50 protein-coding genes, 1 tRNA gene, 1 pseudogene and 1 riboswitch are annotated in these 57671 nt (G+C 74.2%); of the genes and pseudogenes, 26 read left to right on the plus strand and 26 right to left on the minus strand.

From position 1 onward, the window contains the following. The first annotated feature begins 99 nt into the window (after positions 1–99). Positions 100–1692, plus strand: coding sequence for a peptidoglycan-binding protein (locus C593_RS31090; RefSeq protein WP_158686871.1), 1593 nt, complete (start codon positions 100–102; stop codon positions 1690–1692). A 273-nt stretch (positions 1693–1965) separates the two neighbouring features. After that, positions 1966–2643, plus strand: a complete 678-nt coding sequence (locus tag C593_RS0123755; protein ID WP_018849830.1) for an HAD-IA family hydrolase — start codon at positions 1966–1968, stop codon at positions 2641–2643. Positions 2644–2710: 67 nt separating this feature from the next. On the opposite strand, the gene C593_RS0123760 is transcribed toward C593_RS0123755, so the two are convergent. Further along, positions 2711–3295: a TMEM165/GDT1 family protein gene (locus tag C593_RS0123760; protein ID WP_018849831.1), complete on the minus strand. Its 585-nt coding sequence runs from the start codon at positions 3293–3295 to the stop codon at positions 2711–2713. 221 nt (positions 3296–3516) lie between these two features. Further along, positions 3517–4293, minus strand: a complete 777-nt coding sequence (locus C593_RS0123765; RefSeq protein WP_018849832.1) for an ABC transporter permease — start codon at positions 4291–4293, stop codon at positions 3517–3519. A gap of 199 nt (positions 4294–4492) precedes the next feature. Between C593_RS0123765 and C593_RS0123770 the strand changes: the two genes are divergently transcribed. The 4 genes from C593_RS0123770 (at position 4493) to C593_RS0123785 (ending at position 8519) form a co-directional block, all read left to right on the plus strand. Beyond that, positions 4493–5146: an HNH endonuclease family protein gene (locus tag C593_RS0123770; protein WP_018849833.1), complete on the plus strand. Its 654-nt coding sequence runs from the start codon at positions 4493–4495 to the stop codon at positions 5144–5146. Between the two features lie 158 nt (positions 5147–5304). Next, on the plus strand, positions 5305–6996 hold the full coding sequence (locus C593_RS0123775) for an alkaline phosphatase D family protein (RefSeq protein ID WP_018849834.1): 1692 nt from the start codon (positions 5305–5307) through the stop codon (positions 6994–6996). A 131-nt stretch (positions 6997–7127) separates the two neighbouring features. Beyond that, the gene (locus C593_RS0123780) at positions 7128–7628 is read left to right on the plus strand and encodes a DoxX family protein (protein WP_018849835.1); all 501 of its coding nucleotides are present in this window, start codon (positions 7128–7130) and stop codon (positions 7626–7628) included. Between the two features lie 270 nt (positions 7629–7898). Next, positions 7899–8519, plus strand: a complete 621-nt coding sequence (locus tag C593_RS0123785; RefSeq protein WP_018849836.1) for a VTT domain-containing protein — start codon at positions 7899–7901, stop codon at positions 8517–8519. Here C593_RS0123785 and C593_RS0123790 read toward each other — a convergent pair. Then, a complete protein-coding gene (locus C593_RS0123790) occupies positions 8485–8730 on the minus strand; it encodes a DUF2277 domain-containing protein (RefSeq protein WP_018849837.1) in 246 nt (81 codons plus the stop codon). The genes C593_RS0123785 and C593_RS0123790 overlap by 35 nt on opposite strands. A 102-nt stretch (positions 8731–8832) precedes the next feature. On the opposite strand from C593_RS0123790, the gene C593_RS0123795 reads away from it, so the two are divergent. Both C593_RS0123795 and cobM read left to right on the plus strand, forming a co-directional pair. Beyond that, on the plus strand, positions 8833–10074 hold the full coding sequence (locus C593_RS0123795; protein WP_037746901.1) for a bifunctional cobalt-precorrin-7 (C(5))-methyltransferase/cobalt-precorrin-6B (C(15))-methyltransferase: 1242 nt from the start codon (positions 8833–8835) through the stop codon (positions 10072–10074). Beyond that, positions 10071–10814: a precorrin-4 C(11)-methyltransferase gene (gene cobM, locus C593_RS0123800; RefSeq protein WP_018849839.1), complete on the plus strand. Its 744-nt coding sequence runs from the start codon at positions 10071–10073 to the stop codon at positions 10812–10814. Before C593_RS0123795 ends, cobM begins: the two co-directional genes overlap by 4 nt. 88 nt (positions 10815–10902) lie before the next feature. Here cobM and C593_RS0123805 read toward each other — a convergent pair whose 3' ends face one another. Next, positions 10903–12060 (minus strand): cobalt-precorrin-5B (C(1))-methyltransferase, encoded by a 1158-nt coding sequence (locus C593_RS0123805; RefSeq protein ID WP_018849840.1) that lies wholly within the window; start codon positions 12058–12060, stop codon positions 10903–10905. A gap of 14 nt (positions 12061–12074) precedes the next feature. Between C593_RS0123805 and C593_RS0123810 the strand changes: the two genes are divergently transcribed. Then, entirely contained in the window at positions 12075–12863 is a 789-nt protein-coding gene (locus tag C593_RS0123810) for a cobalt-precorrin-6A reductase (RefSeq protein ID WP_018849841.1), read from the plus strand. Between the two features lie 10 nt (positions 12864–12873). On the opposite strand, the gene C593_RS0123815 is transcribed toward C593_RS0123810, so the two are convergent. Genes C593_RS0123815 through cobG form a run of 3 tightly spaced genes read right to left on the minus strand, consistent with a single transcriptional unit; the run spans position 12874 to position 17016 of the window. Then, positions 12874–14856: a precorrin-2 C(20)-methyltransferase gene (locus C593_RS0123815; protein WP_018849842.1), complete on the minus strand. Its 1983-nt coding sequence runs from the start codon at positions 14854–14856 to the stop codon at positions 12874–12876. Then, positions 14853–15494 (minus strand): precorrin-8X methylmutase, encoded by a 642-nt coding sequence (locus tag C593_RS0123820; protein ID WP_018849843.1) that lies wholly within the window; start codon positions 15492–15494, stop codon positions 14853–14855. The genes C593_RS0123815 and C593_RS0123820 overlap by 4 nt, the downstream gene beginning before the upstream one ends. A 10-nt stretch (positions 15495–15504) precedes the next feature. After that, positions 15505–17016, minus strand: a complete 1512-nt coding sequence (cobG, locus tag C593_RS0123825; protein ID WP_106434747.1) for a precorrin-3B synthase — start codon at positions 17014–17016, stop codon at positions 15505–15507. A 70-nt stretch (positions 17017–17086) separates the two neighbouring features. Continuing rightward, positions 17087–17216: riboswitch (cobalamin riboswitch) on the plus strand. Positions 17217–17263: 47 nt separating this feature from the next. Here cobG and cobN point away from each other — a divergent pair. Together cobN and C593_RS0123835 are read left to right on the plus strand one after the other, a co-directional pair. Next, complete coding sequence (cobN, locus tag C593_RS0123830) at positions 17264–20968, plus strand: cobaltochelatase subunit CobN (RefSeq protein ID WP_018849845.1); 3705 nt, start codon at positions 17264–17266, stop codon at positions 20966–20968. Positions 20969–21381: 413 nt separating this feature from the next. After that, entirely contained in the window at positions 21382–22209 is an 828-nt protein-coding gene (locus C593_RS0123835) for an SAM-dependent methyltransferase (RefSeq protein ID WP_018849846.1), read from the plus strand. 103 nt (positions 22210–22312) lie between these two features. Here C593_RS0123835 and C593_RS0123840 read toward each other — a convergent pair whose 3' ends face one another. Both C593_RS0123840 and C593_RS0123845 read right to left on the minus strand, forming a co-directional pair. After that, a complete protein-coding gene (locus C593_RS0123840; protein ID WP_018849847.1) occupies positions 22313–22678 on the minus strand; it encodes a PH domain-containing protein in 366 nt (121 codons plus the stop codon). 65 nt (positions 22679–22743) lie between these two features. Next, on the minus strand, positions 22744–23274 hold the full coding sequence (locus C593_RS0123845) for a flavoprotein (RefSeq protein ID WP_018849848.1): 531 nt from the start codon (positions 23272–23274) through the stop codon (positions 22744–22746). Between the two features lie 304 nt (positions 23275–23578). On the opposite strand from C593_RS0123845, the gene C593_RS0123850 reads away from it, so the two are divergent. Both C593_RS0123850 and C593_RS0123855 read left to right on the plus strand, forming a co-directional pair. Further along, positions 23579–23932, plus strand: a complete 354-nt coding sequence (locus tag C593_RS0123850) for a hypothetical protein (RefSeq protein WP_018849849.1) — start codon at positions 23579–23581, stop codon at positions 23930–23932. 162 nt (positions 23933–24094) lie between these two features. Further along, complete coding sequence (locus C593_RS0123855) at positions 24095–24607, plus strand: hypothetical protein (RefSeq protein ID WP_018849850.1); 513 nt, start codon at positions 24095–24097, stop codon at positions 24605–24607. Positions 24608–25061: 454 nt separating this feature from the next. On the opposite strand, the gene C593_RS0123860 is transcribed toward C593_RS0123855, so the two are convergent. Further along, positions 25062–25136, minus strand: a tRNA-Val gene (locus C593_RS0123860). A 239-nt stretch (positions 25137–25375) separates the two neighbouring features. Here C593_RS0123860 and C593_RS0123865 point away from each other — a divergent pair. From C593_RS0123865 to C593_RS0123885, 4 genes are all read left to right on the plus strand, one after another. Then, complete coding sequence (locus C593_RS0123865; protein WP_078521827.1) at positions 25376–26209, plus strand: DUF4097 family beta strand repeat-containing protein; 834 nt, start codon at positions 25376–25378, stop codon at positions 26207–26209. 80 nt (positions 26210–26289) lie between these two features. After that, positions 26290–27675, plus strand: a complete 1386-nt coding sequence (locus tag C593_RS0123870; protein ID WP_037746905.1) for a coiled-coil domain-containing protein — start codon at positions 26290–26292, stop codon at positions 27673–27675. A 253-nt stretch (positions 27676–27928) separates the two neighbouring features. Beyond that, entirely contained in the window at positions 27929–28558 is a 630-nt protein-coding gene (locus C593_RS0123880) for a DUF4383 domain-containing protein (protein WP_018849854.1), read from the plus strand. A gap of 116 nt (positions 28559–28674) precedes the next feature. Then, positions 28675–28905 (plus strand): FmdB family zinc ribbon protein, encoded by a 231-nt coding sequence (locus C593_RS0123885; RefSeq protein WP_026278015.1) that lies wholly within the window; start codon positions 28675–28677, stop codon positions 28903–28905. A 130-nt stretch (positions 28906–29035) separates the two neighbouring features. Here C593_RS0123885 and C593_RS30375 read toward each other — a convergent pair whose 3' ends face one another. Continuing rightward, positions 29036–30739: an MFS transporter gene (locus C593_RS30375; protein ID WP_158686872.1), complete on the minus strand. Its 1704-nt coding sequence runs from the start codon at positions 30737–30739 to the stop codon at positions 29036–29038. A 179-nt stretch (positions 30740–30918) separates the two neighbouring features. On the opposite strand from C593_RS30375, the pseudogene C593_RS30380 reads away from it, so the two are divergent. Beyond that, a pseudogene (locus tag C593_RS30380) lies at positions 30919–31536 on the plus strand (DedA family protein); the annotation flags it as partial. Between the two features lie 255 nt (positions 31537–31791). Here C593_RS30380 and C593_RS0123900 read toward each other — a convergent pair. From C593_RS0123900 to C593_RS0123910, 3 genes are read right to left on the minus strand one after another with little or no spacing between them, the layout of a single operon-like run. Next, complete coding sequence (locus C593_RS0123900; protein ID WP_018849858.1) at positions 31792–32754, minus strand: HAD family hydrolase; 963 nt, start codon at positions 32752–32754, stop codon at positions 31792–31794. After that, a complete protein-coding gene (locus C593_RS0123905) occupies positions 32754–35348 on the minus strand; it encodes a phosphoribosyltransferase (protein ID WP_018849859.1) in 2595 nt (864 codons plus the stop codon). Before C593_RS0123905 ends, C593_RS0123900 begins: the two co-directional genes overlap by 1 nt. Beyond that, positions 35348–36511, minus strand: coding sequence for an HpcH/HpaI aldolase/citrate lyase family protein (locus tag C593_RS0123910; protein WP_018849860.1), 1164 nt, complete (start codon positions 36509–36511; stop codon positions 35348–35350). Before C593_RS0123910 ends, C593_RS0123905 begins: the two co-directional genes overlap by 1 nt. 293 nt (positions 36512–36804) lie before the next feature. On the opposite strand from C593_RS0123910, the gene C593_RS0123915 reads away from it, so the two are divergent. Next, the gene (locus C593_RS0123915; RefSeq protein WP_026278017.1) at positions 36805–37608 is read left to right on the plus strand and encodes a TerD family protein; all 804 of its coding nucleotides are present in this window, start codon (positions 36805–36807) and stop codon (positions 37606–37608) included. A gap of 22 nt (positions 37609–37630) precedes the next feature. Here C593_RS0123915 and C593_RS0123920 read toward each other — a convergent pair whose 3' ends face one another. The 6 genes from C593_RS0123920 to C593_RS0123945 form a co-directional block, all read right to left on the minus strand. Next, a complete protein-coding gene (locus C593_RS0123920; RefSeq protein WP_018849862.1) occupies positions 37631–38368 on the minus strand; it encodes a tellurium resistance protein TerA in 738 nt (245 codons plus the stop codon). 144 nt (positions 38369–38512) lie between these two features. Then, entirely contained in the window at positions 38513–39649 is a 1137-nt protein-coding gene (locus C593_RS0123925) for a DUF475 domain-containing protein (RefSeq protein ID WP_018849863.1), read from the minus strand. Between the two features lie 70 nt (positions 39650–39719). Beyond that, positions 39720–40295: a TerD family protein gene (locus C593_RS0123930; RefSeq protein WP_018849864.1), complete on the minus strand. Its 576-nt coding sequence runs from the start codon at positions 40293–40295 to the stop codon at positions 39720–39722. 200 nt (positions 40296–40495) lie between these two features. Beyond that, positions 40496–41071, minus strand: coding sequence for a TerD family protein (locus C593_RS0123935; RefSeq protein ID WP_018849865.1), 576 nt, complete (start codon positions 41069–41071; stop codon positions 40496–40498). Between the two features lie 155 nt (positions 41072–41226). After that, entirely contained in the window at positions 41227–41685 is a 459-nt protein-coding gene (locus C593_RS0123940; protein WP_018849866.1) for a peroxiredoxin, read from the minus strand. Between the two features lie 253 nt (positions 41686–41938). Next, positions 41939–42370: a DUF3052 domain-containing protein gene (locus C593_RS0123945; protein ID WP_018849867.1), complete on the minus strand. Its 432-nt coding sequence runs from the start codon at positions 42368–42370 to the stop codon at positions 41939–41941. Between the two features lie 503 nt (positions 42371–42873). On the opposite strand from C593_RS0123945, the gene aceE reads away from it, so the two are divergent. Further along, on the plus strand, positions 42874–45621 hold the full coding sequence (aceE, locus tag C593_RS0123950; RefSeq protein WP_018849868.1) for a pyruvate dehydrogenase (acetyl-transferring), homodimeric type: 2748 nt from the start codon (positions 42874–42876) through the stop codon (positions 45619–45621). Positions 45622–45785: 164 nt separating this feature from the next. Continuing rightward, positions 45786–46643 carry an ion channel gene (locus C593_RS30385; protein ID WP_106434748.1) on the plus strand — a complete coding sequence of 286 codons (858 nt, stop codon included), beginning with the start codon at positions 45786–45788 and terminating at the stop codon, positions 46641–46643. Positions 46644–46774: 131 nt separating this feature from the next. Here the strand turns inward: C593_RS30385 and C593_RS0123960 are convergent, their stop codons facing one another. Both C593_RS0123960 and C593_RS0123965 read right to left on the minus strand, forming a co-directional pair. Further along, positions 46775–47188: a peptidase inhibitor family I36 protein gene (locus tag C593_RS0123960; RefSeq protein ID WP_026278018.1), complete on the minus strand. Its 414-nt coding sequence runs from the start codon at positions 47186–47188 to the stop codon at positions 46775–46777. Between the two features lie 211 nt (positions 47189–47399). Further along, a complete protein-coding gene (locus tag C593_RS0123965; RefSeq protein ID WP_486591176.1) occupies positions 47400–48893 on the minus strand; it encodes an MFS transporter in 1494 nt (497 codons plus the stop codon). Between the two features lie 340 nt (positions 48894–49233). Between C593_RS0123965 and C593_RS0123970 the strand changes: the two genes are divergently transcribed. From C593_RS0123970 to C593_RS0123980, 3 genes are all read left to right on the plus strand, one after another. Beyond that, on the plus strand, positions 49234–49890 hold the full coding sequence (locus C593_RS0123970) for a TetR family transcriptional regulator (protein WP_018849872.1): 657 nt from the start codon (positions 49234–49236) through the stop codon (positions 49888–49890). A gap of 266 nt (positions 49891–50156) precedes the next feature. Then, positions 50157–51377: an alpha/beta hydrolase gene (locus C593_RS0123975; RefSeq protein ID WP_018849873.1), complete on the plus strand. Its 1221-nt coding sequence runs from the start codon at positions 50157–50159 to the stop codon at positions 51375–51377. Between the two features lie 77 nt (positions 51378–51454). Then, a complete protein-coding gene (locus tag C593_RS0123980) occupies positions 51455–52309 on the plus strand; it encodes a DUF4429 domain-containing protein (protein ID WP_018849874.1) in 855 nt (284 codons plus the stop codon). A gap of 65 nt (positions 52310–52374) precedes the next feature. On the opposite strand, the gene C593_RS0123985 is transcribed toward C593_RS0123980, so the two are convergent. Beyond that, positions 52375–53412, minus strand: coding sequence for an aldo/keto reductase (locus C593_RS0123985; protein WP_018849875.1), 1038 nt, complete (start codon positions 53410–53412; stop codon positions 52375–52377). 5 nt (positions 53413–53417) lie between these two features. Continuing rightward, on the minus strand, positions 53418–53885 hold the full coding sequence (locus C593_RS0123990) for a MerR family transcriptional regulator (protein WP_018849876.1): 468 nt from the start codon (positions 53883–53885) through the stop codon (positions 53418–53420). Positions 53886–53996: 111 nt separating this feature from the next. On the opposite strand from C593_RS0123990, the gene C593_RS0123995 reads away from it, so the two are divergent. Both C593_RS0123995 and C593_RS0124000 read left to right on the plus strand, forming a co-directional pair. Further along, on the plus strand, positions 53997–54464 hold the full coding sequence (locus tag C593_RS0123995; RefSeq protein ID WP_018849877.1) for a GNAT family N-acetyltransferase: 468 nt from the start codon (positions 53997–53999) through the stop codon (positions 54462–54464). A 107-nt stretch (positions 54465–54571) separates the two neighbouring features. Continuing rightward, positions 54572–55399: a serine hydrolase domain-containing protein gene (locus C593_RS0124000; protein ID WP_018849878.1), complete on the plus strand. Its 828-nt coding sequence runs from the start codon at positions 54572–54574 to the stop codon at positions 55397–55399. A 118-nt stretch (positions 55400–55517) separates the two neighbouring features. On the opposite strand, the gene C593_RS0124005 is transcribed toward C593_RS0124000, so the two are convergent. Together C593_RS0124005 and C593_RS0124010 are read right to left on the minus strand one after the other, a co-directional pair. Beyond that, a complete protein-coding gene (locus tag C593_RS0124005) occupies positions 55518–56141 on the minus strand; it encodes a hypothetical protein (RefSeq protein WP_018849879.1) in 624 nt (207 codons plus the stop codon). A gap of 11 nt (positions 56142–56152) precedes the next feature. Beyond that, a complete protein-coding gene (locus C593_RS0124010; protein WP_486591174.1) occupies positions 56153–57622 on the minus strand; it encodes an ATP-binding protein in 1470 nt (489 codons plus the stop codon). Positions 57623–57671 lie beyond the last annotated feature (49 nt).

Consider the following 57671-nt stretch of genomic DNA (forward strand, 5'->3'; position numbering starts at 1 on the left):
CGGCGCGAGTCGTCCCGGCGGAGCCTTGGCCGGGCCGCCATGGGGTGGGTCACACCGCCGTGCATAATGTGCGGCATTCCAAGGGGAGGGGTACCGGTCATGACCGGAGACACATGTCAGGAGTGCGGCAGACCCGGGGCCACCGGCTCGGGGCCGGGGCCCCGCTGCGTGTGCGCCGCGTCCGCCGGACGGACCGCCACCGCCGCGGAGCGGCCGGGGGCCCGTGACGACTGGCCCGCCGAGGCGGCGGCCTGGCACGCCGACCGGGAGGCACGCCGCGCGGCGGAGATCGCGGCGGCGGAGGACTTCGACCCGCTGCGCATCCGCCCCTACGTCACCCTCGACCCGCCGGGCGCGGAGCCCCCGTCCGCGCCGGGCGGGGCGTCCTCGCCCGTCCCGGGCCGCGGGACGGGCCCGGCTCCGTCCGGCCACCGGGGCCACCGGGCCGTGGACGACGAGCCGACCGCCCCGCTCCCCTCGGTGGTGCCGCCCGGCCCGGGAGGGGCCGGCGCCGGCCCGTGGTCGCCGCCCGGCCGGGGCCGGGCGGCAGACGGCCGCGAGGCGAACGGCGCGGATCGGCGGCCCCCGCACGGCCACGTCCCCGGCACCCCGGGCGGGGCCGCCCGCGACGGTGGCATCCCGGGCCCCGCCGCCGGGGCGCGCGGCCGGGTCGGCGGCTCCGCGCCGCGCCCGCCCGCGCACACGGACGACTCGGCGGACTCGTGGTCCCCCGACGGCTCGGGCACCGGCGGGCCGGGCGGCACCACCGGGGGGAGCGGGACGGGCCCGGGCCGGTGGGCCCCGCGCGGCCCGGCCGGCGGCTCCGCGCCGCTGCCAACACCGCACACGGGCGACGCGACGGCCCCGTGGTCGCACCGCGGGCCCGGCACGGGCCGGGTGGAAGAGGACCCGTGGCTGCCGCACCACCAAGCCCCCGGCGTCCACGACGCCCACGACGCCCACGACGCCCACGACGCCGTGGACGAACTGCCGCCGCTGGTCGGGGGTACCGGGGCGGAGCCCCGGCCCCGAGCACGGCGCCGGGGCGCCGGGATCGTCGCCGCGGCTGCCGCGCTCGCCGTGGCCGGGACCACCGCGTACGCGTCCGGGCTGCTGGCCGGGGAGGGCGAGCGGGACCGGGTGTCCATGCCCGACCGGGAGAACGGCGGCGGGCCGAGCCTCAACCTCGGCCCCGAGGTGCCCTCCGCCCCCGCCTCCCCGACCGGCTCGCCCTCGGGGTCGCCCACGCCCTCCCGGTCCGGCTCGCCCTCCCCGTCCGCGTCGGCGTCCCCGACCGCGTCGCCGTCCGCGTCCGCCACCCGGTCCGTGCCGGTGAGCAGCGCCCCGGCCGCACCGGCGCCGTCCTCGACGGCGTCCGCCTCGGGCTCGGTGTCGGAGGGGGACGTTCCGGTGACCGGCGGCGACGACGGGGCCGAGGAGCCGCCGCCGCCCGGCTTCGCGCCCGCCTCGCTGAGCCGGGGCGACACCGGCCGCGAGGTGCGCGACCTGCAGAAACGGCTGCAACAGATGTGGCTCTACTCCCGCGAGGAGCGGGCCGACGGGATCTTCGACCAGGGCGTGGAGGACGCGGTGAAGGTCTACCAGTGGCACCGCGGCATCCAGAGCGACCCCCTCGGTGTCTACGGACCCGAGACCCGCCGCGCCCTGGAGTCCGAGACCCGGCGCCCCTGAGACGGCGGCGGGCCACGGAGACCATGGCCGGACCGCCGCCGCACCGGATCCGCCACCTCACCCGAACGCCACCGCACCGGACCGGCACCGCACCGGACCGGCACCGATTTGGTGTTCGGGCCGCTTCTTTGTATCGTGAAGGAACAAAGTGGTTCCGCCCGTACTCCCTGACCGGCGGGCGGAGCCGCTTGTTTTCTTTTCCGGGCCCTTCTCCCGGGCCCGCCTCGCCCCCGACGCCGCGCCCGCATCCTCCCCCGGACCCTGGAGCCCTTCATGACGGCAGCCGCCGGCCCCGCCACGCCCCCCGCCCTGACCGCCCGCGCCGTCCTGCTGGACATGGACGGGACCCTGGTCGACTCGGACGCCCCCGTGGAGCGGATCTGGCGTGCCTGGGCCGTCGAGAACGGGCTGGACCCGGACGCGGTGATGAAGGTCGCCCACGGCCGGCAGGGCCACGCGACGATGGCCGCCCTCCTCCCGGACCGGCCCATGGAGCAGAACCTCGCGGACAACCGGGCCATGCTCGCCCGGGAGACCGCCGACACCGACGGCGTGGTCCCCGTCCCCGGCGCCGCCGCCTTCCTGGCCGCCCTCGCCGGTGTGCCGCACGCCCTGGTGACCTCGGCCGACCTCGCCCTGGCGACGGCCCGGATGGGCGCGGCCGGGCTCACGCTGCCCGAGGTCAGGGTCACGGCGGAGAGCGTGGGCGCGAGCAAGCCGGACCCGGAGGGGTTCCTGAAGGGCGCGGCGGACCTCGGCTTCGCCCCGGGCGACTGCGTCGCCTTCGAGGACTCCGAGGCGGGCATCGCGGCGGCGCGCGCGGCGGGCATGCGGGTGGTCGGCGTCGGACCGCGCGCGGCGGCCTTCGCACCGGACCTGCGGGTGACCGACCTGACGGCCCTCACGGTCACGCCCCGCCCGGACGGCACTGTGGAGCTCCGCGCCGCCTGAGGGCCCGCGCACGGCAGCGGGGCCGGACCCGGGACCGTGGCCCCGGCTCCGGCCCCGCTCCCGCCGGTCAGCCCACCGCCGCCTCGTACAGACTGAACGCCGCCAGCGCGAACATCAGCGCCGCCGCCACCTTGGTGATCAGCCGCAGCGGCACGTACTTCATCAGGGTGCGCCCGCCCAGGATGCCGATGGCCGCGACCGCCCACAGCGCGAGCACCGCGCCGACGCCGACGGAGACCGGGTTGTCGTAGCGGGCGGCCAGGTTCGCGGTCATGATCTGCGTCAGATCGCCGAACTCCGCGACCAGGATGAGCATGAAGCCCGCCCCGGAGACCTTCCAGAAGGACTGGTCGGCCGGGGCCTTGATGTTCTCCTCGTCGCCGTCGTCCTTCTTGAGCAGCAGCATCAGCGCGCCCGCGAGGAACAGCACGCCCACCACCGCCTGCACCAGCCGGTGCGGGAGCAGGGTGAGCACGCTTCCGGCCGCGACGGCGAGGGCGACGTGCACGGCGAAGGCGGCGGCGACCCCGGCGAAGACGTAGGAGGCGCGGTAGCGGGTGCCGAGCATCAGACCGGCGAGCGCGGTCTTGTCGGGCAGTTCGGCGAGGAAGACGACGCCGAAGGTGATCGCCATGACGGTGAAGCTGATCATGGAAGGTTTCCTCAATCGGTCGGGCGCGGCCCTGCCGAGAGTCCTGAGCGTTCCAGGGGTCGCTTCGGCACGGCAGCGCCATGAATGCATGCATGGACACTGCAGCCGAAGGTCTCGCCGGCGGGTGCCTGGGCCACCGCCTCCGGGCGCCGGCCGGGCCCAAGGCCCGGCAGTATGTCGACGTTCCGGCGAAGAGCTACTCCCCTTCTGCGCCGCCCACCCTACGCGATCCCCTCGCCGCCCCGGCAGGGACCTGCCTCCCCTGCGGGCCGGCGCAGCAGCCCCCGGGCCACGAGCTCCAGCACCACGGCGACCGCGACGGCCTGCACCGCCATCAGGGCGACCAGCACGAAGAGCTGCACCGCCCCCGCCTCCACCGGCGACGCCCCGCCCAGCAGCATGCCCACGAAGGCTCCCGGCAGGGTGACCAGGCCCACCGTCCTGGTCTGGTCGAGCCCCGGGAGCAGGGCGTCGGAGGCGGGTGTCCGGGCGACCTCCAGGCGGGCGTCGCGTTCCGCCAGCCCGAGGGCGAGCCCCGCCTCGACCTCGCCGCGCCGCTGCTCCAGTTCGTCCAGCGCCCGGCGGCCGGCGAGGACGGTCGCGGTGAGCGCGCCGCCGATGAGGATGCCGGTCACCGGGATCAGCGCGATGCCCCGCACCGGGACGAGCCCGGTCAGCAGCAGGGCGAGGACGACGGGGGCGACGCCCGCGGCGATGGGCGCCCCGGTCCACCACCAGCCGGGCCCCGGCGTGATGCGCCGCCCCGAGGTGCGCACGGCGACCGCGTACATCAGGAACAGGAAGGACAGGAGCAGCGGGACCGCGTCCACGACCCAGCCGATCACCAGGGAGACGGCCGCGAGCTGGACGGCGGCGCGCACTCCGGCGACCACGGTCCGGCGCGGCGGCCCGAGGTGCGCGAGGGCGACGACGGTCGCGGCGACCACGAGGAGGACGGCCAGCACGGCCCCGAGTGTCACGTTCACCGGCAGCAGCACGGCGCAACCCTACGCCGGTGAAGGCTTCGTGCCGGGGCGTCAGAACTCTTGATGTGACGTGCTCATGTCGCCACCCTGTTACCCGGCGCCCATCCCCGTGCAACCTCGCGCCGCCAGCATGGCCGTGCCCCCGGGCGCCTCCCGCGCGGTTCCCCACGCGCGGGAAAGGCCAGTTCCCCCCCACTTCCGAGGAGTTCGCATGATTCGTGTCTACGCGCGTCGATTCCGTCGTTCCGCCGTTCTCGCGACCGCCGCCGTCATCGGTGCCACCGGCCTGCTGGCCACGGCCCCCGCAGCCCAGGCCGCCCCGCCCACCCCGGTCAGCGCCGCCACCGCCCGCACCTACCTCGGCCAGCTGACCGTGGCCGCCGAGGGCTCCGGCAGCGGCTACAGCCGCGACCTCTTCCCGCACTGGATCACCCAGTCGGGGACCTGCAACACCCGCGAGGTCGTCCTCAAGCGCGACGGCTCCAACGTGCAGCAGGACTCCGCCTGCGCGGCGGTCAGCGGCAGCTGGTTCTCCCCCTACGACGGCGCCACCTGGTACGCCGCGTCCGACGTGGACATCGACCATGTGGTGCCGCTGGCCGAGGCGTGGCGCTCCGGGGCCAACAGCTGGACCACCGACAAGCGCCGGCAGTTCGCCAACGACCTCACCCGTCCGCAGCTCATCGCGGTCACCGACAACGTCAACCAGGCCAAGGGCGACAAGGACCCCGCCGAGTGGCTGCCGCCGACGACCTCCTACCGCTGCATGTACGCCCGGATGTGGGTGCACACCAAGCACTACTGGGCGCTGAAGGTGGACTCCGCCGAGAAGAGCGCGCTCCAGTCGGTCCTGAACGGCTGCTGACGGCCCCCGGCCGGTCTCCGCACTCCCGGACGGGCGCAGGGCCGGGCCGGCGGCCGTCCGGGAAGACCGGGCACACGGACACGCGAGGAGGGCGGGGCGGAACGGTGTCGCCCCGCCCGCTCGTTCCGTACCGTACGACGCGAGGGAAGGGGACCGTGATGACCTCACTGCGCCTGGGCCCGCTGCTGCGCCAGGTCGACTGGGAGACCGGCACCACCGCCACCGTCTGGGTGGAGGCGGACCGCCCGTGCGCCGTGGAGGTCCGGTGCGGGAAGGGCGGCGGCGGTTCCTGCGGCACCTTCACCGTCGCCGGGCACCACTACGCCCTGGTCGTCGTCACCGGGCTGGCTCCCGGCGCCGAGACGCCCTACGAGGTGCTGCTCGACGGCGACCGGGTGTGGCCCGAGCCCGGCTCGCGCTATCCGCCGAGCACCATCCGCACCCCAGCCCCGGGCACGGACGACGCGGTCGTGGCCTTCGGCTCCTGCCGCTGGGCCGCGCCCGCGGCCGGCGCCCACGACCCCGTCGGCCCGGACGTGCTGGACGCCCTCGCCACCCGCCTCGCCGCCGACCCGGGCGCCCGCCGCCCGGACGTCCTGCTCCTCCTCGGCGACCAGGTCTACGCGGACGAGACCTCCGAGGCCACCCAGCGGTGGATCGCCGAACACCGCGCGTCCCACGGCACGGGCGCCGACGCCCCGCCCGACCAGGTCGCGGACTACGCGGAGTACACCCGGCTCTACGAGGAGTCCTGGCTCGACCCCGGGCTGCGCTGGCTGCTCTCCACCGTGCCGAGCTGCATGATCTTCGACGACCACGACGTCATCGACGACTGGAACACCAGCGAGGCCTGGCTCGCCGACATGCGCGCCACGCCCTGGTGGCAGGAGCGGATCATGGGCGGACTGATGTCGTACTGGGTGCACCAGCACCTGGGGAACCTCTCCCCCGCCGAACTCGCCGCCGACGAGGTGTACGCGCGGGTGCGCGCCGCCGAGGACGGCACGGCGGCGCTGCGCGCCTTCGCCGAGCGGGCCGACGCCGACCCGGTCTCGGTCCGCTGGAGCTACCGCCGCGACTTCGGGCGCACCCGGGTGCTGATGGTGGACACCCGGGCGGCACGCGTCCTGGACGAGCAGCAGCGGGAGATGCTCGACCCCTGTGAGGCCGACTGGCTGCGCGAACAGGCCCTGGACGCCCCCGAGGACGTCGACCACCTGCTGATCGGCACGTCCCTGCCCTGGCTCCTGCCGCCGATGATCCACTTCACCGAGGCGTGGCACGCGGCGCTCTGCCGGGGCGAACGCGGGGCCCGCTGGGCGCGGTTCGGGGAGAAGCTGCGCCGGGCGGCGGACCTGGAGCACTGGGCGGCCTTCCCCTCCTCGTTCGCGCGGCTGACCTCGCTGGTCGCGGAGGCCGGTGGCGGCCCCCACGCCCCGGCGACGGTCTGTGTGCTCTCCGGTGACGTGCACCACGCCTATGTGTCCCGGCCCTGGTGGCCGGCGGGGCGGCGGCCCGCGGCGCTGGTGTACCAGCTGACCTGCTCCCCGCTGCACAACTCGGTGCCCGCGGTGATGCGGGCCGGATTCCGCTTCGGCTGGAGCGAGTTCGCCCGGGGCATCGGCCATCTGCTGGCCCGGCACGGCCGGGTGGAGCGGCCGGACATCCGCTGGAAGCGCACCGGCGGGCCCTGGTTCGGCAACCAGCTGATGACCCTCACCCTGCGCGGACGGGTCGCGAAGCTGCGCCTGGAACGGGCGGAGCGCGAGCGGGAGCGGGACGGTGTCCGGATGGCGACGGTCCTGCACGAGGCCCTGACCCCCGCCGAACCCGCTCCGGACAAGCGCTGACACCTCTCCGCCCGGCCCCGGCCGAGGGGCGGGAACCGGCCAAGAGCTTTTTGTTGAACTTGCAAGTTTGAGTGAGGCACCCCTAACCTGTCGGCTCATCGGTTCCGTCCGTCCCCAACCGAAGGAGCCCCATGTCCGCCACGCCCCCCACCTCCCCGGGCCTCACCTCCCCGGGCCTCACCGAGCGGCTGAACGGCGCCCGGCCGTACGCCCTCGGCCTGTTCCGGATCGTCGTCGGCCTGCTGTTCCTCTGCCACGGCGCCGCCTCCCTCTTCGGCGTCCTCGGCGGCGCCCAGGGCGGCGGCACGGTCGAGGCCGGCACCTGGCCCGGCTGGTACGCCGCGGTCATCCAGCTCGTCGCGGGTGGCCTCGTGATGATCGGCACAGGCACCCGAACCGCCGCCTTCGTCGCCTCCGGCTCGATGGCGTACGCCTACTTCAAGGTCCACCAGCCCGAGGCGCTGTTCCCGCTGGAGAACAGCGGCGAGGCGTCCGCGATGTTCTGCTGGGCGTTCCTGCTGCTGGTGTTCACCGGCCCCGGCGCCCTGGCTCTGGACGGGCTGTTCCGCGGCCGCGCCACGGCCACCGGGGACACCCGTCAGGAGCCGAAGCAGACCCCGGCCGCCGTCTGACCGGCCGCCCCGGCCGCCGTCCGACCGGCCGCCCCGCGCGAACCGTGTGCCCGGTCCCCATCGGCGGAGGGGACCGGGCACACGGGCGTTTCCGGCCACCGGGTGCCCACCCGCCCGTACTGCTGTTCCCCGCATCCGCGTCCGTCGGCGACATCCCGCACCCCTGCGGAACCCGGATCCGCACGCCCGCGTACGCTGTACGACACTCCGGCGCCCTGGCCGCACCGCGCGGCCGGCACAGGTCCTAGCCGCCGGAACGGGGAGAGCCTGGTGCTGGAGACGCTGGGGGCGCTGACCGGCAGCCCTTGGATCTACGCCGTCGTGGCCCTGTCGGTCCTGCTCGACGTCTTCCTGCCGGTCCTCCCCAGCGGCGTCCTCGTGATCACCGCGGCGACCGCGGCCGCGGCCGGGACCACCGCGAACGGCGACGTCCGCACCGAAGTGCCGTCCCTCCTCGTGCTGCTGCTCTGCGCGGCCACCGCCTCCGTCCTCGGCGACCTCGTCGCCTACCGGCTCGCCTGGCGCGGCGGGGCGCGTTTCGACCGCGCGGTGGCCCGGTCACGGCGGCTCGCCAAGGCGCAGGAACGTCTCGGCTCAGCCCTCAGCCGGGGCGGCGGCGCCCTGGTCGTGGTGGCCCGGTTCGCCCCCGCCGGACGCTCGGTGGTCTCCCTCGGCGCGGGCGCGGCCCGGCGCACCGTACGCGAGTTCCTGCCGTGGTCGGCGCTGGCCGGGCTGGTGTGGGCCGCCTACAGCGTGGGCCTCGGCTGGTTCGGCGGCCAGTGGCTCGGTGCGAGCTGGGTCGGCGCGGCCGTCTCCGTCCTCGCGCTCTTCGCCGCCGGGCTGCTCGCCGCCTACGTCATGCGGCGTCCGGTGCGGACGCCCGCCGCGTAGCCGCGCCCCGCACCTCCAGGTCCTCCAGGAGTCTGCGGGTGGCCTCGGTGATCTCCGCCACCGCGCGGTCGAAGACCTCGCGGTTGTGCGCGGCGGGCGCGCGGAAGCCGGAGACCTTGCGCACGTACTGCAGGGCGGCGGCGCGCATGTCCTCCTCGGTGGCCTCCTCGGGGAGGACGGGCGGGCGAAGGGTCTTGATGCTGCGGCACATGTCTTCCAGTGTGCCGCGCACCACTGACATCGGGCGACCACCCGCCGCTACCGGCCCGTTAGAGTGCGGCGACCGCCCCTGCCCCCTGACCGAGGACCCCCTGTGACGCCCGCACCACCGCCTTCCCCCGCCGTGACCGTCGTCGGGATCGGGGCCGACGGCTGGCCCGGGCTCTCCCCCGCCGCCCGGGACGCGCTCCTCGGCGCCGAGGTCCTGATCGGCGGCCCCCGCCAGCTCGCCCTGCTGCCGCCCGAGTGCCCCGGCGCACGCGTGCCCTGGCCCAGCCCGCTGCGGCCCGCCGTCCCCCGCCTCCTCGGCGAGCACGCCGGACGCCGGATCGCGGTCCTCGCCAGCGGCGACCCCATGTTCCACGGCATCGGCCGCGCCCTCACCGAGGAACTCGGCCCGGACGCCCTGCGCGTCCTGCCGCACCCCTCCGCCGTCTCCCTGGCCTGCGCCCGCGTCGGCTGGGCCGTCGAGGACACCGAGGTGGTCAGCGTCGTCGGCCGGCCCCTCGCCCGTCTCGCCGCCGCCCTGCACCACGGCCGCCGGGTCCTCGTCCTCAGCGCGGGCGCCGCCACCCCGGCCGAGGTCGCCGCCCTGCTGCGGGACCGGGGCTTCGGGCCCAGCCGGATGCGCGTCCTCGAACAGCTCGGCGGCCCCGCCGAGCACCTCCGCGACGGCCTCGCCGCGACCTGGGACGCGCCCCCCGGCGACCCGCTGAACACCATCGCCCTCGACTGCCGCCGCGACCCCGCCGCCCCCCGCCTGTCCGCCGCTCCCGGCCTGCCCGACGACGCCTACGAGCACGACGGCCAGCTCACCAAGCGCCATGTCCGCGCCGCCACCCTCGCCGCCCTCGCCCCCGCGCCCGGCGAACTCCTCTGGGACGTCGGCGGCGGCTCCGGCTCCGTCGCCGTCGAATGGCTGCGCGTCCACCGCGACTGCCGGGCCGTCTGCGTGGAACGCGACCCCGCCCGCGCGGCCCGGATCACCCGCAACGCGGACACCCTCGGCGTCCCCGGCCTGCGCGTGGTCACCGGGGCCGCGCCCGGCGCCCTCGCCCGACTCCCGCGCCCCGACGCGGTGTTCATCGGCGGCGGCCTCACCGCGCCCGGCCTCCTGGACGCCTGCTGGGACGCCCTCCCGCCGGGCGGCCGGCTCGTCGCCAACACCGTCACCCTGGAGTCCGAGGCCCTCCTCGCCACGTGGCACCGCGCCCACGGCGGCGAGCTGACCCGCCTCGCGGTCTCCCACGCCGTCCCCGTCGGCGGCTTCACCGGCTGGCGCCAGGCCATGCCCGTCACCCAGTGGTCCGTCACCAAGTCTGGAGAGCAGTCATGACCGTGTACTTCATCGGCGCGGGCCCCGGGGCGGCCGACCTCATCACCCTCCGCGGCGCGCGCACCCTCGCGGCCTGCGGTGTCTGCCTGTACGCGGGCTCCCTCGTGCCCCGCGAACTCCTCGCCGAATGCCCGCCGGACGCCCGTCTGGTCGACACCGCGAACCTCGACCTGGACGCGATCACCGCCGAACTGGTCCGCGCCCACGAGGAGGGCCACGACGTGGCCCGCCTCCACTCGGGCGACCCGGCCGTCTTCAGCGCCGTCGCCGAACAGATGCGGCGCCTGGACGCGGCGGGCGTCCCGTACGAAGTCGTCCCGGGCGTCCCCGCGTTCGCCGCCGCGGCCGCCGCGCTGAAGCGGGAACTGACCGTCCCCGCCGTCGGGCAGACCGTCATCCTGACCCGCGTCGCCCAGCAGGCCACCCCGATGCCCGACGGCGAGGACCTGGCCACGCTCGGCCGCAGCGGCGCCCTCCTCGTCCTCCACCTCGCGGCCCGCTACGCGGACCGGATCGTCGGCGAACTCCTCCCCCACTACGGGGCGGACTGCCCCGCGGCCGTCGTCGCGATGGCCAGCCGCCCGGACGAACTCGTCCTGCGCGGCACCCTCGGGGACATCGCCGACCGCCTCAAGGCGGCGGGCATCACCCGCACCGCCGTCATCCTCGTCGGCCGCACACTGGGGGCCACCCAGTTCCCCGACAGCCACCTCTACTCCCCCGACAGGGCCCGCCCTTAGGAGGTGTCCGGCGGATCCTGGCCAGAGCCGGGACACCCCCGCCAGGGCTACCGCACCGACGACCGCCCCACCACCACACCCGCCAGGGCTACCGCACCGACGACCGCCCCACCACCACACCCGCCCGGTCCACGCACACCACGTCCACCGCCACCGGCGCGCCCCGCAGCACCTCCAGTGCCCGGTCCCGCGCCTCCGCGGCGACCAGGTCCCCGAGCGGCACCCCCGCCGCCTCGCACAGGCGCAGCGCCGCCAGCCCCGTGTTCGCCCCGGCGACCGCCGCCACCAGCTCCCCGTCCGCCCCGCCCGTCCGCGCCAGCTCCGCCAGGAACCCCTTGTCCACCTGCGACCGCGCCGAGTGCAGGTCCAGATGCCCCGCCGCCAGCTTCGACAGTTTCGCGAACCCCCCGCACACGGTGAGCCGTTCGACCGGATGCCGGCGCACGTACTTGAGGACCGCGCCCGCGAAGTCCCCCATGTCCAGCAGCGCGTCCTCCGGAAGTCCGTAGAGCGCGACCACCGTCTTCTCCGACGTGGACCCCGTGCACCCCGCCACATGCGTCCGCCCCGCCGCACGCGCCACGTCCACCCCGCGCCGGATGGAGTCGATCCACGCCGAGCAGGAGTACGGCACCACGATCCCGGTCGTCCCCAGCACCGACAGCCCGCCCAGGATCCCCAGCCGGGGGTTCCAGGTGGACCGGGCGATCTCCTCGCCGTGGTCGACGGAGACCGTGATCTCCACGTCCCCGCCGCCCCCGTGCCGCTCCGCCACGCGCGCGACATGCGCGCGCATCATCTCCCGGGGCACCGGGTTGATCGCGGGCTCGCCCACCTCCAGCGGGAGCCCCGGCCGGGTGACCGTGCCCACGCCCGGCCCGGCGCGGAAGACCACCCCCGACCCGGCGGGCAGCGCCCGTACCGTCGCCCGGACCAGCGCGCCGTGCGTGACGTCCGGGTCGTCGCCCGCGTCCTTCACCACCCCGGCCATGGCCACCGGACCGGCACCCGCCCCGCCCGCACCCCCCACGTCCAGCGACTCCACCGCGAGCGCGAACGCCGGGGTCTGCCCCTTCGGCAGCGTGATCGTCACCGGGTCGGGGAACTCCCCGGTCAGCAGCGCCGTGTACGCCGCCGTGGTCGCGGCCGTCGCGCAGGCCCCGGTCGTCCACCCGGGCCGCAGCCCGGTGTGCTTGAGTTGGGCGTCCCGCCCGGACGCCGACGTACCCGCCCCCGCCTCACCCATGGACGACGAACCCCATGCCGCTGCCACCCACCGGCCCGCAGGACCGCCCCGCTCGCCGCGCCGGCCACACCGCCCACGTACTCGTCCTCGGGGGCACCACCGAGGGCCGCCGCGTCGCCGAACTGCTGCACGCGGACGGCACACGCGTCACCAGCAGCCTGGCCGGCCGGGTCGCCGCGCCCCGCACCCCGCCCGGCGAGGTCCGGATCGGCGGCTTCGGCGGCCCCGCCGGTCTCACGTGCTGGCTGCGCGCGCACGCGGTGGACGCGGTCATCGACGCCACCCATCCCTTCGCCCGTACGATCAGTTTCCACGCGGCCCTGGCGGCCGCCGACGCCTATGTTCCCCTGCTGGCCCTGCGCCGGCCCGGCTGGGCACCGGTGGCAGGCGACGACTGGCACCCGGTCGGCTCCCTCGACGAGGCGGCCGGGACCGCCCGCGCCCTCGGCGAGCGGGTGTTCCTGACCACCGGCCGGATGGGCCTCGCCACGTTCGCGCACGTCACGGACGCCTGGTTCCTGGTCCGCTCCGTCGACCCGCCCGAGGGCCCGTGCCCGCCGCGCCTGGAGGTGCTGCTGGACCGGGGGCCGTTCACCCTCGACGGGGAACGCGAGCTGCTGCGCCGACACCGGATCGAGGTGCTGGTCACCAAGGACAGCGGCGGCGAAGCGACCGCGCCGAAGCTGACGGCCGCGCGGGAGGCGGGCGTCCCCGTGGTGGTCGTCCGCCGCCCGCCGGTCCCGGAGGGCGTCCCGGCGGCGGCCACCCCGGAGGAGGCCGCCGCCTGGGCTCGGTCCCTCTGACGGCTCCCGGCTAAGGCCTGTCGGACATGCCTTGGTCCGGATACCGCCGGGGCGTCCAGACGATCTCCTGCCCACCGGCCCCCGGTCCGGAAGCCTTGGAGCCGCCCCGCCGCGCCATCCGCGTCTGCGAGGAGCCGACCAGCAGGATCGTCCGCATGTCGACCTGCGCCGGGTCCAGGTCGGCGAGGCGCACGATCCGCACGCTCTCCTCCGGCCCGCCGACGTCCCGGCCCAGCACCACCGGCGTGTCCGGGGCCCGGTACTCCAGCAGCAGTTCGCGCGCCTTGCCGACCTGCCAGGTACGGCTGCGCGAGCCCGGGTTGTAGAGCGCGAGCACCAGGTCCGCCGCCGCTGCCGCGCGCAGCCGCTCCGCGATGACCTCCCACGGCTTGAGCCGGTCGGAGAGCGAGAGGACCGCGTAGTCGTGGCCGAGCGGCGCGCCCGCCTTCGCGGCGGCGGCGTTCGCGGCGGTGACACCGGGCAGGACGCGGACGGGCACGTCCGTGTACCGCTCCTCCGACGCGACCTCCAGCACGGCCGTGGCCATGGCGAACACCCCGGGGTCGCCGCCGGACACGACCGCGACGCGGCGGCCCCGGCGGGCCAGGTCGAGGGCGAACTCGGCGCGCTCGGACTCGACCTTGTTGTCCGAGCCGTGCCGGACCTGGCCCGGGCGCACCGGGACCCGGTCCAGATAGGTGGTGTAGCCGACGAGTTCGTCCGCGTCGGCGAGGGCCCGCCGGGTCTCGGGGGTGAGCCAGAGCGGCCCGGCCGGCCCGGTCCCGACGACCACGACCTCACCCCTGCCCCTGCCGGGCGCGCACCCGTCACGCGGGCCGGCGTCGGGACCGGGGTCGGGACCGGGACCGGGACCGGGTTCGGCCGCCCGGTTCGCGATCCGGCTGGGCACCACCGCGACGGAGAAGTACGGCACGCTCTCCGGGTCGATCTCCGCGAGCGCGCCCGTGCGTTCGCCGCTCATCGTGGCGCGCTCCACGTAGCGGGCCTCGTCCAGCCGGCCCGAGGTCTCCAGCGCGCGGCGCACGGCCGGGAAGGTGCGGCCGAGCTTCATCACCACGGCGGAGTCGGTCGCGGCAAGGCGCGCGGCCAGCTCGTCCTCCGGCAGGGTGCCGGGGATGACGGTGAGGACCTCCTCCGCCTCGCAGAGCGGGGTGCCGAGCCGGGCGGCGGAGGCGCTGATCGAGGTGACGCCGGGGATGACCTCGGTGGGGTACCGGTGCGCGAGCCGCTTGTGCATGTGCTGGTAGGAGCCGTAGAAGAACGGGTCGCCTTCGGCGAGGACGGCGACCGTGCGGCCCGCGTCGAGGTGCGCGGCGAGCCGGGCGGCGGCCTCCTCGTAGAAGTCGTCGAGCGCGCCCCGGTAGCCGCCGGGGTGGTCGGTCGTCTCGACGGTGATCGGGTACATCAGCCGCTCCTCGATCTGCTCGGGACGCAGATGCGGGGCGGCGATGGAACGCGCGATGGAACGCCCGTGGCGCGCGCAGTGGTACGCGACCACATCGGCCTCGGCGATGGCGCGGGCGGCCCGCAGGGTCATCAGCTCGGGGTCGCCGGGACCGAGCCCGACACCGTAGAGCCGCCCGGCGCGGGGGGCGGGGGCGTCCCCGGGCGGCGCGCCCGGCGCGGCACCGGGCGCGGTGCCGGGCGCGGTGCCGGACAGGGGCGGGGAGCCGGGCCCGGAGGCCGGCGCGGAGGCCGGCGCTCCGCCGTGGGCGGTGCCGGGCACCGGCGCGGAGGCCGGCGCTCCGCCGGGTGTGGACGCGGAACCCGGTCCGGGTGCGGAGCCCGGTCCCGGCGCGGAACCCAGTCCCGGCGCGGAGTCCGATCCGGGTGCGGAGCCCGGCGCGGGCGCGGCGTCCATGGCGGCGCCAGGCGCGAAGGCGGTGCCGAAGGCATCACCCGGTCCCGGCGCGGACGCGTCACGCGGTCCGGGTGCGGGCGCGGTGGACGGCGTGGTCCGGTCGGTGCTCATTCCGCCTCGCTCGCGATCGCGTTGACCGCCGCCGCCGCCATCGCACTGCCGCCCCGCCGCCCGCGCACCACCAGGTGCTCCAGGCCGAGCGGGGACGCGGCGAGCGCGTCCTTGGACTCGGCCGCGCCGATGAATCCGACGGGCGCGCCGATCACCGCGGCCGGCCGGGGCGCGCCCTCGGCGATCATCTCCAGAAGCCGGAACAGCGCGGTGGGCGCGTTGCCGACGGCGACGACCGAGCCCTCCAGCCGGTCGCGCCACAGCTCCAGCGCGGCGGCGGACCGGGTGGTGCCGAGCTTCGCGGCGAGCGCGGGCACGGACGGGTCGGAGAGCGTGCAGACCACGTCGTTGCCGGCGGGCAGGCGCTTACGGGTGACACCGCTGGCGACCATCTGCGCGTCGCACAGGATCGGGGCGCCCGCGCGCAGGGCCTCGCGGGCCCGCAGGACGACTCCCGGCGAGTACGCGAGGTCGCGCACGAGGTCGACCATGCCGCAGGCGTGGATCATCCGGACCGCCACCTGCGACACCTCGGCGGGCAGGCCGGTCAGGTCCGCCTCGGCGCGGATCGTGGCAAAGGACTGGCGGTAGATCTCCGCCCCGTCCTTCTCGTACTCGAACACGGTGCTCTCGCTCACTTCGTCGTCGCTACTCGGGGATGGGGGACAGGGGGTGGGCGCGGTCCCCACCGGACGGGCCGCAACCGGACGGGCCACCACCGGCGGACGGGCCGCCACCTGACGAGCCGGGGACGCGCGGGCCCGGACCGGGCCCGCCACCGCCCCCGGCTGCAGCCGGCACCGCCGCGAGCGCCCCCGCCAGCGCGTCGGGCCCGAGGCCCGCCCCGCCGGGGCCGGGGACGCCGTGGACCGCCAGGTCGTACTGTCCGTCGCCGGTCGCGACGACGTCCGCCCAGGCCCCTCGCGGGTGGCCGCAGCGGCGGGCGCAGCCGGAGAGGTACACGGGCAGGCCGCCGCCGGGGGCCGGGGCCGCGCCCGTGAGCCGCCGCGTCGCGCCCACGAGTTCGGCGGCGTCGGCCCGTACGTCGGAGAGCGCCTTGCCGCAGCCGGGCCGCCCGGTGCACGCGCCGACGACCCGCCAGGGGGAGGCCGGGTCGGTGACGAGTCCGGCGACGGCGAGCGCGGCGAGGCGGTCGGCGGGGACGCCGGTCAGGACCACACCGCGCCAGGGCGTGACGCGCAGTTCCCCCGTCCCCCGGCGCTCGGCGGTCCGGGCGAGCAGCCGCCACTGCGCGCTGGTGAGGCGGCCCAGGGGCGCGAGCACATACCCGTACTCCCCCGGAACCGGCCCCTGAGCGGGCGCGGCGGCCACCGGCGCCACCGGCACCGCCTCCGCCCGTACCCCCGCCTTCGCGGCCCGCGCGGCCAGCGCCTCCCCCGAGGGGCCCTGCCCGGGCGGGAGTTCACGCACCCGCCAGGCACCGGTCCCGCTCGCGTCGACCGCGTCGAGGAACGCCTGCGCCGCGACGATCATCGTGCGCGGCCCGTCCGGCGCGGCCACCCGCACGCCCGCCGACTCCCCGGCCCGCACGACCACCCCGGCGCCGGCCTCCGTCCGCTCTGCGATCAACGTCACATCCGCGGCGAGGTCCGCCATGTCCCCGCGCCCGTCGTCGAGGGCGAAGAGGAAGCGCCCGGACAGCGCCGTCGTCCGCGTGCTCGCGCACAGCAGGGCGTCCAGGGTGCGGGCGAGGGGCTGCACGTCCAGGTGCCCCCGGCCGTCGAGCCCGGAGAGCGGGGAGGCGACGATGTTGCGGACGCGTTCGTGGCCGGGCGCGGGCAGCAGGCCCACCGCGTCCAGCAGCGCGGCCAACTCGCCGCCGCAGGAGGCCCCGAGGCCCCGGAGCTGGAGGTTGCCGCGGGAGGTGATGTCGAGTGCGCCGTCGCCGAGCCGGTCCGCCGCGTCCGCGAGGGCGTACGCCTGGCGCGCGTCGAGGGCCCCGGCGGGGACACGTATCCGGGCCAGCGCGCCGTCGTCGGCCGTGTGCAGCCGCAGCGCCCCGGGGCAGGCGTCGCCCCGGTCCCGCGCGGGCGCTCCCCCGTCCGGGGCGGGCGCGTCGCCACGGTCCCGGTGGTCCCGTCCGGGTGTTTCGTCCCGGTTCAGGCGGTTGGCGGGGGGCGGAGGCATGGCGGCGAGCATACCGACCATCACACAAGGCGCCCTGCTCCGGAGGACGTGACGGCCCTTACTATGCTCAGCGGCGGACCACACGGTCCGTCACCGCCGATGACGGCGTCAGGGGAGGAAGCCCGGTGCGATTCCGGCGCGGTCCCGCCACTGTGAGCCCGGCAGTCGCGCAGCACGCGCGGCCCGCCGGGTGAGCCAGGAACTCCCGCCGTCCTCCACCGCCCGGGGCGCGGAAACCCCGAGGAAGGCCAGCTGTCGCATGACGCTCCCGTCCCAGGACACCACGCAGCCCACCACCACCCAGGCCGCCGGGCAGCCGAGCCCGCAGCCGGCTTCGCAGAGCGGCGCCCCGCAGCCCGCCACCCGCATCCTGCTCCTGTCGACCTCCGACACCGACCTGCTCAGCGCCCGCGCGGCCGGCGGCCCGGTCTCGTACCGCTACGCGAACCCGTCCCGGCTCCCGCTCGACGACCTGCCCGGCCTGCTGGAGGGCAGCGATCTCGTCGTGGTCCGCCTTCTCGGCGGGCTGCGCGCCTGGCAGGAGGGGATCGACCAACTCCTCGCGCAGGACCGCCCGGTCGTCGTCCTGACCGGCGAACAGGCCCCGGACGCCCAGCTCATGGAGACGTCCACCGTCCCCATCGGCATCGCCGCCGAGGCGCACGCCTACCTCGCGCACGGCGGCCCGGCCAACCTGGAGCAGCTGGCCCGTTTCCTCGCCGACACCGTGCTGCTCACCGGCCACGGCTTCGAGCCGCCGGCCGCCGCGCCCTCCTGGGGCGAGCTGGGGCGCCCGGTGCGCCGGGAGAACCCGGACGGCCCGCTGGTCGCCGTCCTCTACTACCGCGCGCACCACATGAGCGGCAACACCGCCTTCGTGGACGCCCTGTGCACCGCCGTCGAGGAGGCGGGCGCCCGGGCGCTGCCGCTGTATGTGGCCTCCCTGCGCGCCCCGGAGGACGAGCTGCTGGAGCGGCTGCGCGGTGCGGACGCCCTGGTGACCACGGTCCTCGCTGCGGGCGGCACCCGCCCGGCGGACGCCTCCGCGGGCGGCGACGACGAGTCCTGGGACGCGGGCGCGCTCGCCTCCCTCGACGTGCCGGTGCTCCAGGCGCTGTGCCTGACCAGCCCGCGCGCCGCGTGGGAGGAGAACGACGAGGGCCTCTCCCCGCTGGACGCGGCGACCCAGGTCGCGGTGCCCGAGTTCGACGGGCGGCTGATCACCGTGCCGTTCTCGTTCAAGGAGATCGACGCCGACGGCCTGCCGGCCTACGTCCCGGACCCGGAGCGGGCCGCGCGGGTCGCGGGGATCGCGGTCCGGCACGCCCGGCTGCGGCACATCGCGAACGCCCGGAAGCGGATCGCCCTGGTGCTGTCCGCGTACCCGACCAAGCACTCCCGGATCGGCAACGCGGTCGGCCTGGACACCCCGGCCTCGGCGGTGGCGCTGCTGCGCCGGCTGCTGGCGGAGGGCTACGACTTCGGCCCGGCCGAGGAGATCCCGGGCCTGGTGTCGGGGGACGGCGACGAGCTGATCCGGGCCCTGATCGAAGCGGGCGGCCACGACCAGGACTGGCTGACCGAGGATCAGTTGGCCCGCAACCCGGTCCGCATCCCGGCCGCCGACTACCGGCGCTGGTTCGCGACGCTGCCGGCGGAGCTGCGGGAGGCGGTGGAGGAGCACTGGGGGCCCGCGCCCGGCGAGATGTTCCTGGACCGCTCGCGCAACCCGGAGGGCGACATCGTCCTCGCGGCCCTGCGGCGCGGGAACCTGCTGGTCGTCATCCAGCCGCCGCGCGGCTTCGGCGAGAACCCGATCGCGATCTACCACGACCCCGATCTGCCGCCCTCGCACCACTACCTGGCGGCCTACCGCTGGATCGCGGCGCGCGCGGACGACGGCGGTTTCGGCGCGGACGCCATGATCCACCTGGGCAAGCACGGCAACCTGGAGTGGCTGCCGGGCAAGAACGCCGGCCTGTCGGCGGCCTGCGCCCCGGACGCGGCGCTGGGCGACCTGCCGCTGGTCTACCCGTTCCTGGTCAACGACCCGGGCGAGGGCACCCAGGCCAAGCGCCGGGTGCACGCCACCCTGGTGGACCACCTTGTCCCGCCGATGGCCCGGGCCGACTCGTACGGCGACATCGCGCGCCTGGAGCAACTCCTCGACGAGTACGCGCAGATCAGCGCCATGGACCCGGCGAAGCTGCCGGCGATCCGGGCGCAGATCTGGACGCTGATCCAGGCGGCGAAGCTGGACCACGACCTGGGCATGGCGGACCGGCCGGACGACGACGGCTTCGACGACTTCCTGCTGCACGTCGACGGCTGGCTGTGCGAGGTCAAGGACGCGCAGATCCGTGACGGCCTACATGTCCTGGGCGGCGCGCCGACCGGGCCGGAGCGGGTCAACCTGGTGCTGTCCATCCTGCGGGCGCGGCAGATCTGGGGCGGCACGGCCGCGCTGCCGGGGCTGCGCGAGGCGCTCGGCCTGGACGAGTCGGCGGCGACCCGGCGCTCGGCCGACGAGGCCGAGGCGAAGGCGCGCGAGCTGGTCGAGGCGATGGAGGCGGCGGGCTGGGACCCGGCGGCGGTGCCCTCGGAGCACGGCGAGGACGTGGCGGCGGTGCTGCGGTTCGCGGCGACCGAGGTGGTGCCCCGGCTGGGCCGGACCACCGATGAACTCGCGCACGCGGTCCACGCGCTGAACGGCGGCTTCGTGCCGGCGGGTCCGTCCGGCTCGCCGTTGCGCGGGCTGGTCAACGTGCTGCCGACGGGACGCAATTTCTACTCGGTCGACCCGAAGGCGGTGCCCTCGCGGCTGGCCTGGGAGACGGGGCAGGCCCTCGCGGACTCCCTGCTGACCCGCTACCGGGAGGACAACGGCGACTGGCCCGTCTCGGTCGGTCTGTCGCTGTGGGGCACGAGCGCCATGCGCACGGCCGGCGACGACATCGCGGAGGCGCTGGCCCTGCTGGGCGTCCGGCCGGTGTGGGACGACGCCTCGCGCCGGGTGAACGGTCTGGAGGCGATCCCGCTGGAGGAGCTGGGCCGGCCGCGTATCGATGTGACGCTGCGGATCTCGGGCTTCTTCCGGGACGCCTTCCCGCACACCATCGGGCTGCTGGACGACGCGGTCCGGCTCGCGGCCTCCCTGGACGAGCCGGCGGAGCAGAACCACGTCCGCGCCCACGCCCAGGCCGACCTGGCCGAACACGGCGACGAACGCCGTGCCACCACCCGCATCTTCGGCTCCCGGCCGGGGACCTACGGGGCGGGGCTCCTCCAGCTGATCGACTCCCGCGACTGGCGCACCGACGCGGACCTGGCCGAGGTGTACACGGTGTGGGGCGGCTACGCGTACGGGCGCGGTCTGGACGGCCGGGCGGCGCGCGAGGAGATGGAGACCGCGTACAAGCGGATCGCGGTGGCCGCGAAGAACACGGACACCCGTGAGCACGACATCGCGGACTCGGACGACTACTTCCAGTACCACGGCGGCATGGTGGCGACCGTGCGGGCGCTGCGGGGCACGGCCCCCGAGGCGTACATCGGCGACTCCACCCGTCCGGAGACGGTGCGCACCCGCACCCTGGTGGAGGAGACCTCCCGGGTCTTCCGCGCCCGCGTGGTCAACCCCCGCTGGATCGAGGCGATGCGCCGCCACGGTTACAAGGGCGCGTTCGAGCTGGCGGCGACGGTGGACTACCTCTTCGGCTACGACGCGACGACGGGTGTCGTCGCCGACTGGATGTACGACAAGCTGACCGAGACCTACGTCCTCGACCCGGAGAACCGCGCCTTCCTCCAGGAGGCCAACCCCTGGGCCCTGCACGGCATCGCCGAACGCCTCCTGGAGGCCGAGTCCCGCGGCATGTGGGAGAAGCCCGACCCGGCCACGCTGGCGGCCCTCCGCCAGGTCTACCTGGAGACGGAAGGCGACCTGGAGTCCGACGACACGTGACCGGCGCTCCGGCGTGACCGGCCCTCGTGACCGGCCCTCGCGCCCCGGCCTCCGGCGCGGCTGACCCGTTCCGGGCCGGCCCGGACCCTGGTCCGGGCCGGGGGCCGGGGGTCGGGAGGCCGTGGCCCGGCCGGGGGTCGGGGGTCGGGAGGCCGTGGCTGGGGGCCGGGCCACGGAAAAGGTGACGGGGCAGGCGCGCACCGGGGAGAGTCGCGCGCCGGGCGCGGGCGCGCGGCCCTCAGCGGTTCCTCCCGATGTCATCGCGGCACCGCTCCCGGCGCCTTCGTTCCTGCTTCCACAGCACAAGATCCTTTCGCTCCAGGCATGTTGACCTCGTACGGAACGGTGATCAACACTTGCGACTGGTCTAGATTTGGTCACCCCGGCTGAAGCATCGCCCTGAAGGAGCTTTCGTGTCCGACCACGACCCCCAGCTCGCCGCCGCCGAGATACGCGCTCGGATCGACACCAGCAAGCCGCACTCGGCCCGCTTCTGGAACTACTTCGTGGGCGGCAAGGACAACTACCAGATCGACCGCGACACCGGCGAGCACATCAAGCAGATCTTCCCGGGCCTGGTCGACGTCGCCCGCACGAGCCGCCTCTTCCTCGGACGCGCGGTGCGCCACCTGGCGCACGAGCAGGGCATCCGCCAGTTCCTGGACATCGGCACGGGCCTGCCGACCGCCGACAACACCCACGAGGTGGCCCAGCGCGCCGCCCCGGAGTCGCGCATCGTCTACGTCGACAACGACCCCATGGTGCTGGCCCACGCCCGCGCCCTGCTGACGAGCACGCCCGAGGGCGAGACGGCATACCTGGACGCGAACCTGTACGAGCCGGAGAAGATCCTGGAGGCGGCCCGGTCCACCCTCGACCTGGACCGGCCCGTCGCCCTGATGATCCTCAACACCCTGGGGCACGTGGCCGACTACGAGCAGGCACGCGACCTGATCAACCGGCTGATGGCGGGGCTGCCGTCCGGGAGCCACCTGGTCGTCAGCGACAGCACGGCGACGAGCGAGGGCATGATCGCCGCGTCCGACGCGTACAACCAGAGCGGCGCCGTCCCCTACTACGTACGCAGCGTGGCCGAGATAGCGGGCTTCTTCGACGGCCTGGACCTCGCGGCCCCGGGCGTGGTCCAGGTGACGGCCTGGCGCCCGGAGGCGGACGCCGAGCACGGCGAGGACACCGCCCCGGCGGTGGACGCGTACTGCGGCGTGGCCCGCAAGCCGTGACCCTGCAATCCCATGACCCCGTGAGCGCGCCGGGGGCCTCCACCGTTCCCCGTGAACGGCGGCCCCTGGCACCGCTCCCGGACCACTCCGTGCCGGGCGGGTGTCAGCGCGCGACGAACTGCGTGAGTATCGCCTGCACTTCGTAGATGTCGACGCCCTTGGTGAAGGTCTTCTCGACCGGCACGGAGCTGCCGGATATCCAGATCTTCAGCTCGGCGTCCAGATCGAAGGTGCCGGCCGTTTCCACGGCGAAGTGCGTGATGCTCCGGTACGGGATCGAGTGGTACTCGACCTTGCGCCCCGTCACCCCCTGCTTGTCCACCAGCAGAAGCCTGCGGTCGGTGAACAGGATGGTGTCGCGGACGAGCTGGAAGGCCGCCTGCACCTGCTCACCGTGCCCGAACAGCCGCTGGTACTCCTGCTGCGCCTGCGCCGGATTGACGGTGTGCGCGTTACCGAAAAGTCCCATGATTCCCCCTGGTTACCGCTGTGACTGCCTCCCACCGCGGGCGGCACCCCTTTGCCGGCGCCTCGTCACGGTGTTCCCACAGCGTCCAACGCGCGACCCCACGGGAATGGTTCCCCGGGCACTTCACCCGCCGGCAATGCGCCGGCGCCGTCCGCCCCGTGCAGCACCGTCACCCCCGCGGCCCGCAGCGTCTCCAGCGAGCGCGGGAACTGCGGATGCCGTGCGAGACCCCCGTTCACACACGGCAGCGCCACGGCCGGCGTCCCGTTCCCGACCGCCTCGGCGGCCACCCCCGCCACGAACGACGAGGTCAGCCCGAGCGCCCAGGCGTTGAGACTGTTGAACGTGACGGGCGCGAACAGGACCACGTCCGGGTCCGGCCAGACGTCCGGCTCCCCCGGCTGCCTGTACCAGGCCCGGACCGGACGCCCGGTCAGCGCCGCGAGCCCGTCCATACTGCTCTCCACCCAGCGCGCCGCACTCGGCGTCAGCCCGAGGCACACGTCCCACCCCCGCGCCTGGGCGTGCTCGATGACCCCGGCCACGTCGAACACGGGCGGGGCGGCGGAGCAGAACAGATACAGGGTCCTCGTCATGCGACCCATCCGATCACACGGGCACACCCCGCTGACGTGGGCGGATTCACAAACGATCGACGTACGGACAACTTCCGGCAAGAGATGTCCGAATACCGACGCCCTCGCCCTGAGTCACCCACGACTCCCCTTGCCTGCGGCCCATTCGACCTCGTCCATTCCGGCAGGGAGCTGCCCGCAAGGGGCATGGGCGGCGACGGCGAACGCCACCGTCGACCCGGACGCCACGGTGGCTGCCGGATTCCGGCACCGTGCGGTCGGCCGAGCCGGGAACCGTGAGCAGGGTCCTGGCGTCCGACCAGTCGTGAAGGAAGAGATCAAGGGTGTTGCCGGATTCCTCGTCGCCGGTCTGGGGGCCGCCGCGGCGCTGCTGGCCTGGGCACCGCTGGCGCGGGTCAACGTGGAGGGTGGGTTCAACGGGAGCCACCGGGACCTCAGCGTCCTCTACGTGGACCTCCCGCTCGTCGCCGCGGGGGGCGCCCTGCTGCCGCTCGCCTTCTGGACGCTCACCCTGCGCCGCTTCCACCGTCCCTGGCTCGCCGCTCTGGCCGCCGTCGCCGCGGTCGTCCTGGGGATCTGGGGTCTGACGAGTTGGTGGGCTCCTTACCAGGCGCCTGAGTTCGGTTACGAGACGCGCTCTGCCGGTGCGGCAGGGTGAGCGAACGCAAGCCGTGCCCGGGTGACGGCCCCAGCATCAGCAGCCCGAACCGCCGCCCGGCGCCGACGAACCGGGCCACTCCGTCAATCCTGCTTGTACGCACGGCCGGTGGCCCGCATCCCAGCGGCCGGAGTTCGGCAGCCGGTCGCCAGGGTCACGTCCATGGGTGCCGCCACCGCTGCCATGGTCACAGCCGTCGTCGGAGTCCTCGGCACTCTGCTCGCGCCGCTGGTCGCGACCTGGGCCACCAAACGCCGCCAGGCGGAGGAGGACGCGGCCGCGGAACGCCGCCGGCTCTTCGACGACCGCCGCGCCGCGTACACGGCGATGAACCGGGCCTCCCGCCACTTCCACACCGTGCTGAAGGACGCACTCCACCGCCTGCGCGACGGCGTCTACGCGGACGAGGACCGCGTACAGGTCGAGGAGGCCCGCCGCGACTACCGGGACCGCTACGCCGAGGCCCAGATGATCGTCCCTGAAGCGGTCCTCGCCGCGTCCCGGGACCTGAACACGGTCCTGGCCGCGGTCGACGCGACCGTCAAACGCCTCGACCGCGGCCTCGCCCGCGAGGGCGAGTCGGTGCCGGGGGCGCACTCGGCCCTCGACTCCGCGGCCCCCAAGCTCACGGCCCTCCGCCGCCTGATGCGCGAGGACCTGGGCATCCCCGACTGAGGGCGCCGCCGGCCGGCCCGGCCCGGGGCGCCTTCTGGGACGCCATCACCGGACTGGCGAACGGCTGTTCTGCCTGCCGTCAGTGGCCGACGGGGATCCCGCCACCGTGCTCACGTCTCCGACGGCGACTGTTACCAACGTCATGGCCGAGTCCACGGAGCACGCAAGCCCCACCGAACCTGTCGCCGCACGTGCACCAGATCCCCCTCACATCTGCCTGCCGCGAGGAACTGCTTGCGAGGAACGTGGCAACGCTCGTCGAGCCGCCCTCGGTCGACGCTCGCGACTCGTGCCGACCAGTCCTCCCAGTCGAGCCGCGGACTTGTACCGCTCTCTCCCTCGCGTCGCCGGGACCGGATCCTCACGTGGCGCCCGGCCGTGAGTGCACGCCCGCGTTGATGTCAGAAACGGATGTCAAAGGCACCCAACCATGATCGGCTGGGGGCCTTCGTACTGGTGGGCGCGGACGGTTTCGAACCGCCGACATCTGCTTTGTAAGAGCAGCGCTCTACCCCTGAGCTACGCACCCGTGGATGAACGCACAGCCTACATGGGCTCCCGCCCCCGGCTCCAAACCGATGGTGGGTGCGGCGGCGGAGGCAGGTGTGGGCCGGGGGTTAGCCCCACCCCGGGGTCGGTGGGTCGCCGGATCGATACGTGGGGTATGGGCTCGTAGCGTGAGGGCATCGGGGCGGGGCCATGGTGGTCGGATGGTGACCGGCCCGGGACGCGCACCAGCAACGGCACAACAGCAGGGGGAACAGGATCATGACGCAGACGCCGCACAGCTCGGAGCCGGGAGCGGAGCCGAGGAACGCCCGCCGCTGCGTACGCGTGCGCGGACGCGCCCGCGCCGCCGCGCTCGCCGTCGGCGCCACCGTCGTCGGCGCCACCGCCCTCACCGGTTGCGGCAGCGCCGACATCGACGACGCCCCCGTGGAACGCAAGGCGTTCCCCCTCACCGGCAAGGCGCTCACGATCGAGTCCGACAACACCGCGCTCGACATCGTCGCGGCCGACGTCGACGCGGTGGGGGTGACCCGGCAGGTCGACGGCTGGGTCGTCTTCGGCAGCGGGCCCGACAAGTCGTGGCGGATGGAGGACGGCAGGCTGACCCTGGAGGTCGACTGCGACGGCGTCGCCAGCCACTGCGAGGGCCGCCACACGATCAAGGTGCCCCGGGGTGTGGACGTCACCGTGGACGACGCCAACGGCGGGGTCACGGCCACCGGCTTCGGCACCCCGCTGAAGATCGACTCCGACAACGGGAAGGTCGTCGTCCGGGATGCCAGCGGCCCCCTGGACCTGCGGAGCAACAACGGCCGGGTCGAGACCGAGCGGATCACCTCCACCACCGTGAGGGCCGTGTCCGGCAACGGCTCGGTCAAGCTGCGCCTCGGCGTCGCGCCCGACCGGGTCGAGACCGCCAGCGACAACGGGCGCGTCGACATCGAGCTGCCCTCCGCCGGCGCGCCCTACGCCGTGACCGCGAAGAGCGAGAACGGCAGCGTCGACGTGTCCGTGCCGACCGACGACGCGAGCGCGCGAACGGTCACCGCGCGCAGCGACAACGGCAAAGTGGTGGTGCGCATCGCGAACTAACGGGCCGGTGTGTTCGTCCTTACTGGTGGGAGTATGGACCCGGTAGGGCAGGCAGGGCGGACACGGCACGGGAGAGGGATGTGACGGCGGGACACTCGCAGCCGCACCACCGCACACGAGCAGGAGCACGCCCCGTCCACGACGCGCTGGGGCTGATGCTGCTGCCGGTGCCGCTGCTCGCCGTCGCACTGGCCTCGTCGGCCGCCTCCTTCGCGGGCGGCGGGACCCGGCGCTGGTTCGGTGGCGGCCGCAGCGAGAGCGCCCGCGCCGAGGCGCAGGCCGCGAAGGACGCGGCCGCCGCCGCGTTCTACGAGCTGGACACCGCGCAGCGCGGGCTGCGGATCTCCGTCGAGACGATCACCGCCGTCGACAGTTCCCCCCGCGCCCGGCGGGTGGTCGAGGACTTCGCCGCGCTCGGGGAACGGATCGACGCGGCGAGCCACGCATACATCACCGCCGTCGACACCCACGACCTGGACCGGGACGACCTGGAGGCGTCTGCCGCGTCCCAGGCGCGTTCGCAGCTCGACAAGGCCCGCGCCGATCTGGAGCGGGTCCGCGAGCAACTGGACCGGTTCGAGCGGGACCTCGGCCCGCTGCTCGACACGGCGGAGACGCAGCTGGCCCGGCTGGCGCCCGCCGTGGAGCGCGCCCGGCAGGGACTCCTCGCCGCGAGCAACGCGCTGGACTCGGCCCGCGCGTCCGGGCTGCGCGCCGACGACCTCGCGACCCGGCTCGCCGCCCTCGGCCCGGAGCTGACCAAGCTGAACGAGGGCGCCGGCCGGCACGGCGTCCCGGAGACGCTCCAGCGCGCCGACCGGGTCCTGCGGGACGCGGAGGCGGTACGGACAGAGGCCGAGCGGCTGCCCGAGCGCGCGGCCGAGATCGACAAGCGGCTGGTCTCCCTCCGCACCCGTGCCCAGGCACTGGCGAACCGGGCCGAACAGGTCGACCCGGTCCTCAGCGAGCTGCGCCGGCGTTTCACCGCGGCCTGCTGGCAGGACCTCCAGCCCGTCCCGGACCGGGCCGCGCAGAACGTGCGCCAGGCGGAGGCGAAGCTGAAGGAGGCCGCGCGGGCGCGCGAGGAGCAGCGCTGGCCGGACGCGACGGCCCTGCTCTCCACCGTCCGGGCCCTGCTGAACGGCACGGACGAGGCGGTTTCCGCCGCCGGTGACCGCCTCCAGCGGCTGAACGCGGTCGCGAAGGACCCTCAGGAGGAGATCGAGCGCACGCGCTTCGCGATCCGGGACGCGCAGCGGCTGGCGATGGCCGGGCGCCATACGCCCGACCCCCGGCACGCCCGCCCGCTGGACGACTCGGTGGGCCGGCTGGAGCGGGCGATCGGCGGGCTGGAGGGGCGGCACCCGGACTACTGGCACTTCCTCCAGGAGCTGGAGGCGGTCCGGAACACGGTCGCGCGCGTGGTGGACCAGATCCGGGAGGACCGCGGCGGGGGCGCCCGCTGACCGCGAGGACCGGGGTGGAGACGGAGGCGGCGGGCGCCGGCCCGAGGATCGCGGTGGAGACCGGCGCTGACCCGAGGGCCGCGGCGTGGACGGTGGCGGCGGGCGCGCTGGGGGCCCGCCCCCGGTGACCGCGGGGCGCGCCGGACCGGTCGCGTTGTCTTCGGGGCGGCCCGGGCGGATCCTGGGAGGGAAAGGGCGGCGCGTGCCGACCCCGACCCGCCGCCGGTACGCCTGACGGCCGAGGAGGCCGACGATGGCCGGACACGTTCTGCGCTCGCCCCGCGCCCACCCCGCCGACGCGCACCGGTCCGGGTTCCGGGGGCGGCGGCGGTCCCGTACCCCCATCCAGCTGGACGAGCATCTGCCCGTCGACCACCGGCTGAGCCGCGTCTACCGCGTCGGGGCCGGTCTGATGGGGCTGATCCTGGTCGTCTTCGGCATCCTGGGGCTCGTCGACCGCATCGGCTTCTTCGACACCCAGGGCGACACGGTCGCCGGTCTGAACACCAACGGCGCGCTGAGCGTGATCTCCATCTGTGTCGGGCTGCTGCTCTTCGCGGGCATGGTGATCGGCGGCAACGTCGCCTCTACCCTCAACATGGTGCTGGGCGTGCTGTTCATCATCAGCGGCTTCGTGAACCTCGCCCTCCTGGACCGCAGTTTCAACCCCTTCGCCTTCGAGATCCAGAACGTGGTGTTCAGCTTCGTGGTGGGTCTGATGCTGATGACCTTCGGGATGTACGGGAGGGTCAGCGCGACACTGCCGCACGACAACCCGTACTGGAAGGCCCGCCATCCGGAGGAGGCGGAACGGGAGTTGCGTGAGCGGCGGAAACGGGAGGCCGCCGCCGCATCCGGGCCGCCGGCGACGCAGGGCCCCTGACGGGCACGGGCCATTGACGGGCGCGGGGCCCGGGCGGGCGCGGGCGCCGGGCGGGCGTGCGGGCCCCCGACAAGCGCAGAGCCCCTGACACCGGCGCTCGCCGGTAGCCTGAGCGCATGCCTCGATACGACTTCCGCTGCCGCACCTGCGGCGACACCTTCGAAGTGAGCCGTCCCATGGCCGAGTCGTCCGCGCCCGCGGACTGCCCCGCCGGACACGCCGACACGGTCAAGCTGCTGTCGACGGTCGCCGTCGGCGGTACGGCGGGTTCCGCCGGGCCGTCCGCCGCGCCCGCGCCGAGCGCGGGCGGCGGTGGCGGCTGCTGCGGAGGCGGTTGCTGCGGCTGACCGCCCCGCCCGCACACCCCGGGGCACGCCCGAACGGCGCGGTGCCCGCACTCCTTGGGCACGCCCGCGCCCCCGGGCACGCCCGCACACCCCGGGCGCGCCCGAACGGCGCGAAGCATCGACGCGGGGGTCAGGACGGTTCCGTCCGCGCCGCCGGCCCCCGCCCGCCCATGCGCCGCAGCAGCGCCCCCGTGACCACCGCCAGGGCGAGCAGCAGCCATGCGCAGCCGGTCAGGGCGGACAGGAACGCGTCCGCCGTCGCCGCCCCCGCCTGCGGGTCCGCGCCGAGGAGGGCCGTGAACAGGGCCCCGCACACCGCCACCCCGATCGCCGAGGCGAGCTGGTTCACGGTGAGCACGATGCCCGAGCCGGCCCCGGCGTCCTCGCGGCGGACGCCCGCCAGCACCGTCGCGATCAGCGGTGCCGAGACCAGGCCCTGGCCGACCCCCGAGAGCAGCAGGGCCGGGGCCATCGCCAGGGCCTGCGTCGCACCGGACGAGGCGGGGCCGGTCACCAGGATCACCACCAGGGCCGCGTAGCCGAGCACCATCGTGGCGGTCCCCCACAGCAGCACCACCGGGCCGTGCCGGTCGGCTAGCCGGCGCCCGACGACGGACGCGGCGGCGAAGCCCGCCCCCAGCGGCAGGAACGCGACGCCCGAGGCGAGCGGGGTGAGCCGCAGCCCGTCCTGGAAGACATAGGCGAGCAGCAGGAACAGCCCGTAGTTGCCCGCGTAGAAGAACAGGGCGGCGGCGAGTCCGGTGCGGAAGCGGCGCTGCCGCAGCAGCGGCGGCGGGAGGAGGACCGCGCGCCCGGCCGCCTGCCGGCGCCGTTCCACGCGCCAGAGCAGGCGCAGCGCCACGGCGGCCCCCGCGAACCCGGCGAGGATCCACCGGGGCCGGCCCTGGGACCCGGCCTGGATCAGCGGGAAGATCAGCAGGCTCATGGCAGCGGCGGTGAGCAGCAGCCCGGGCACGTCCAGCGGTGCGCGCCGGGACCGGGTCTCGGGGATGAACCGCGGCGCGAGGACGGCGGCGAGCAGTCCGACGGGGACGTTGACGAGGAAGACGGTGCGCCAGCCCAGCCCGAGGACGTCGGCGCGGATGAGCAGCCCGCCGACGATCTGGCCGACGACCGCGCCGAGCCCGAGAGTGGCCGCGTAGAGGGCGACGGCGCGGGGGCGCTCGGCCTCGGGCAGGATGTCCTGGATCAGGGCGAGGACCTGCGGGAGCATCAGCGCCGCCGCGAACCCCTGGGCGAAGCGGCAGAGGACGAGGACGCCGACGGTCGGCGCGGCGGCGCACGCCACGCTGAGCAGGGCGAAGGCGACGAGGCCGATGCGGAGCAGCCGCCGTTTGCCGTGGGAGTCGCCGAGCCGGCCGCCGGTGGTCAGTCCGACCGCGTAGGCCAGGACATAGCCGCTGATCACGAGCTGGACGTCGGCGAACCCGGCATTCAGGTCGCGCTGGATGGAGGGCGCGGCGACGTTCACGATCAGGACGTCGAGGATGCCCATGAACGACGTGGTCAGCAGGATCACCCGGGCGCCCCGGGAGCGGGTGCCGGGCGCGGGGGCGTCGGTGGCGGGGGCCGTTCCGGCCGGGGTGGCGGGCCCGGTCGAGCGGTCGGCCCCGGGGGCGGTCCCGCCCAGGACACCGCGCGCGGCTCCGCCCGGGACACCGGGACCGGTCCCATCCGGAACGCCGGGGCCGGGCGGGGCCGCCCCGGGGTCCCGCTGCGGGGCGGCCGGGGTGTGCGGCGGGTTCGCGCGGCGCCGGCGGGCTGGGCCCTGGTGCGGCTCCGGCCCCGTGCCGCGGTGCGGTCCGTCGGACATGGCCGGTCCCATTCTCCCGCCCCCCTCCCGCCCGCGCCGCCCCGGCACGCACGAGGCGGGCGTCCCCCGGTACCGGCCCGGCCCCGGACAGGCACCGAGAGGGCGGCTTCAGGACGGCTTCAGCTTCGGTTTCCTACCGTGCGCACATGGACAGCGTCATCGCGAGCAGCAGCAGCGGTATGGACAGCAGCGCACCGGGCTGGGTCAACGGCCTCATGGAGACCCTGGGCGCGCCCGGCGCGGGCATCGCCATCGCCCTCGAGAACCTGTTCCCGCCGATCCCGAGCGAGGTCATCCTGCCGATGGCCGGCTTCGCCGCGAGCACCGGCAGCATGAACCTGGTCGCGGCCCTGGTCTGGACGACGGTGGGTTCGGTGGTCGGGGCGCTGGCGCTGTACGGCGTCGGGGCGCTGCTGGGCCGGGAGCGCACGGTCGCGATCGCCGCGAAGCTGCCGCTGGTGAAGGTGTCCGACATCGAGAAGACGGAGGCGTGGTTCGCCAAGCACGGCGCGAAGGCGGTGTTCTTCGGCCGGATGCTGCCGATCTTCCGGTCGATGATCTCCGTACCGGCCGGTGTGGAGCGGATGCGTCTGCCGCTCTTCCTGACGCTGACGACGCTGGGCAGCGCGATCTGGAACACGGTCTTCGTGCTCGCGGGCTATGTGCTGGGCGAGAACTGGGATCAGGTCGCCGGGTACGTCTCCGCCTACTCCAAGGTCGTCCTCGCCGCCGCCGCCCTCGCCGTGGTGGCGTTCCTGGTGGTGCGGCTGCTGAAGCCGGGCGGCGGCTCCCGCCGCGCGGACCGGGCCTCCGGCCGGACGCCGGAGGCCCGGGAGCCGGAGGTCCGGACGCCGAAGGTCCGGACGCCGGAGGTCCGGGAGCCGGTCCGGGTGCGAACCCGGGGCCACGAGGACACGCACGCGGGGTACGACGGGCACATCGACGCGGACGCGGCGCCGGCCGGGCCCGGCCGGCGCCGCTGACCCGCCCGGCGAGGGGCGGGGCCGGGGTGCGCACCCCGGCCCCGCCCCTCGCCGGTCCCTTGCGCGCGCTCAGCCCGCGGCGCGCGCCGCCCGGACGCCCGCCCGCCGCAGGATCTCCTCGCCGGCGAGGACGCCCCGGTGCGGCAGCGCCTCGACGTGCGGGGCGGTCCAGCCCGCGTCGGCCAGTTCGCCGTGGGCGGGCTGCCAGCCCTCGTCGGCGGCGAGCAGGAGGTCCGCGTCGAGGAGGGAGTCACCGGCCGCGAGGGTCAGCCGGGCCCCGGTCCGGCGGACGACCTCGTGGACCGCCGCGCTCTTGGTGAGCGGCTTCGGCACCACGTAGATCTTGCGGCCCTGGAGGGAGACGGACCAGCCGCGCTCCCCCGCCCAGCCGGCCAGTTCCTTGACCCAGCCGTCCGGCAGCAGCTGCCGTTCGACGACCAGGTAGGCGAACAGGTCCTCTGCGATGCGCTCCTTGCGCAGCCAGGCCGGGTCGGCGGCGGCCGTGAGATGGGCGCGGATCTCGGCCAGCGGGGCGCACTCGTCCGCGAGGCGGGCGGTGACCGAGGCGTGCCAGTCGTGGTCGGTGACGCCGTCGACCAGCAGATGCCCGCCGTTGGCGCAGATCGCGTACGCGGCGGGGACGCCGGGCAGGCTGATGCGCTGGTACTGCTTGCGGGTGCGGGTGGTGGTGGGGACGAAGACGGTGTCCTCGGTGAGGCGGGCGAGCAGCCCGGCCGCGGTCTCGGTCATGTACGACAGCGGCTTGCGCTCATGGACCTCGACACAGAGCAGCCGGGGGGCGTCGGCGTCCGGCATGGTGAGCGCGAGGGCGGCGCCGGAGTAGATGAGGGTGCGGTCGAGATCGCTGGCGACGACGACGGGGCCGGCGGCGGGACCGGAGGCCACGGCGGGAGCGGCCGCCTGCGGGGTCGTCGTCCCGGCGCCCGCCGGCGAGGGCTCGCTGCCGAGCGGCGGCGTCCCGTCGCCGACCAGCGGGTTTCCGGTTCCGAGGCGCGGGGTTCCGGTGCTCATCAGAGGGCCACCGCCTTGCCGTCGGCGCCCGTCGCGCCCCGGGTGTACCGGGGGTGGATCAACCCCACGCAGGTGTACGGCAGGCCGTCCGTCTCCTCCACGGGCACTCCGCGCTGCTCGGCGAGCAGCCGGACGTGGTCCAGGTCGGTCCCTGCGCCGCGCCGGGCGAGGATCTTCCAGGGGACGCGGCGCAGCAGCACCCGCGTGGTCTCGCCGACGCCCGGCTTGACCAGGTTGACGTCGTGGATGCCGTACTCCTCGCTGATGCGCTCGACGGCCGCCCAGCCCTCCCAGGTCGGCTCGCGGTCACCGGCGGCGAGGAGTTCCTTGACGTCGCCGTCCACCTGGTCGGCGACCTCGTCGAAGCGGGCGGAGACGGTGTCGGTGAAGTGCGCGGAGACGTCCGAGCCGGCGAGTTCACGGTAGAACTTGGCGCCGTGGTAGTCGTCCGGGCCGACCAGGTCGGCGCGGAGGACGGTGCGCGATATCAGTCCGGAGACCGTGGAGTTGAGGCAGGCGGAGGGGATCAGGAAGTCCTCCCGGGTGCCGTAGGTGCGCACACAGCCGCCCGGGTCGGCGAGGACCGCGATCTCCGCCTCGAAGCCCTCGAACTCCCGCAGCGCCTCGGCCAGTTCGCGGGTGATGGCGCCCTTGCCGGTCCAGCCGTCCACGAACACCACGTCGGCCGGGTCGTGGTGGGCGGCCAGCCAGCGCAGGGCGTTGGCGTCGATGCCCCGGCCGCGCACGATGGAGACCGCGTAGTGGGGCAGGTCCAGGCCGTGCCGGTGTTGTGCCCAGCGGCGCATCAGCACGCCGACGGGGGTGCCGGCCCGGGCCAGGGAGACCAGGACCGGGCGGGCGGACCGCTCGGCGAGGACGGTCTCGGTGACGGTGCCGACCGCGCGGGCGATCCGGTCGGCCGACGCCTCCAGGGCGGCCTTGAAGAGCTGCTGGTACTGCTCGCTGGGCTGGTACTCGACCGGCAGCGACTCCGCGTAGTGCGCGCCGCCGCTCTGGATGGCCTCCTCGCGCTCCTCCGTGGGCGCCTCCAGCTCCGCGTCGGAGAGGTCCTGGAGCAGCCAGCCGACCTCCTCGGGGGCGTAGGAGGAGAAGTCGGGTCCGCGGAGCGGCTCGGACAGCATGGAGGCCCTTTCGGGTGCCGTGGCGGCGGTGGTCGACACGGGAAGGGCCCGTGGCGCGTACGACGGGACGACGGCGAGGACGACCCGCCCGGTGTGCGGGGCGAGCCGGGCCAGCAGCCCGTCGGGGGCGTGCAGGGCGGGGGTGTCCCCCGCGGAGTCGACGACGGCGACGACCGCGTCGAAGCCCGCGCCCGCGACGTTGTAGGCGTAGCGCTCGCCCGGGCCGTCCGCCGGGTCGTCGTGGGACGGGAAGACCAGCCGGGTGCGTATCGCGTAGCCGGGGTCGTCGACGGCGAGGACGGGCGAGCGGGTGGTCGTGGAGTAGCGGACCTCGGGGACGGCGCCGGAGTCCTCCAGGGCGGCGGCGAGGCGCAGTGGGGCGTACATCAGCTCCTCGGAGCCGAGGACGAGGACGCGGCGGGCGTCGCCGACGGCGTCCGCGAGGGCGCGGGCCATGGCGGGCAGGGCGGTGTCCAGGGCGCGGCGGTGGGCGGGCGTGAAGCCGTGCCGTCCGCCGTCGGGGACGCCCGCGGGCCAGTCCAGCGCCACCCGCACGCACCCGCCCTCGGCCGGCCCCGAAGCACCGCCCGCACCGTCCGGGCCCGAAGCACCGCCCGCACCGTCCGGGCCCGCGCCGGGGCCCCCCGGAGCAGCGGCGTCCGCACCCGAAGCGCCCGCGCCCCCGTCGGCGCTTGCCGGACCGGACGCACCCGGGCCCGGGGCCGCGTCCGCCGCCTCCTGGGCCGCGACCAGCGCCTGCCCCTTGGCGAGGACGCCCTCCGGCAGGGTCACCGTCCCCGAGGCGGTGGCCACCAGGTCCATCCGTGCCCCGATCTCCGCCGCGAAGGCCGTGAACCGGGCCCGGTCCGCCTCGCTCCGCATGTCCACGAGGGCGACGATCACATACCGGTCGCGGGGGAAGCGGGCGTGCAGGTCACGGACGGTGTTCAGCACCGTGTTGCCGGTGGAGAACTCGTCGTCGACGATCACCAGCGGCCCGGGCCCGGCGAGCAGGTCCGGGTCCTCGGGGAGCAGCAGGTGGGAGGTCGCGTGCGAGTGGGCCTCCTCGAAGCCGCCCGCAGGGGCGACGCCGTCGACGGACCGCCGGGTGGAGTGCAGGTAGGGCACGTCGCCGACGCCGTCGGCGACGGCGTGGCCCAGGCCGGTCGCCGTCTCCGCGTAGCCGAGGACGACCGCGCGGGCCGCCTCGGCCGGGCCGAGGAGGTCGCGCACCCGGACGCCCAGCTCCCGCCCGGCGCCCCGGACGACGGCCGGGCTCTGGGGGACGTGCTTGCCGAGGACGTTCGACACCAGCAGGTGGGCCCGCCTGGGGTTGCGCCGCAGGGCGAGGCCCAGGAGCTCGGGGAGCCGCTCGTCCCCGTCGAGTCCGACCCCGAGCCGCTCGGCGACCCAGTTTCCCGACCACACCACGTTGTCGTTGCCCTTCGTCATCAGCCGGCGACTCCGGCCGCCAGCAGGTCCACGAAGCCGACGTCCTCCGCGGCGACACCGAAGGCGTCGGCCCGCCGCAGAGTCCGCTCCGCCCAGGCGCGGTGCGGCTTCACCTCGTTCATCTTGTTCGTGTACGCGGAACGCAGCACCCCGCCCCCGAGGCGCTCGGGGCGCAGGATGTCACAGGCGTCGCTGTACTCCTCGTGCGTGACCACCGACAGGGCGTGCACGGGGGCCACATGGGAGGGGTGGATGCAGGTCTTGCCGAGGAGGCCGTTGGCGCGGTCGAGCTGGATCTCGCGCAGCAGACCGTCCATGTCGTGCTCGATGAGGGCGGCGCGCAGCTCCTCGGCGCTGCCCTCGCGGAAGGGGCTCTGCCGGAGCTGGGGCTTGAACATGCGCTCCTGGGCGGGGAAGTACTCCCAGACCGGGCCGGTGATGGTGAAGCCGGTACCGTCGGAGCGGCCGAGGACGTTGACGACGTCGGCGATCACGGAGGTGACGATCCGCACGTCGTAGGCGGTCATGTCCGGCGAGCGCCGCAGTCCGTAGGCGGAGCAGAAGTCGGTGACGCCCAGGCGCAGGGCGAGGACACGGTCGCGGTACTTCTCGACGGCGCCGGCGATGCCGAGCAGGGTGTCGGTGCGGGTCTCCAGGTAGAGCAGCTCCGGCGACTCCAGGACGGGCATCGCGAAGAGTCGTCGGCCACCGGCAGTCTCGGCGGCGGTGAGCGCTTCCAGGAAGGGCACGCCCCGGTCCTCGGTGAACTTGGGGAGTACGAATCCGGACAGCAGCCGGCCGGCGTCGCCGAGGCGTGCGGTGAGGTCCGGGATCTGCTCGGGGTGGCGGACCCGGACGAAGAGGAGGGGCACCTCCACCTCCCTGCGGTCCAGTTCGGCGAATTGGCGGACGAGGTTCTCCTCGGCCGTCTCCACGTCCGCGTCGTCGATGGAGTCCTCCAGGCACAGCACCATGGAGACCACGCCGCGACCTGCTTGTTTGACGATGTCGTCGGCGAGCCGGGGTCGGGTGGCGGGGCTGTAGAGGGTCGCGCCGAGGGCGGCGGCGAGCATCTCGGCCGGGGAGTCCGCGTCGAAGGGACGGGGTTGCAGGTGGAAGAGCCTGGCGCGCTCGGCAGCCGGGATGTGCCCGAAATGACGCATGAAGATCCCCTGAACTGCCTCGACGGGCCGGATGGTGGGTGGCCGGTAATAGTACGTAGGACCGAGTGTCCCTGGTTCCCCGCCCACATGAAATTCAGGTAACTCGTCCGCTTCCGCCCATGTCGCCCGCGCGCCCCGCTCCGGAGGTGAGTTCGCGCCCGCTCCGGAGGTGGCCGCGGGCCGCTCCGGAGGTGAGTTCGTGGCCGCTCCGGGCGGCGCCCGGTGACCGTTCGGGCGGTGCCCGCGCCGAGGTGCCGCCCCCGCGTTGTCCAGGCCGCACCCTGCCGGGCAGGATGACGGGCATGACGCACGCGATGCTGAAGGGTTCGAACGTTCCTCTGGACGCCACCGCCGTCCGGGCGGTGCTGCGCTGGACCCCGGGGGCCGGGGTGCCGGACGTGGACGCGTCGGCCCTGCTCCTCGGCGCCGCGGGCCGGGTGCGCTCGGACGAGGACTTCGTCTTCTACAACCAGCCGCGCCACCCCTCCGGGCTGGTGCGGCGGCTGCCCAAGAAGCGGGTGGCCGGGCATCTGACGGACACCGTGGAGGCGGACCTCGGTTCGCTGGACGCCTCCGTGGACCAGGTCGTCATCGCCGCGTCCTCCGACGGCGGCACCTTTGAGCACGTCCATGACCTGCGGATACTGATTCACGACGCGGCCGTGGCGGACCGTGAGCCGCTGGCCGTGTTCGACGTCCGGCCGGAGACGGGCGAGGAGACGGCGATCATCTGCGGGGAGCTGTACCGGCGCGGGGACGGCTGGAAGTTCCGCGCGGTGGCGCAGGGCTACCCCACGGGCCTGGTCGGGCTGGCGACCGCCTTCGGCATCTCCGTGGAGGAGACGGACCCGGCCGCGGCTCCCGGACCGGAGCAGCAGGCCGCCCCCGCGCAGGCCCCCGCCCCGGGGTACGGCTATCCGGGTGCGGACGACGCGACCCGGCCCGCCTACGGCTACCCGCACAACGCCCCGCCCCCGCCGGCCACGGCCCCCGCACCGGCCCCGGGCTACGGCTATCCGCAGCCGGTGGGCGCCGGCGCGGCCCCGGACCCGGCCTTCCGGATGCCGCCGATGGGCCCGCAGTTCCAGCGGCGCTAGGAGGTGTCCGGGGCCGGCGCGGTCAGGCCCGGGTCTTGTAGCCCCGCCCCCACTGCAGCCCCCACCCGTAGAGCCGGTCCAGCTCGGCCTGGAAGCCGTAGACGAACTTGACCTCGCGGCGGACGACCAGCTCCCCGGCGCTGTTGTCGACGGTGAAGACGGCGCAGGAGCGGGCCTCGGGGGCGCGTTCGTCGAGCTCGATCTCGACCCGGGGGCCGTTGCTCGGGTAGAGGGTGCAGGTGGCGTGGGTCCGGTCGAAGGCCGGGGTCTGGTCGTAGATGTAGACGAAGAACAGCAGCCGCTTGATGTCCTCGCGCCGGTCCAGATTGACGAAGATCGTCTCCCCGGAGGGGGCGCCGAAGCGGTCGTCGCCGCTGAGGCGGACGTAGGGCGCCTCGTTGAGACTGCCGAAGAAGCCGCCGAGCGGCTGGACCACGCCCTTGCTGCCGTCGGCCAGTTCGTAGAGGCAGCCGAGGTCCAGGTCGACGTTGACCATGCCCTGGGTGTGGGCCTGGACCAGGTCGGGCTGGAACATCTTCAGCGGATTGCGCAGCAGGCTCCCGCCGGAGCGGGAGCGTCCCTCGATGTCGGAGGTGCGCATCCGCCAGGAGAGGTTGACGCGGAGGTTGCCGGTGGCGGCCCCCTGTTTGGTGAGCGAGACCGAGGGTCGCCGCTTGGTCAGCTCGATCGAGTTGGACGCCGCGCTGCCCGAGTCGAACTGCGCCGCGCCGCCCCGGAACAGGTTGTCCCAGAAGGCCATCTCCCCACCCCATCCTTCGCCTTGCCCGTCACCGGGTGTGCACCATGCCCGTGCCCGGATCCACCCCACCCCATGCCGCGGGGCGGTCACGAGGCAGGACCTCGTGACCGCCCCGTTCAGAGCGTTCCCTCCGGGCGGAGGGTGTCACACCCCCGAGGTGACCCCGGCTTTCTCACCGGAGGCCGCTTCCTCGCGCTCCACGCGCTTGTTGCGCCGGATCGAGGAGAGGAAGGAGGCACCGATCAGGACGACACCGAGGAGACCGGTGATGATCTCGCTGATCTCGTGCTGGATGGTGATGAGGAGGATGACGGCGAGGGCGCCGATCGCGTAGTGCGCGCCGTGCTCCAGGAAGACGTAGTCGTCGAGGGTGCCCTCGCGGACCAGGTAGACCGTGAGGGAACGGACGTACATCGCGCCGATACCGAGGCCGAGCGCCATCCAGAAGATGTGGTTGGTGATGGCGAACGCGCCGATGACGCCGTCGAACGAGAAGGAGGCGTCGAGCACTTCGAGGTACAGGAAGAGGAAGAACGCGGCCTTGCCCGCGAGTCCGACGGCGGAGACGGGCTTCCCTTCGGCCTTGGCCTTCTCCTCCAGTTCGTGCTCGCGTTCCTCGTCCTCCTCCAGCTTGTCCTCGAAGTAGCCGGAGAGGCCGCCGACGACGAGATAGGTGATCAGACCGGCGACACCGGAGAGCAGGACGGTGGCGGACTTGTCCGCGACCCCGGTACTGGTGTGCGCGTGCGTGGCGAAGGTCATCGCCGTGACCAGCAGGATGATCAGGGCGACGCAGACCGACAGCATGTCGACCTTGCCGAGCCTGGCGGCGGGGCGCTCGATCCAGGCCAGCCACCGGTGCTCCCGCTCCTCGAACAGGAAGTCGAGGAAGATCATCAGCAGGAACATGCCACCGAAGGCGGCGATGGCCGGGTGGGCGTCGGTGACGAGCGCCTCGTACCGGTCCGGGTCGTCCAGGGCCAGCTGGACCGCTTCGATCGGTCCGACCTGGGCGCTGATGGCGACGATGACGACGGGGAAGACCAGCCGCATACCGAAGACGGCGATCAGAATGCCGATCGTCAGGAAGATCTTCTGCCAGAAGGCATTCATCTTCTTGAGGATGCCGGCGTTGACGACCGCGTTGTCGAAGGACAGCGAGATCTCGAGGATCGACAGGATCAGTACGATCCCGAACGCCTCCCAGCCCCACTGCCAGGCGGCGAAGGCGAGGCCGGCCGCCGTGACGGCGAACGACCAGCCGAAGGTTTTCAGAACCACTGGCTACCCAATCGTGTAATGGTCCCCCGTGTGGTGCCCTGAGGGGCTTCCCCCGTGGCCGCACGTGGCCTTATGAAACGTTGACGCCGAAGTCTAGAGCGATGCCGCGCAGGCCCGACGCGTACCCCTGGCCCACCGCACGGAACTTCCACTCGCCCCCGTAGCGGTAGAGCTCGCCGAAGATCATGGCGGTTTCGGTGGAGGCGTCCTCGGAGAGGTCGTAGCGCGCGAGTTCCTGGCCGTCCGCCTGGTTGACGACCCGGATGAAGGCGTTGCTGACCTGGCCGAAGGTCTGGCCGCGGTTGTCCGCCTCATGGATGGAGACCGGGAAGACGATCTTGTCCACATGGGCGGGGACCTTGGGGAGGTCGACGATCAGGGACTCGTCGTCGCCGTCGCCCTCGCCGGTGAGGTTGTCACCGGTGTGCTGCACCGAGCCGTCGGGGCTGGCGAGCTGGTTGTAGAAGACGAACCACTCGTCGCCGAGGACGCGCCCGTTCTGGCAGAGCAGAGCGCTGGCGTCGAGGTCGAAGGGCGCTCCGGTGGTGGAGCGTGCGTCCCAGCCGAGCCCGACGAGGACCTGGGTGAGATTGGGTGCGGCCTTGGAGAGGGAGACATTGCCTCCCTTGGCGAGCGTGACGCCCATGCTGATGTGTCCTCCCCTTGGTGACGTGCGGTGCGGGGGACGGGTGGCGCGGGACGTCCGCACGGCGCCTCCCCCGGGTGTGCGGTGCTGCGGCGCCGGCCGCCGCGGGTGAGCGCGGCGGCCGGCGCCGGTGGCGGCGAGGCACGTCCGGCGCCGCACGCGAGGTGCGGCGCCGGACGTGGCTGCGGGTGCCGGTCGGCTCAGACGTTGACGCCGAAGTCCTGCGCGATGCCGCGCAGGCCGGAGGCGTAACCCTGGCCGATGGCGCGGAACTTCCACTCCGCGCCGTTGCGGTAGAGCTCGCCGAAGACCATGGCCGTCTCCGTGGACGCGTCCTCGGAGAGGTCGTAGCGGGCGAGCTCCTTGTTGTCGGCCTGGTTGACGACGCGGATGAACGCGTTGCGCACCTGGCCGAAGGACTGCTGGCGGCTCTCGGCCTCGTAGATGGAGACCGGGAACACGATCTTCTCGACGTCGGTGGGGACCGCGGCCAGGTTGACCTTGATCGCCTCGTCGTCGCCCTCGCCCTCACCGGTGAGGTTGTCGCCGGTGTGCTCGACGGAGCCGTCGGGGCTCTTGAGGTTGTTGAAGAAGACGAAGTTGCCGTCGGTGGCGACCTTGCCCTCGGCGTTGGTCAGCAGGGCGCTGGCGTCGAGGTCGAAGTCGGTGCCGGTGGTGGTGCGGACGTCCCAGCCCAGGCCGACGGTGACGGCGGTCAGGCCGGGTGCCTCCTTGGTCAGCGAGACGTTGCCGCCCTTGCTGAGGCTGACTCCCACGAGTCCCTCCAGTGGTCTTGAGGGGCAGCGCCCCCGTTGTGCGTTCCTGTTCGGATCAACGAAGAGATCCTAGTGACCGGTTCCCACGTGAGACAGGCTTTCGCCCCGCCGGGTTCCCCTCCGGAGCACGGAATCACCGCGCCGGATCACCCGGATCACAGGGCCGCGAGCGCCTTGACGTAGTCGTCGAGGTCCCGGGCGTCGGGAAGGTCGTTGACGACACTCCAGCGCACCACGCCCTCCTTGTCGATGATGAAGGTGCCGCGCACCGCGCAGCCCTTCTCCTCGTCGAAGACTCCCCAGGCCCGCGAGGTCTCGCCGTGCGGCCAGAAGTCCGACAGCAGCGGGTACTCCAGGCCCTCCTGCTCGGCGAAGACGCGCAGGGTGTGGATCGAGTCGTTGGACACGGCCAGCAGCTGGGTGTCCTCGTTGACGAAGGCGGGCAGCTCGTCGCGGAGGGCGCGCAGCTCACCGGTGCAGACACCGGTGAAGGCGAACGGGTAGAAGAGCAGCACCACGTTCTTCCCGCCCCGGTAGTCAAAGAGCGAGACGGTACGCCCGTGGTTGTCCTTCAGGGTGAACCCGGGAGCCTTCGCGCCGGCCTCGATCGCCATGGATGGGTGCGTCCCTTCGTGAGCCGGGCCCGGCCGGGCCGACCCAAGGACCGGCGGACCGGGAACCTGATCCGTGGCTCGGCCCGGTGGGCCGAACCGGTGGCCCCCACCCTACGCAGAAGTGCTCGCACGTGCGTGAGGCCCCCGCCGACCGGCTTGGGTTCCAGGGGTCGGCGGGGGCCTCACGACGCCGCCGGACCGGCCGGCGGCGCCTGCGCGCCCCGGGATCGCGCCGGGCGCCCGGCGCGGGGGCTCAGCGCTTCTTCGCGGCCGCCTTCGGTGTGACCAGACGGGTGCCGTTCCAGTCCTTGCCGACGTTGGTGCTCTTGGTCTGGGAGAGGCCCGCCGTGGTGGCGGCCTCGCCGATCTCGCTGGGCTCGACATAGCCGTCGCGGCCCGTCTTCGGCGTCAGGAGCAGGATCTGGCCGCCCTCTTCCATGTACGCGATGGCGTCCACCAGCGCGTCGGTGAGGTCCCCGTCGTCCTCGCGGAACCAGAGCACCACGGCGTCGGCCACGTCGTCGTAGTCCTCGTCGACGAGCTCGGTGCCTGTGGCCGCCTCAATGGCCTCGCGCAGCTCCGTATCGACGTCGTCGTCGTAGCCGATCTCCTGGACCACCTGGTCGGGCTGGAAACCCAGCCTTACGGCCAGGTTCGTCTCCGCGTGGTCCGCGGTCGCGCTCACGGCTTGCCTCCTGATCTTGTTCTTCCGGAAATGCCTGGGGTCACGCGCACGGGCGTGACATTGGACCGTAGTCCACACGGGCGGGACGGATCGCGCAAGTACCCGGCCGTGCGGACCGCCGAAACGGTGACGTTTGCGGCCGTGTCGGCGCAACTCCCAACCTGCGGGCCGTCGCGGTGGCGCGGCGGTTCGCACCCTGTGAACCCCTATGCGCCAAAGCTACCCCTCGATCCGGCATTCGGAACCGAACGGCCGAACGAAACGGAGATCCGCTGTGGGCGTATGGTTGCGATTTGGCACCCCCCGCGCCGGGGTAGGCGCTCCCCGCGGGGTCCCCCGGCGCCCCGTTGTCCCGGAGATCGGGGGTTACCCCTCGGTAGAGATGACGTACGCCTTCCGCCAGGTACACGATGGGAGGCGGTGCGACAGCTTGACCGTCATCACTCATGCGCGTCTTCACCGCCGCGCGCGGCGGCAGACACCCGAACAAGCGAAGGAACAGCGTGGCTTCCGGATCCGATCGCAACCCGATCATCATTGGCGGCCTTCCCAGCCAGGTCCCCGACTTCGATCCCGAAGAGACGAAGGAGTGGCTGGACTCCCTCGACGCCGCCGTCGACGAGCGGGGCCGCGAGCGCGCCCGCTACCTCATGCTCCGCCTGATCGAGCGCGCCCGCGAGAAGCGCGTCGCCGTGCCCGAGATGCGCAGCACGGACTACGTCAACACCATCGCCACCAAGGACGAGCCGTTCTTCCCGGGCAACGAGGAGATCGAGCGCAAGGTCCTCAACGCCACCCGCTGGAACGCCGCGGTGATGGTCTCCCGCGCGCAGCGCCCGGGCATCGGCGTCGGCGGCCACATCGCCACCTTCGCCTCCTCCGCCTCCCTGTACGACGTCGGCTTCAACCACTTCTTCCGGGGCAAGGACGACGGCAAGGGCGGCGACCAGATCTTCTTCCAGGGGCACGCCTCCCCCGGTATCTACGCCCGCGCCTTCCTCCTGGACCGGCTCAGCGAGCAGCAGCTCGACGCCTTCCGGCAGGAGAAGTCCAGGGCGCCGCACGGCCTGTCCTCCTATCCGCACCCGCGGCTGATGCCGGACTTCTGGGAGTTCCCGACCGTCTCGATGGGCCTCGGCCCGCTCGGCGCGATCTACCAGGCCCGGATGAACCGCTACATGGAGGCGCGCGGTATCGCCGACACCTCCGACTCCCATGTGTGGGCCTACCTCGGCGACGGCGAGATGGACGAGCCCGAGTCGCTGGGCCAGCTCTCCATCGCCGCCCGTGAGGGCCTGGACAACCTGACCTTCGTCGTCAACTGCAACCTCCAGCGCCTCGACGGCCCTGTGCGCGGCAACGGCAAGATCATCCAGGAGCTGGAGTCGCAGTTCCGCGGCGCCGGCTGGAACGTGATCAAGCTGGTGTGGGACCGCACCTGGGACCCGCTGCTCGCACAGGACCGGGACGGCGTACTGGTCAACAAGCTGAACACCACGCCGGACGGCCAGTTCCAGACGTACGCCACCGAGACCGGCGCCTACATCCGGGACCACTTCTTCGGCGACGACCACCGGCTGCGCGCGATGGTCGAGAAGATGACCGACCACCAGATCCTGATGCTCGGCCGCGGCGGCCACGACCACCGCAAGATCTACGCCGCGTACCAGGCGGCCCGCGCCCACAAGGGCCAGCCGACGGTCATCCTGGCGCAGACGGTCAAGGGCTGGACCCTCGGCCCGAACTTCGAGGGCCGCAACGCCACGCACCAGATGAAGAAGCTCACGGTCGACGACCTCAAGGGCTTCCGCGACCGGCTCCACATCCCGATCACCGACGCCCAGCTGGAGTCCGGCCTGCCGCCGTACTACCACCCGGGCCGGGACTCGGAGGAGATCCAGTACATGCACGACCGGCGCACGGCGCTGGGCGGCTACGTGCCGACCCGTGTGGTGCGCTCCAAGCCGCTGGCCCTGCCGGACGACAAGACGTACGCGGCCGTGAAGAAGGGCTCCGGTCAGCAGTCGATCGCCACCACCATGGCCTTCGTCCGCCTGCTGAAGGACCTCATGCGGGACAAGGAGATCGGCAAGCGCTTCGTGCTGATCGCCCCCGACGAGTACCGGACCTTCGGTATGGACTCGTTCTTCCCGAGTGCGAAGATCTACAACCCACTGGGTCAGCAGTACGAGGCGGTCGACCGGGAGCTGCTGCTCGCGTACAAGGAGTCGCCGACCGGGCAGATGCTGCACGACGGCATCTCGGAGGCCGGCTGCACGGCCTCCCTGATCGCGGCGGGCTCGGCCTACGCGACGCACGGCGAGCCGCTGATCCCGGTGTACGTCTTCTACTCGATGTTCGGTTTCCAGCGCACCGGTGACCAGTTCTGGCAGATGGCCGACCAGCTCTCGCGCGGTTTCGTGCTGGGCGCGACCGCCGGGCGTACCACCCTGACCGGTGAGGGCCTCCAGCACGCGGACGGCCACTCCCAGCTCCTGGCCTCGACCAACCCGGGCTGTGTCGCCTACGACCCGGCCTTCGGCTTCGAGATCGCGCACATCGTCAAGGACGGTCTGCGCCGGATGTACGGCGGGGACGAGGAGCACCCGCACGGCGAGGACGTCTTCTACTACCTCACCGTCTACAACGAGCCCATCCAGCACCCGGCCGAGCCGGAGAACGTGGACGCGGAGGGCATCCTCAAGGGCCTGTACCGCTTCAAGCAGGGTGAGGCGGGCGAGATCCCGGCGCAGATCATGGCCTCGGGCGTGGCCGTGCCGTGGGCGGTCGAGGCGCAGCGCATCCTCGCCGAGGAGTGGAACGTCCGGGCCGACGTCTGGTCCGCGACCTCCTGGAACGAGCTGCGGCGCGACGCGGTCGACGCGGACGAGCACAACCTGCTGCACCCGGAGGAGGAGCAGCGCGTCCCGTACGTGACCTCCAAGCTCTCCGGCGCGCAGGGCCCGTTCGTGGCGGTCTCCGACTGGATGCGCTCGGTCCCGGACCAGATCTCCCGCTGGGTGCCGGGCACGTACACCTCCCTGGGCGCGGACGGCTTCGGCTTCGCGGACACGCGCGGCGCGGCCCGCCGGTACTTCCACATCGACGCCCAGTCGATCGTGCTGGCGGTCCTGACCGAGCTGGCGCGGGACGGCAAGGTGGACCGCGGCGTCCTGAAGCAGGCGATCGACCGCTACCAGCTCCTGGACGTCGCTGCGGCGGACCCGGGCCCGGAGGGCGGCGACGCGTAACGGCGGTCCCGGACGGTGTCCGAGGGGCGGCGGACCGGTCTCGGTCCGCCGCCCCTCGGCGTCCCGTCGGCCGGGCGCACCCGCCCACCGCCCCCACCGGATCCGGGGGCGGGGGCGCCCCCGCCGCGTACGGGCCGGGTCCGGGGGTCCTTACGATGCTCGGCATGAAAGTCCAGAACGCGCAGCTCCGCTGGGAGAAGCGGATGCAGACCCCGCTGCTGGTCCTGGCGATCTCCTTCGCCGTCGCCTACGCGGTCCCGATCATGACGCCCGGCGCGCCGTCCTGGGTGCACCGGGCCTGCACCGGGGTGGAGTGGCTGGTGTGGGCCTCGTTCGCGGTGGACTACACGGTGCGGCTGATGCTGGCGCCGTCGAAGTGGCTCTTCGTGCGCCGTCACCCGCTCGACCTGTGCGCGGTGCTGCTGCCCCTGATCCAGCCGCTGCGGCTGCTGCGGCTGGTGTCCACGGTGCTGCTGGCAGGGCGGCGGGCCCGGATGGCGCCCCAGATCACGCTGACCACCTATGTGGGCGGATCGGTGGTGGGCCTGATGATGTTCGGTTCGCTGGCCGTGCTGCGGGTGGAGCGGGACGCGCCCGAGGGCAACATCAAGACCCTCGGGGACGCGGTGTGGTGGTCCTTCACCACGATGACGACCGTCGGCTACGGCGACCTGGCACCGACCACGGGCCTCGGACGGCTGCTCGCGGTCGGGCTGATGATCTCGGGGATCGCCCTGCTCGGTGTCGTCACGGCGAACATCGCGGCCTGGTTCATCTCCCGGTTCGACCGCGACGACGCGGTGGAGCGGCGCCAGACGGAGCTGCTGGAGGCGCTCACCGCCGAGGTGCGCGTGCTGCGGGCCGAGGTGGCCCGCCTGTCGGGCGGACCCGCGCCGGAGGGCCCCGAGGCTTCCGGTGCGGGGCCGGACGGGCAGCCCTGCGCCGCCGGCACCCCCGGGCCCCCGGGCGGCTCGGAGGCGGTCGGGTCGTCGGGCCTGCCGGCACAGGGTCCCGGGGGCTGAGGTCCGCCGCTTGCGGCGGACGGCGGGCACGGCGGACGGCGGGCACGGCGGACGGCGTGCCAGTCGTGGCCGCCCGCCCCCGGAGCGGACGCGGACCGCCCCGGACACCACCCGTGGAGGGGGCGGGGAGGTCAGCGTTCCCAGACCTTGAAGGCCCGGACCCGGTACGGGGATTCGGGGACCCAGGTGCCCTTGCCCGGGTAGGTCTCGAACTCGCCCGTCTCGGCGCACTCGGCGGACTGGTAGGTGGTCACCGGGCGGCCGGTGCGGTTGGCGAGGGCGGCGGCCGCGGTGCCCGCCGGGAGCGGGACGCAGCTGTCGATGTCGAGCCCGGCCAGCTCATGGACTTGGCGGGCCCCCTGGAAGCCCGCCCGGGCCCAGAGGCACAGCTCCCCGGGCCCGCAGGCGCCGAGTCGCGGGGGCGCGGCGGTGGGGGCCGCCCCGGCGGCGGCGGGTGGGCCGCCCGGTGACGGGGCGGCGGGCGCGGCCGCGGTGGTGGTCAAGGCGCAGGCGGTCAGTAACGCGGCGAGCAGGGTCCCGCGCATGCGGATCGGCATCGGAATCAACCCCCGTGGGTCTGGCGAACGGTCGATCCCCAGCCTGACCTGCCCGGACCCCCCGCCGGAACACCCTGCGGGCGTGATCATCCGGATAGGCGACAGCCCCGCCGGGAGGTCCCGGCAGGGCTGTCACAGGCGCGGAATTGACGCTTCCGAGGTCTAGCCGAGGGCCCCTGGAGCGTGGTGGGCGGGCGCGTCAGATGTGCACGCCGCCGCCCGCCGCGTCCGCGTTCGCACCGCGCTTGGTGAGCAGTGCCACGCCCGCCGCTACGACGCCGACGACGCCGGCGACGGTGAACGCCAGGCCCATCCCGGACATGAACGTGTCATGGATGACGTCACCGATACGAGTGGCGAGGTCGGGCGTCATCCCCGGCGCGTCGGCCAGCTCGCGCGGGACGGCGCCGAATTCGGCCGCCTCCTCCAGCCGCGGGTCCGGCGGCACCGGAATGCCCGCCTCCCGCCAGTTGTCCGCGAAGTCCGCGCTGACCTTGGAGGACATCACCGCGCCCAGCACGGCGGTGCCGAGCGCGCCGCCGACCTGCATGGCCGCCTGCTGGAGGCCGCCGGCCACACCGGACAGCTCCAGGGGCGCGTTGCCGACGATGACCTCGGTGGCGCCGACCATGACCGGGGCGAGGCCCAGACCGAGGAGGGCGAACCAGAGGGACATGGCGAAGGTGCTGGTCCCCTCGGTGAGGGTGGTCATGCCGAACATCGCGGTCGCGGTGCACACCATGCCGCCGACCAGCGGGACCCGCGGCCCGAACCTGGTGATCAGCACACCCGCGAGCGGCGAGGAGACGATCATCATCGCGGTCAGCGGCAGCAGCCGCAGTCCGCTGTCGACCGGGCTCAGGCCCTGCACGCCCTGGAGGTAGAAGGTCACGAAGAACAGGCCGCCCATGAAGGCGAAGGCCATCAGGACCATCAGGATCGTGCCGGCGGTGAGTGGTACGGAGCGGAACATCCCGAGCGGGATCAGCGGCTCGCGGACCCGGGTCTCCCAGGCGCCGAACAGCAGGAAGAGCACCAGAGCGCCGGTCAGGCAGAGCCAGGTGTTGAGGCCGCCCCAGCCCCAGGACTCACCGGCCTTGATCAGGCCGTACACCAGGGCGCCCATGGCACCGGAGAGCAGCACGATGCCGGGGATGTCGAAGGAGCGCGGGGCGTTCGCGGCGCGGTGGTCCCTGAGGATCACCAGGCCGAAGACGAGGGCGACGACGCCGACCGGCACGTTGATGAAGAAGACGGACTGCCAGCTCACGTGCTCGACGAGCAGACCGCCGACGATCGGGCCGCCGGCCGTGGAGGCGCCGATGACCATGCCCCAGATGCCGATCGCCATATTGAGCTTCTCGGCGGGGAAGGTGGCTCGAAGCAGGCCGAGGGCGGCCGGCATCAGGAGCGCGCCGAACAGGCCCTGGAGGACCCGGAAGAAGATCACCAGGCCGATCTCGGTGGAGAAGCCGATCGCGGCGGAGGCCGCGGCGAATCCGGCGATGCCGATCAGGAAGGTCTGGCGGTGGCCGAAGCGGTCACCGAGCTTGCCCGCCGTGATCAGGGCGACGGCCAGCGCCAGCAGATAGCCGTTGGTGATCCACTGGACCTGCGAGAGCGAGGCCCCCAGGTCCCGCTGGATCGCGGGGTTGGCGATCGCGACGATGGTGCCGTCGAGGGCGACCATCATGACGCCGATGGCGACGGCGAACAGGGTCAGCCAGGGGTGCCCGCGCAGCCCCCTGCCCGGTGCCGCCGGGGCGGAGTCCCGAGGACCCCCGGGTTCACTCGACGCCTTCTCGACGGTGGTCTGACTAGTCATACCCGGGAGGCTAATGTCAGCGACTGACAGTTGACAAACGGGTTCGCGCCCGGCCCGCCGTCGTCCTGGTCACAGGTAGCCTGAGCTGGTACGCAGCAGGAACACGGCGCACGAATAGGGCGCGGGAACGCGGCCCACGGCTACGGCTACGGCGCGGAACGCGGCGCGGACGAACGGCAACAGCACGCACGGCGAAGAGGACGGTGACGTGACGGTCGAGCAGACCGGACTGCGGGCCCGCAGAAAGCAGCGCACCCGCGACTCCCTGGTGCGGGCCGCCCTCGAACTCTTCACCGCGCAGGGGTACGAGCGCACCACGGTCGACGAGATCGCCGAGGCGGTGGAGGTCTCCCAGCGCACCTTCTTCCGCTACTTCGCCAGCAAGGAGGAGGCCGCCTTCGCCGTCCAGGACGTCATGGAGTCCCACTACCTCGCGGCCCTGCGCGACCGGCCACCGCACGAGGCCCCCTTCGAGGCCATGGGCAACGCCGTGTTCGCGTCCTGGGACACCATCGAGGAGGCGATCTCCGACATCGTCCCCGTCGAACTGCACTGGCGCAGCTATCTGGTGATCGAGTCGACGCCCACCCTGCTCGCCGTGCTGATGCGGCGCTCCGCCGAGTCGGAGGAGGTGATGGCCCGGCTGATCGCCGAACGCGAAGGGCTGGACGTGGACCGGGACCCCCGGCCCCGGGTCGCGGTCGCCGCCTTCGGAGGGGTGATGCGGGCCGCGGGCCGGCTCTGGGGCCAGGGGGACGACCCCCGGGCCGAGGTCATCCGGGCGCTGATGGAGACGTACATCGCACAACTCGGCCCTGCCCTGGCCGAGGACTGGCGGCGGCCGGGGGCGCGCCCGGCGGGCTGACACACGCCGGGGCGCACAACCTCCCCGCGCGGCGGGCGCCTTGGCGCCGAGAGCGCGGCCGCACCCCTTCCGCACCCGCGCACCCGCGCACCCGCGCACCCGCGCACCCGCCGTGAACGAGGGCGCACACGCCGGGAGACGGACAGCCCGGCACCCCCACACTCCGCACACGGAACGTCACGTTCCCGGGCTCCAATCCCCCCTCGCGCGTGATGTGTCTCACGCCCCGCACGGGCCTCCTCGCGCGTCTCCTAGGGTGTCCCGCAGTGACTTCCTTCGACTCCACTCCGAACCCGACCGCCTGGCGCGTCCTGCTCGCACTCACGGTCGTCCTGATGATGCTGACGACCTCCGGCTGGACCGTCATACGACATCAGAGCGGTCGGGGGAGCGCCCTGAGCGCGGAGCTGGCCCGCTGGCACAAGGCCACCCTCGCCGGACGGGCCCTGCCGCCGGCGGACGCGGAGCCGGGGCGGCTGGCCGCGTTCTTCGCCGCGCTCGGCGACCGGGCGAGCGGCCGGCTGGCGGCCGACTACCCCCATGTCGTCGGGAATCTCGACGGAGCACCGGTTACCCTGCGTTACCGGGCGAACCGGCTGGCCCTCGGCGAGGCGCTCGCGGCGGAGCGGAAACGTCTCGCCGGTCCGGGGCTGACCCCACAGGGCCATCACGAGGCGGTACGGCGGATGCACCGCTTCGGCGCGCTGATGGACGAGGACCGGCAGATCCTCGCCTTCGACCCGGCCGGACCGGGCCGGGTGGCGGAGGTGTTCGGGGATCTCGACCGGGCCGAGCGGGTCTCGGTGGTCGTCCCCGGCGTCGGCACCAACCTGCTCACCTTCCAGAGGACCGCCCGGAGGTACTCCGCCCCCGTCGGCATGGCCCGGTCCCTGTACGCGGCCGAGCGGGCCGCCGCGCCCCGGGTGCGCACCGCCGTCATCGCCTGGGCCGGCTACACCTCGCCGGCGGGCGTGGGCGTGGACTCGGCCACCGGGCGGCTCGCCGAGAGCGGCGCCCAGCGGCTGACCGCGCTCACCCGGGCCCTGCCGGGCAGCTCCCGGGTGGCCCTCTTCTGCCACAGCTACGGCTCGGTGGTGTGCGGGGTCGCGGCCCGGGACCTGCCCTCCCGGGTCGAGGACGTCACGGTCGCCGGGAGCCCCGGGATGCGGGCCGAGAACGTGGCCCAACTGGGCACGGCCGCCCGTGTCTGGGCCGCCCGGGACAGCGACGACTGGATCCAGGACGTGCCCCACATGGAGGTCGGCGGCCTCGGGCACGGCGAGGACCCCGTGACGCCGGAGTTCGGCGCGCGGGTGGTCTCCGCGGAGCGTGCGATCGGCCACACCGGCTATTTCGAGCCGGGTACGGAGAGTGTCCACAACTTCGCGAAGATCGGTGTCGGCACCTACGACGGCATCACCTGCGCGAGCGGCGACGACACATGCCGCAGTGGTATTCGCGGCGCAGCGGGCGGAATACGCGCGTAGAGGCCGCGCGCGGGCCGCGGCAACCGGGTTTTGGCCGAGGGGCGACGGAGCGGCGGTCGGCGCATACGATGAGGCGCATGGGTGACGTACTGGCCGGAATTCAAGCCACCTGGGAGTTCGAGACCGACTCCGTGCTCATCCGCTTCGAACGGGGGATACGGGCGCCGAAGCTGTTCTCCGCGCTGCGCGAACGGCGCATCCCCCACGAGGCGTTGGCCGCGGTGACGCTCTCCCCGGGCAAGCGGGGCACCGTGGTACTGCGCGCCGTGCCCAGACCCGGTTCGGACCCCCTGATGGACGCGGCCGACGGCCAGCTCAAGGAGGGCTCCGACCCCTACCGGCTGGTCCTCCCCGCCGACCGGGAGACCCTCGCCGAGTACTACGCCGACGAGCTGCGCGCCCGGATCGGCCCGCACGCCGACGAGCCCGCCGACCGGTACCTGGTCGCCGCGCCCGAGGCGCCCCTCGGCTTCAAGGCGTACGACGGCAAGGCGTCCTTCGACGGCGCCAAGGTGGCGTTCCGCTGGTTCTGGACGGGCGCCTCGACCGCCAAGTGGAAGGCCGGCGACCAGAGTTTCGCGCTCTCCGAGCTGAGCGGGGTGGAGTGGCGCTCGCCGGAACTGCTGGAAGGCTATCTGCGCCTGCTGCGCCGGGGGGACGAGAGCGGGCCCGCGCAGCCCGACCAGGACCCGGCGGCGGTCGTCTTCGGCCTCGGCTACGGGCCGGTGCACGAGTCGCTGCCGTTCGCGGCGGCCGTGCTGGAGTCGGTGCGCGGCCAGAGCCCGGCCCCCGCCCTGTCGGTCCCGGCCGCCCGCCGCGACCCGGCGGACATCGCGGACCGCATCCGGCACCTGGGCGATCTGCACGGGGCGGGGCTGGTGACCGACGAGGAGTTCAGCCGCAAGAAGGCGGAGCTGCTCGCGGAGCTGTGACGGGCCCGGGCACGGAACCGGGCGGCGCGGGGCCGGGGCCGTGCCGGGCCCGCGCCGCTCCGGAACTACTCCCGCGCCGCCGAGGTCGAGGACATGTCCGGGTACCGGTCCCCCGCCACCTCCGCCGCCAGCGGCTCCAGGGCCGCCAGCTCCTCCGCGTCCAGCCGCAGCGCCGTCGCGCCGGTGTTCTCCAGGAGGCGGGCGGGCTTGCGGGTGCCCGGGATCGGGACGACCGGCAGGCCGTGGACCTCCGCCCGCTGCTGGACCCACGCCAGCGCGACCTGAGCCGCCGTCGCCCCGTGCGCGGCGGCGATCGCGCGGACCGGCTCCAGCAGGGCCGCGTTGGCACGCGCGTTCTCGCCCGTGAAGCGCGGCTGGTCGCGCCGGAAGTCGCCCTCGCCCAGCTCCCGGCCCGCGTCGGCGAACGCGCCCGTCAGGAAGCCCCGCCCGAGCGGCGAGTACGGGACGAAGGCGACGCCCAGCTCCGCCGCCGCGCCGACCGCGCTGCGCTCCACGTCCCGGCTGAACAGCGACCACTCGGACTGGAGGGCCGCGATCGGGTGGACGGCGTACGCCTCGCGCAGCTCCGCCCCGGTCACCTCGCTCAGCCCCAGGTGCCGCACCAGCCCGCGTTCCACCAGCTCGGCCATCGCCCCGACGGACTCGGCGAGCGGCACGGCCGGGTCGCGGCGGTGCATGTAGTAGAGGTCGATGACGTCGACGCCGAGCCGCCGCAGACTGCCCTCGACGGCCCGCCGGATGTACGCGGGGTCGTTGCGCACCGACCGGGCCTCGTCCCCGGCGCTCCGGTCGACGGCGAACTTGGTGGCCAGGGTGATCTCGTCGCGGTGCGCGGCCACGAACGGCGCGAGGAACTCCTCGTTGGCGCCCTTCCCGTACATGTCGGCCGTGTCGAAGAGGGTGACGCCCCGGTCGAGGGCCGTGTCGAGGGTGGCGCGGGCGGCGGACTCGTCGGTGTCGCCGTAGAACTCGCTCATGCCCATGCAGCCGAGGCCCTGGACGCCCACGAGGGGCCCGTCCGTGCCCAGGCGCACCTGGTCGATCCGGTGGTCCGCCGCGGGGGCGGAGGTGTTGTCGGTCATGGGGGTCAGCCCTTCCTGGACGCCCCGGGGGCGTCCGCGTAGAAACCGATCTTGTGGTCCAGCACGGCGAGCGTGTCCTGGAGTTCGGCGATCCGCGCGATCACGTCGGTGCGGGTGCGCTCCAGCAGCTCGCGCCGGGCGTCGACGGTGTCCTCCCCGGCGCGGACCATCTCCGCGTACGCGACCATGTCGGCCACGGGCATGCCGGTGAGGCGCAGCTTGCCGACGAAGGCCAGCCAGTCCAGGTCGCGGTTGGTGAAGCGGCGCTGCCCGGTGTGGGAGCGGTCGACGTGCGGCATCAGCCCGATCCGCTCGTACCAGCGCAGGGTGTGCGCGGTGAGTCCGGTCAGGGCGGCCACCTCGCTGATCGTGTAGCGGTCGCGGCCGTCGGGGCGCGGATGCGCGGGCGGCACGGACCGGCAGAGGTCGACGCGGGCGGCGGGCCGGGCGGGTGTGCTCTCGATCACCGTCATGCCTCCACGCTAGGACCCTGGAGTGCACTCCAGGCAAGCGGAATCGGGGCCGCCGTCCGCTGGGCGGAACACGTTCGCGGGCCGCCCCGCCCCGGACTAGCCTGCACCGCCATGAGCGCCGCACGCCGTGCCGTCCCCGGGGACGCCGAAGAACTCGTCCGCCTCCGTCAGGTCATGGAGGAGTCGCTGTCCGGCCCGGCGACCGACCTCGGCTGGCGCCCCGCCGCCGTGGCCACCCTCCGCGACCGGCTCGGCGACCCGGACGGGACCATGGCGGCGTACGTGGTCGACCGGCCCGGCGGCCCCGGGCTCGCGGCCTGCGCCGTCGGCACCATCGAGCACCGCCTGGGCAGTTCGGCGAACCCCCGGGGCACCACCGGCTACGTGTTCAGCGTCGCCACCGACGACGACCAGCGCCGCCGGGGCCACTCCCGGGCCTGTATGGAGGGCCTGCTCGACTGGTTCCGGGCGCACGGCGTCCGCCGCGTGGACCTGCGCGCCTCCCCCGAGGCCGAACCCCTCTACGCCTCCCTGGGCTTCGCCCGCACCCCGGACCCGGCGATGCGGCTGAAGCTGTAGCCCCGCGCGGGGAGGCGTGGGTGCCGACACCGGGAGGCGTGGGTGCCGACCCCGGGGAGCCGTAGCGGCCCGCGGGCGGCCGCGGGGCACCCCGTAGGCTCGGGGGCATGCAGAGCCTGGCGATGATCGATGACTGGCCCGTCCCCACCGCGGCGGCGGCCGTGGTCCGTGCGGACGGGAGGGTGGCCGGGGCGCACGGGCCGACGGACCGGCCGTTCCCGCTCGCCTCGGTGACCAAGCCGCTCGCGGCGTACGCGGCGCTGGTGGCGTACGAGGAGGGCGCGATCGAGTTCGACGAGCCCGCCGGGCCGCCCGGGTCGACCGTGCGGCACCTGCTCGCGCACACTTCCGGCCTCGCCTTCGACGAGGACAAGGTGTCGGCCGGGCCCGGGACCCGCCGGATCTACTCCAACACCGGGTTCGAGGCGCTGGGCGACCACATCGCCAAGGCGACGGACATCCCGTTCGCCGAATACCTGCGCCAGGCCGTGCTGGAACCCCTCGGCATGACCGCGACGAGGCTGGCGGGTTCGCCCGCCAAGGACGGCGTGTCCACCGTGGACGACCTGGTGCGCTTCGCCGCCGAGGTGCAGGCGCCGCGCCTGCTGGACCCGCGCACGGTCCTGGAGGCGATGACCGTCACCCACCCGGGCCTGGCGGGCCTGCTGCCCGGGTACGGCCGGCAGACCCCGAACGACTGGGGCCTCGGCTTCGAGATCCGCGACGGCAAGTCCCCGCACTGGACGGGGAGTTCGTCCTCCCCGCGCACCTTCGGCCACTTCGGCCAGTCCGGCACCTTCCTGTGGATCGACCCGGACGCGGGCGCCGCGTGCGTCGCCCTCACGGACCGCGCCTTCGGCCCGTGGGCGATCGAGGCGTGGCCGCCGTTCACGGACGCGGTCCTGGCGGAACTGCGGGGCGGCGCCCCGGCGTAGCACGGCGCCGCGGCGCCCGGTCCGGGCGGCTGGGCGAAACGGTTGCGCGGTCCTGTTCCCCCGGGGCGGGCGCTTCCTTCCGGCTCCGCTTCCTTTGGGCCGGCCCAGCCCGCCCGGCTCAGCCCGTCGGGCCGGGGCCCGGTCCTCCGGCGGGCCGGCAGCGGTCCCCGGGCAGCGCGCCGTCGGTGCCCCGGAGCACCACCCGCATCCCGCCGTCCGGGCGCTGCGCGTGGGAGATCGTGCAGACGAGCTGGCGGCGCGCCACCGGGCCCAGGTCCCCCAGCGGGGCGGGGAACACGGCGGTCACCGTGTCACCCTCCGCCGTGATCTCCTTCGGGGCGGCGGCCGGGCCGGGCAGCGCGGGGTCGTTGCGGAGCCCGGCGCGCTTCTCCTCCGCGCGGGGCCCGGCGAGGAGTTCGGCCACCGCCCTGACCGGTGAGGGCGGGCCCGGAACGGCCCCCTGGGTCGGCGGTTCCCCGTACTCGGAGCCGAAGGTGCCACCCTCGCTGCCCCCGGCCCGCCAGGAGTTGTCCACCATCCGGGGCACGGGCTTCGTCCAGCCGTCGGCCGAGACGAAGAACAGCAGCATGCTGATTCCCGGCCCCGGGAGGATGTCCAGGACGGGCGGGCGGCCCGCCTTGATGACGTCCGTCTCCTGTATGCCGCAGGCGGTGAGCGGGAGGAGTGCCGCGAGCAGGCAGGCGGCGGTACGGAGGCGGTGGTTCATGAGGCGTTGCTTCATGAGGCGGTGTTTCATGGGTGCGCCGTCCTCTCGTCCGTCCCGTCGTCCGACCCCTCTTCCGGCTCGTCCGGCCGCAGGCCGTCGCCGTCCGGCCGCCCGCCCAGCGGCAGTTCGACGGTGAACACCGCGCCGCCGCCCGGTGCGTTCGCCGCCCGGACGGTGCCGCCGTGCAGCCGTACGTTCTCCTGGGTGATCGCGAGGCCGAGGCCGCTGCCCGCCGAGCGGGCACGGGCCGCGTCCGCCTTGAAGAAGCGGTCGAAGATGTGCGGCAGCACCTCGGGCGCGATCCCGGGGCCGGAATCGGCCACCTCCACGACCAGGTTCTCCCCGTGGGCGGACAGCCGGACCGTCACCGGTTCGCCGCCGTGCCGCAGGGCGTTGCCGACCAGGTTGGCCACGACCACGTCGAAGCGGCGCGGGTCGAGGCGGACCCGGATGCCGGGGGGCAGGTCGGTGCGGACCCGCTCCTGCCAGTGCCGGGCCGCCAGGGTCTTGCGGACGGTCTCGGCGGCGTCGACCTCGTCGGTGTGCAGTTCGGCGGCGCGGGCGTCGAAGCGGGAGATCTCCATCAGGTCCTCCACCAGCACCGCGAGTTTCCCGGTCTCGGCGCTGACCAGGCGGACGGCCCGGGCGGTGTCCGGGTCGAGGCCGTCCGCGTCCTCGTCCAGGACCTCGGTGACGGCGAGCATCCCGGCGAGTGGGGTGCGCAGTTCGTGGGAGACGTCGGAGGCGAACCGGCGGGCCCGGGCCTCGGCCTGCTGGAGTTCGTCCACGGAGCGTTCCAGCTCCCCCGCCGACTCGTTGAACGTCCGTGCCAGGTCGGCGAGTTCGTCCCGGCCCCGGACGGGGATGCGGGTGTCCAGCCGGCCGCTGCCCATGAAGTGCGCCGCGCGCCGCAGATCGCGGACCGGGCGCAGCACGCTCCGGGCGGCGAGCAGCGCGGGCACCACGGCGACGGCGAGACCGGGCAGGGCGCCGTCCCGGGCGGCGGTGAACAGCGCATCGATGTTCGCCTCCTGCTCGGTCATGCGCATCACGGCGAACATCACCAGCCCGGAGGGCACGGCGGCGGCGCGGGCCGGGTCGGTGCGCACCATCAGGGGCATGCCGACGGTGAAGTACGGGACGCCGTCGCGGACCACGCGCTCGAAGCTGGCGTGGGTGGTCGTGAGCGCGGCCCGCCGCAGCTCGGGCGTGATCACGGTCGAGGTCGGGTTGTGACCGGAGGAGACCCGCAGGGAGCCGTACTCGGCGAAGACCACCCAGGGCTGGGGTCTGGCCTTCGAGGCGATGAAGAAGAGGAGTTCGCGCAGGGTGTCCGGGTTTGGGGGCAGGGTCGGCGCCATGTTCTGCACCTGCTCGCGGAAGGAGGCCACGGCGGTGTCCTGCGCGCCGGCCAGGACGGCGTTGCGGGCCTCGCGGTAGGTCAGGGCGGAGCTGGTGGCGGAGCTGACGACGGCGACGAGGAGGAACGCGAGCACGAGGCGGGTGCGCAGCCCGAAGCGCGCGATCCGCCGGGCCCGCCTCGGC

The organism is Streptomyces sp. CNT372 (genome assembly GCF_000377145.1).

Coding starts and splice junctions, on each gene's coding strand:
- C593_RS0123915 (WP_026278017.1), top strand. CDS start 36,805: ATGACGGGCATGACGCACGCGATGCTGAAGGGTTCGAACGTTCCTCTG.
- C593_RS0123885 (WP_026278015.1), top strand. CDS start 28,675: ATGCCTCGATACGACTTCCGCTGCCGCACCTGCGGCGACACCTTCGAA.
- C593_RS0123840 (WP_018849847.1), bottom strand. CDS start 22,678: ATGGGACTTTTCGGTAACGCGCACACCGTCAATCCGGCGCAGGCGCAG.
- C593_RS0123855 (WP_018849850.1), top strand. CDS start 24,095: ATGGGTGCCGCCACCGCTGCCATGGTCACAGCCGTCGTCGGAGTCCTC.
- C593_RS0123980 (WP_018849874.1), top strand. CDS start 51,455: ATGGGTGACGTACTGGCCGGAATTCAAGCCACCTGGGAGTTCGAGACC.
- C593_RS0123960 (WP_026278018.1), bottom strand. CDS start 47,188: ATGCGCGGGACCCTGCTCGCCGCGTTACTGACCGCCTGCGCCTTGACC.
- C593_RS0124000 (WP_018849878.1), top strand. CDS start 54,572: ATGCAGAGCCTGGCGATGATCGATGACTGGCCCGTCCCCACCGCGGCG.
- C593_RS0123760 (WP_018849831.1), bottom strand. CDS start 3,295: ATGATCAGCTTCACCGTCATGGCGATCACCTTCGGCGTCGTCTTCCTC.
- C593_RS0123930 (WP_018849864.1), bottom strand. CDS start 40,295: ATGGGCGTCACGCTCGCCAAGGGAGGCAATGTCTCCCTCTCCAAGGCC.
- C593_RS0123940 (WP_018849866.1), bottom strand. CDS start 41,685: ATGGCGATCGAGGCCGGCGCGAAGGCTCCCGGGTTCACCCTGAAGGAC.
- C593_RS31090 (WP_158686871.1), top strand. CDS start 100: ATGACCGGAGACACATGTCAGGAGTGCGGCAGACCCGGGGCCACCGGC.
- cobM (WP_018849839.1), top strand. CDS start 10,071: ATGACCGTGTACTTCATCGGCGCGGGCCCCGGGGCGGCCGACCTCATC.
- C593_RS0123985 (WP_018849875.1), bottom strand. CDS start 53,412: ATGACCGACAACACCTCCGCCCCCGCGGCGGACCACCGGATCGACCAG.
- C593_RS0123905 (WP_018849859.1), bottom strand. CDS start 35,348: ATGACGAAGGGCAACGACAACGTGGTGTGGTCGGGAAACTGGGTCGCC.
- C593_RS0123880 (WP_018849854.1), top strand. CDS start 27,929: ATGGCCGGACACGTTCTGCGCTCGCCCCGCGCCCACCCCGCCGACGCG.
- C593_RS0123865 (WP_078521827.1), top strand. CDS start 25,376: ATGACGCAGACGCCGCACAGCTCGGAGCCGGGAGCGGAGCCGAGGAAC.
- C593_RS0123755 (WP_018849830.1), top strand. CDS start 1,966: ATGACGGCAGCCGCCGGCCCCGCCACGCCCCCCGCCCTGACCGCCCGC.
- C593_RS0123920 (WP_018849862.1), bottom strand. CDS start 38,368: ATGGCCTTCTGGGACAACCTGTTCCGGGGCGGCGCGGCGCAGTTCGAC.
- C593_RS0123770 (WP_018849833.1), top strand. CDS start 4,493: ATGATTCGTGTCTACGCGCGTCGATTCCGTCGTTCCGCCGTTCTCGCG.
- C593_RS30375 (WP_158686872.1), bottom strand. CDS start 30,739: ATGTCCGACGGACCGCACCGCGGCACGGGGCCGGAGCCGCACCAGGGC.
- C593_RS0123810 (WP_018849841.1), top strand. CDS start 12,075: ATGCCGCTGCCACCCACCGGCCCGCAGGACCGCCCCGCTCGCCGCGCC.
- C593_RS0124005 (WP_018849879.1), bottom strand. CDS start 56,141: ATGAAGCAACGCCTCATGAACCACCGCCTCCGTACCGCCGCCTGCCTG.
- C593_RS0123990 (WP_018849876.1), bottom strand. CDS start 53,885: ATGACGGTGATCGAGAGCACACCCGCCCGGCCCGCCGCCCGCGTCGAC.
- C593_RS0123805 (WP_018849840.1), bottom strand. CDS start 12,060: ATGGGTGAGGCGGGGGCGGGTACGTCGGCGTCCGGGCGGGACGCCCAA.
- C593_RS30385 (WP_106434748.1), top strand. CDS start 45,786: ATGAAAGTCCAGAACGCGCAGCTCCGCTGGGAGAAGCGGATGCAGACC.
- C593_RS0123790 (WP_018849837.1), bottom strand. CDS start 8,730: ATGTGCCGCAGCATCAAGACCCTTCGCCCGCCCGTCCTCCCCGAGGAG.
- C593_RS0123815 (WP_018849842.1), bottom strand. CDS start 14,856: ATGAGCACCGACCGGACCACGCCGTCCACCGCGCCCGCACCCGGACCG.
- C593_RS0123965 (WP_486591176.1), bottom strand. CDS start 48,893: ATGATGGTCGCCCTCGACGGCACCATCGTCGCGATCGCCAACCCCGCG.
- C593_RS0123900 (WP_018849858.1), bottom strand. CDS start 32,754: ATGAGCACCGGAACCCCGCGCCTCGGAACCGGAAACCCGCTGGTCGGC.
- cobN (WP_018849845.1), top strand. CDS start 17,264: ATGACGCTCCCGTCCCAGGACACCACGCAGCCCACCACCACCCAGGCC.
- C593_RS0123995 (WP_018849877.1), top strand. CDS start 53,997: ATGAGCGCCGCACGCCGTGCCGTCCCCGGGGACGCCGAAGAACTCGTC.
- C593_RS0123775 (WP_018849834.1), top strand. CDS start 5,305: ATGACCTCACTGCGCCTGGGCCCGCTGCTGCGCCAGGTCGACTGGGAG.
- cobG (WP_106434747.1), bottom strand. CDS start 17,016: ATGCTCGCCGCCATGCCTCCGCCCCCCGCCAACCGCCTGAACCGGGAC.
- C593_RS0123780 (WP_018849835.1), top strand. CDS start 7,128: ATGTCCGCCACGCCCCCCACCTCCCCGGGCCTCACCTCCCCGGGCCTC.
- C593_RS0123910 (WP_018849860.1), bottom strand. CDS start 36,511: ATGCGTCATTTCGGGCACATCCCGGCTGCCGAGCGCGCCAGGCTCTTC.
- C593_RS0123845 (WP_018849848.1), bottom strand. CDS start 23,274: ATGACGAGGACCCTGTATCTGTTCTGCTCCGCCGCCCCGCCCGTGTTC.